The organism is Telluribacter roseus, assembly GCF_017355915.2.
Classification (GTDB): domain Bacteria; phylum Bacteroidota; class Bacteroidia; order Cytophagales; family Spirosomataceae; genus Telluribacter.
In genome coordinates, this window is sequence record NZ_JAFEUV020000001.1 from 346,029 (window position 1) to 403,699 (window position 57,671).

Sequence of the window (57,671 nt, forward strand, 5' to 3'; positions counted from 1 at the left end):
AGACGATACTCAGAAAGCTACCGACGCCCCTGAATTACATTGTACCTCATATGGTTAACAATGCCATCGTAAACTATACAAACCGCCACGGAGAGCAGTGGCTCATTATGGGGCTGCGCTGGTTGAAAGATGTTACTGAAGAAAAACCGGAAGAGAGATATTCTACTCCGAATGCAGTAACCGATACAACCGGTACAATAGACTATGATGCTGTAGATTATAACGCTACTACTTTGCCGCCAGCGACGGAGGCTAATACACCACAAACAATAATTCCCTCATAATTTATGAGGGAATCATTGCTGTGTTTAACCAGAAATCGCTTATTTTTTGAATTACGTCTTTTAGGTGCTCGTAGCTGGATGGCTTAACAACGTAGCTGTTGGCCCCCAGAAAATAAGATGAGTTTACATCATCAGGAGCTTTGGAAGTGCTGAAAATGATGATTGGTATGGAACGAAGATGCTTATCAGATTTCAAAACCTTCAGTACTTCGCGGCCATCCCGCTTGGGCATATTCAGATCAAGTAGTATAAAAGAGGGAGCATTATCACCCGAAGTAGTACTCAGGTGATTAAGTAACTGTTCGCCATCTTCGAAGAACAGTATATGGTGTGGGATGTTATTGTCCTCAAATGCAGCCTGTACCAGAAACCGGTCATCGGCGTCATCATCAGCCATCAAAATGCTCTGATTAATCATGAGGTATATGCTTCTAGCTAATAAAAGGTTGTAACGGCAAATATATAAAAAATCTAGCACCTTTTCCTTCCTGACCTTCGGCAATTATATATCCATTATGATTGGATATAACCCGGCGGCAGATGGCAAGGCCTATACCTGTTCCTTCGAATTCATCCCGGCCGTGCAATCGTTGAAAAATAACAAAGATCTTCTCAGCGTACTCAGGGCTAAAACCAATCCCATTATCAGCAAATTCAATCCGGTGAAACTGCAAATCCTTATGGGCGGGTTTGATATCCGGTATCTCTGCCCCACCCACTAATCTATAAGAAATAGCAATACGAGGCGAAACCTCTGGTTTACTATATTTTATGGAATTAGAAATAAGGTTTTGAAAAAGCTGGGTCATCTGTACCGGGTATGCTTCCAGGCTCGGTAACTCAGCCGAGATAATAACAGCGTTTTGTTCCTTAATAGTTTCCGATAGATTATTTTTAACTTCTTCCAGTACCTCATTCAGGTCTACCTGCTGCGCTTTATAACCTGGATTTACCAATCTTGAAAAGGCAAGGAGGTCATTAATAAGGAGTTGCATCCGTTGCGCAGATTCGTTAATTTTGTCTAGCATGATCAAGGCATCGTCTTTAAGCTGATGCCTGTGTTTTAGCAGCAGACGGTCCGAGAAAGACTGTATTTTGCGCAGGGGCTCCTGCAGGTCGTGTGACGCCACGTATGCAAACTGCTCAAGCTCACTGTTGGAGCGGTTGAGGTTTTCTACTTTATTTTCAAGCTCTATCCGGTACAGGTTGTTGCGACGGAGTTCCCGGTCAAGCAGAATGAACGAAGAGGATAGAAACACCAGGGCTACCAGCATGATCACCCAGTTGTAGCGGTACACCTGCTGCTTGTAGTTGTCCCGGCTTTGCATTCGGTTATGCATCAGCTTAGTCTCTGCTTTGTTCAGGTCGTTGATGATTCGGTTGGCCTGTTCAATCAGGACGGATGCCTCTCTGAGCAGCGCTTCCTGTTCCTGCCGGTTGGTACTGTAGGTGCTGTCAGTCCAGTACACGTGTGTTCTTTCGTAAAGTTGGTCCATCGTAGCGTCCAGTTCCTTCACCCGCCTGTTCAGTGGTGGGGGAGTAATAAGTGAGTCAAGCTCGTCCATCAGGGGGTTCAGCTCACGAATGTTCTCAAGGATGGCTCGTTTATTTGCTTCATCCCGTAACAGAAGGTACGTCCGTCCGTGGTAGATGGTCTGGTAGAATTTGGAGGTAGTTTTCTCGAGGATAATCAGTGTCCGTTGTGTATGGTCGACCCGCTCAGAGTAGTGGATCAGTTCCTGATTGATAGTGTGGTAGCTATATGATAGGGCAATGATGAGCAGGATCGAAATTCCGAATAAGAAGCGGATGGTCCAGATGAGCTGACGCTCGTCCAGCGACCTGTTTAATAATTGCAGAGAGGTAAGGTTCATTAGAGAGGGTTACTGAGTAAAAAGTACACAAATTGGATAAGAATACACAAGGTGTAGAAATATTTACTCATTAAAAAAGGTTACATTTACAGTGCCAGTTAGCTGTGCTAAAGACATAAAAAAATATACTATAAGAAGGTTAGTCAAATTGACAGTTAAGAGGTTATAAATTGGTACCTATATCTAAAACGGAGCCAACCTGCTAACCTGAAGGCATGTGGAATCAGATTTTGAGATACGCTAACACAAATATTATTAAATAAGTATGCAGCGACAAACCCAAGTTCAACGCCAAACGTTGAAATACTCTCCGCTACAAATTCAAATGCTCAATCTCTTGCATTTGACCACTTTGGAATTGGAGCAGCGTATTAAGGAGGAGATGGAGGAAAATCCTGTGCTGGAAGAGGGCAAGGATGAGAATTCAACGGAAGAAGAAAAAGTAGAGGATTTGATGGATCCGGGTGAAACCGTAGGAGTGGGCGACGATGAGGTGCCTGCTATGCAGGATTACTACGATTGGGACGAATTCAGAGATGACGATATCCCGGACTACAAAACCTACGCCAACAACTACTCAGCTGATGACGAGCTATATACCCGCCCTATGGTGGAGACCATTTCATTCAGAGATGAACTGAAAGAGCAGGTTCATTTTCTCCGACTGAATGAGCGTCAGCAACTTATAGCCGATTTTATACTTGATTCATTGGATGAGGATGGCTTCCTGCGCCGCGAGAGCGACGTCATGGCCGATGATATATCCTTTGCCAACAACATATTTGTAGATCCCGATGAGGTGGAAATGATGCTGAAAATGATACAGCAGCTGGATCCGCCGGGTATTGCCGCCCGTGACCTCAAAGAGTGCCTCCTTATTCAGCTCGACCGCATGAATAACAAGGGGGACAACTGGGAGCTGGGTCGCCGTATCGTATCGGAGACCTTTGACGAATTAGGCTCCCGCAACTACGATAAGATCATGCGTGTGCTGGAGATTGACGAAGAAGGGCTTAAAAGTGCTATTCAGTTGATCACTTCGCTCAATCCCAAACCTGCCTCGAGCCTTCGCAATGATACCCTGATCAATGATAGTATCAAGCCGGACTTCCTGCTGCGCTACACAGATGACGGCGAAATAGAGGTGCAGCTAGCCTGGGGAAACAGCCCTGCCCTGCGGATGAGCAAGTTGTTTACGGAGATGGCCGAGAAGAAAAACGACCGCGCTACCAACCAGTTCCTGCGCAACAAGATCAACTCAGCCAAGTGGTTTATAGATGCCATTAAGCAGCGCGAAACAACCATGCTCAACACACTTAAGGCCATTGTCAGGCTGCAGTACGACTACTTCCAGACCGGAGATATCAAGAAGCTACGCCCTATGATCCTGAAAGATGTAGCCGAAATGATCGAAATGGACATCTCTACTATATCCCGCGTAACCACCAATAAGTACGTACAGACTCCCTTTGGCATTATTTTGTTAAAAGACTTATTTACTGAAGGAGTAGCCAGCGAGGATGGTACCGAAGTTTCAAACCGGGCTATCCAGGAGGCTATTCGTGAGATCGTCGATGCTGAAGATAAGCGTCATCCTTTGAACGACCAACAAATCACCGATATGCTTGCCGAACGCGGATACAACGTAGCGCGGCGCACCGTAGCTAAGTACCGTGAACAACTTAATATACCTACTGCCCGCTTGCGTGTAGTGATATAGGCAAACCCTACTTACCATACTTATATGAAAAAAATACTAGTGGTTGATGACGAAGCGGACATCTGTATGCTCCTCAAACGTTTTCTGACCAAGAATGACTTTCAGGTCGAAACGGCCCAAACCGGAAAACGGGGGTTGCAACTGGTGGATGAGTTTCAGCCAGACCTCGTAATGACGGATTTCCGGTTGGGAGATATTACGGGGTCCGAATTACTGATTAACATTAAGTCCAAATTACCGCATATTCCTGTGCTCATTATCACCGGCTACTCTGATATCAAAGTAGCCGTGAATGTAATGAAGCAGGGAGCTTATGATTATATCACCAAGCCACTGTTTCCGGATGAGATTTTGGTGACAGTTAATAAGGCACTTAAGGATGCCGAGTCCAACGCTGGCCAGGAGGCTCCTCAGGCCGAGACCGAAACCAAGGCAAGTACCCCAAGTACTACGTCCAGCAAGATGCCCTTCCGGCTCAAGTCGGGCTACATCATGGGCCAGAGCAAAGTAGCCGAAGAGCTATACCGCCAGATCGACCTAGTGGCTCCTACCAACTACAGCGTGATCATCTACGGTGAAAGTGGCTCCGGTAAGGAAGCCATCGCTCACGAGATCCATAACCGGTCGAGCCGAAAGAGTAAGCCCTTTGTGGCTATGGACTGCGGAGCCATCTCCAAAGAACTGGCCGGTAGTGAACTATTCGGTCACGAGAAAGGCTCCTTTACAGGTGCCCTGCAGACTAAGGTAGGTCACTTCGAAATGGCCAACGGAGGTACCCTGTTTCTGGATGAGGTAGCCAACCTTTCGTACGAAATCCAGATGGCACTGCTACGGGTAGTGCAGGAGCGTCGTATGCGTAGGATTGGAGGTAATAAGGAAATAGAACTGGATGTACGGATCATCGTGGCCAGTAACGAAGTACTGCTCGATGCGGCCAAAAAAGGAAAGTTCCGGGAAGATCTTTATTACCGCTTCAATGAGTTTACCATCAGTGTACCTTCTCTGAGAGACCGTAAGGACGACATTATGCTTTTTGCCGAGGCCTTCCTGGAATCAACCAATGATGAGCTGAACAAAAAAGTAAGAGGCTTTACGGATGAGGTTATCAATGACTTCATGAATTACGAATGGCCGGGTAACCTGCGGGAGCTGAAAAATGTGATCAAACGCGCCACGCTACTTACGGATGGCGAGTATATTGAGGAGAAGACACTACCCTTCGAAATTGTAAACTACCAGAAGCTCAAAGAGCTGGACACTGAATTTGGCACTGTAAGTACTACCATTGAGCCTGCGCCTGATGTGGAGCAGAAGCCCAGTCTTAAAACGGTGGCAAATGAAGCTGAATACGATATGATTATGCAGGTACTTCGTCAGGTAAACTTCAATAAGAGTAAAGCAGCCCGCTTGCTGAATATTGATCGCAAGACGCTTTACAACAAGATGAAGCAGTTTGATATGCAATAATCCCTTTAGGTAGGTAATAATGACTGATTTGAAAGATATCTCATTCGGAGTTAATGACCTTTTGAACGCTTCAGCCAGCGGCTTGATCCTTTTCAAGATAGAAAGGTCGGGAGATGAGGGAAGGGAGCAAATTATTTGTACTGTAGATAATGCATCAGCTCAACGACTAACTGGAAAAACTCTACTTACTGGTAAAACCTGGGAAGATATTACTGGATTGAACGCTCTTACCCTACCTAAGGATATCGAACATTCTGATCTGGAAGTTTATTTTCATGATTCTGACTTGTGGTGCAAAGTAAGCAATGTACCCATCGACTCTACCTATTTTCTGTGCACGCTTTCGGACATTACCAAAAGTAAAGAGCTGGAGGTAGATTTTGAATATAATCATCGGCTTCTGAGTGATGCCGAACTAACCATGCGGTTTGGTAGCTGGACCTGGGATCTATCTCAAGGACCGGAAGGATCTCTCAACTGGACCGAAGGTACTTATCACCTGCTTGGATACAATCCCAAGACCTTTACATCATCTGTTAACTATCCTTTTTTTCTGAAGCACGTACACCCCGACGACCTGGAAACGCTGGATGCTAATATCAAGGAAGCAGTCCGTAACCGGGAATCGTTCGTCGAGGAGTACCGTGTCATTACAGCTACGGGTGAAGAGAAAAACGTGATCAGCCGGGGGCAGTTTATTAAGGATGATCTGAAGAACAAACTCATTTACATTGGAAATATCTTCGATGTAACCTCGCTGAAAGTTATTCAGAATGAGCTGGAGCGTAGGGTAGAGGACCTGAACAAGTCCAATGAAGACCTGGAACAATTTGCGTACGTAGCTTCTCATGACCTGCAGGAGCCACTGCGCAAGATAGTCTCGTTTGGGGAGCGACTTGAAAGCCGCAGTCGGGGAGCACTGAACGAAGAGCAACGTTTATACCTGGACCGTATCCTGAACGCCACCCGGCGTATGCAGGAGATGATCAGCAACCTGCTCGAATTCTCGCGGGTAGCCCGTACCAAGGATGGCTTTGTTCCGACGGATCTGAACGCCATTCTGAAAAGTACTATAAGCGATCTGGAAATTACTATTCAGCAAAAAAATGCCCTGGTAATGATCGGAGATCTACCCGAAATTGAAAGCATTCCTTCGCAGATGTCACAGCTGTTTATGAACCTGCTTTCCAATGCACTTAAATTCACGAAGCGGGAAGTAAGGCCGATCATCAAGATTGAAGCTGAATTCCTGAAGAATAATGAGGTAATCAAGCAGGGGCTGGTACCAGATAAGTCGTACGTGCGTTTAACAGTAAGCGATAACGGTATCGGCTTTGAGAATGAGCAGGCTAACCGCATATTTACGCTGTTCCAGCGCTTACGCGGACGCTCCGAATTTGAAGGAGCCGGTATTGGACTTTCGGTATGTAAAAAAGTAGTTGAAAATCATTCAGGCACTATTGAGGCAAGAGGCGTACCCGATGGAGGAGCAACGTTTACTATAGTTCTTCCTATATGTCAGTCTTGATTTCATAACCCTTCTAATAATGTTAGACAAATCTATAAATGTCTTGCTCGTAGATGACGACGAAGACGATTTTCTTCTTACAAGTGCTTGCTTTAATGACCTCGATAAGTGGAATTTCAGCCTGACCTGGTGTCCAACTTATCAGGAGGCTCTTAAGAATTTAAAAACCTGTAAGCACGATCTCTATATCTTCGACTTCCTGCTCGGTGAGCGTAATGGAATAGATCTTCTGAGTGAGGCCCTCGAGAACCAGTGTGAGGAGCCTATCATATTACTTACCGGTAAAGGTGATGAAAAGGTAGCCGTAGAGGCGCTGCGCCTTGGTGCGGCTGATTATCTCGTAAAGAGCGAACTTGAACCCCAGATACTCGAGCGTAGTATCCGCTATGCGCTGGAGCGTACCAACGTACTCAAGGCCCTGCGTCAAAGCGAAAGACGCTACCGCCGTGTATTTGAAGAGTCAAAGGATATGCTTTTTATCAGTGATCTGAATGGCAGGATCCTGGACTTTAACCAGGCCGCCGTACAGCTCACGGGCTTCGAAACGCCCGAGCTGCTGAATAACTCATTGCTCGAAATGCTGGAAGGGCAGGAGATAAAGGCGTTCTGGAATGAAGTAAAGGATGGTAATGATCTGCACGACCGCGAAGTAAGACTGCTGACTAAGGGAGGCGAAAAGAAGTACTGCCTGATGACTGCCTCGGTAGAGGTTGACTTTGATACCAGGTACATACAGGGACGCCTGCACGATATTACTTCCCGCAAACAATCGGAGCGGGAGCGTCTCTTCTCCGAGAAGCTGGCCGTAACAAGCCGTCTGATCCGGATGCTGGCCCACGAGGTACGTAATCCGCTTACAAATGTGAACCTTTCGGCTGAGCAGCTGGAGTCAGAGCTGGAAAACGAAGACCAGAAGTTCTACACCCAGATCATCAAGCGAAACTGTACCCGGATCAATGACCTGATTACGCAGCTCCTTCAGTCGGCACGCCCATCTGAAATTACTCTGGAACCCAAAGACCTGCACCAGGTACTTGATGATGCCCTGTCGGCAGCGTATGACCGTTTGCAGCTGAAGAAAATACAGGTAGCCAAAGAGTATGACTCAGCTGACCTGACCCTGGCACTGGACTCAACCTCCCTGCAGATAGCCCTGCTTAACATCATCAACAACGCCATAGAGGCGATGGAAGAAGGGAGAGGTGTCCTGAAAGTAACTACACGTCGCTACGACCAGGATATACAGGTACTGATAGCGGACAACGGATCAGGTATCAGTGAAGAAAACATGCGGAAAATATTTGAGCCGTACTTTACCGGTAAGAAGACAGGTATGGGTATCGGACTGGCTACTACCCTCAGTATTGTGGAGTCGCACCGGGGACGGATAGACGTACAATCAGAAGAAGGAGTAGGTACAGTATTTACGCTGAGCTTCTCGTTGTAGACAGGTACGATGCTGAACGTAAGTGTTTTATCTATCCACAGTGTTGACCACAGTTGCTACTCACTTGTGAATTAGATTCCACAGGTTTTACCAAAGATTCTGCTCTATTAGCCCAAATCACCTCAGGTATACTTTTAGTCTATCATTTAGTCCACAAGACAAAATGATAGACTAATGGAAATGCTGATTGTATTTGTACTGTCCATGATTATTGGTGTACTGGCCGCTTATCGCGTAGAGAAAATGTCTAAGAAACCCGGCCGGATTAACACTAGCCGTACTCCAGCGGACTTCCGCATGACTTTGCGCCAGTTTGAAAAGAAAGCCCGTCAGATTCATTTTTAATGATGAATAAGGCCCGCTCGTTCTATTGGATACTCTTACACCCCTGATAGTATTAGGTACTTGTTGCGAATAGTAGTTACTATTCAGCCCGGATCTGCTGTACCTGTTTTCTCCTCGTTACCATTCTATTCACCTTCTGATTTTTATAAAGCTGATTTGAGGGGTATCCTCTTTCAGGCTAACTTCTTGTGACTTTTAATAAGTCATTGTAGCCATACAGCAGAAATGTTGGGAAATTAGGCGTTCCTTTGCTTACTTTCCTATTTACTCATTTAACCTTATCTGCTGTTGTTCATGTCTTTTAACTGGCAAGGGGTTTTTCCGGCCCTTACTACAAAATTCACAGAGGACGATGTCCTTGATCTTTCTATGTTTCAGAAGAACCTCGATGCCCAGCTGGAAGCTGGTGTCGATGGTATCATACTGGGTGGCTCGCTGGGTGAGGCCAGTACGCTGACTAATCAGGAAAAAGAGCAACTCGTAAAGTACGCGGTTGAGTACCTGGATGGCCGGGTACCCGTGGTACTTAACATTGCCGAAGGTACTACCAAAGAAGCCATCCGTAGGGCTGAGGAAGCCGCCGCCTGGGGAGCCAAAGCGCTGATGGCACTACCCCCCATGCGCTACAAAGCCGACGACCGCGAAACGACCGAGTTTTTCAAGGCGATCGGGAAGGCCACGGATCTGCCCATTATGATCTATAACAACCCCGTAGACTACAAGATTGAAGTGACTCCGGCTATGTTTGACGAGCTACTCAAGCTGGATACCATACAGGCCGTAAAGGAGTCGACCCGTGATATATCCAATGTAACCCGCCTGCGCAACCACTTCGGTGACCGCCTCAAAATTCTCTGTGGAGTGGATACTCTGGCCATGGAAGAGCTGGTTATGGGAGCGGATGGCTGGGTAGCGGGTCTGGTGTGTGCTTTCCCCCGCGAAACCGTAGCCATCTACCGACTGGTCAAAGCCGGTAGGCTGGAAGAAGCCCGGCAGATCTACCGGTGGTTTATGCCGCTGCTGGAGCTGGATCTGCACCCCAAGCTGGTACAGTACATCAAGCTGGCCGAGACCCACACCGGCATAGGTACTGAGCATGTACGTGCCCCCCGCCTGACGCTGATCGGGGAGGAGCGGAGCCGTATCGAGAAGATTATTACGGATGGACTGGCTGCCCGTCCGGCATTACCCGATTACCTCGCGCTCTAAGCACATGGCTGATAAACATTTCTTTTGTATTGATGCCCATACCTGTGGTAATCCGGTACGGGTAGTAACGGGGGGCGCTATTCCTACACTGGAAGGTGCCACTATGAGTGAGAAGCGCCTCCACTTCATGCGGGAGTACGACTGGATCCGCAAGAGCCTGATGTTTGAGCCCCGCGGACACGACATGATGTCGGGCAGCATCCTGTATCCACCTACTGATCCCGCCAATGATGTAGGGGTACTGTTTATCGAGACCTCGGGTTGCCTGCCTATGTGCGGGCATGGTACCATTGGTACCGTAACGGTGGCGATAGAGCAGGGGCTGGTAACGCCTAAGCAGCCGGGTGTACTCCGGCTGGAAGTACCCGCCGGACTGGTAACGGCCGAATACCGCCAGGAGGGGAAGAAGGTAAAGTCTGTCAAGATTACAAATATAAAGTCGTATCTGGCGGCCGAGGGGATACGGGTGGAATGCCCTGATCTGGGTGAGCTGACCGTGGATGTAGCTTACGGGGGCAACTTCTATGCTATTGTAGATCCACAGCCTAATTTCCCCGGTCTGCAGCACTTCAAAGCGGAGCAACTGATTGCCTGGGCGCGTACCCTGCGGGAGCGCATTAATCAGGAGCACTCTTTTGTCCATCCGGAAAATCCATCTATCAAGGGCCTGAGCCATATACTCTGGACCGGGGAGCCGCTGGATGGAGCTTCTACCGCTCGGAATGCCGTTTTTTATGGAGATAAAGCCATTGACCGCTCACCCTGTGGTACAGGTACTTCGGCCCGGTTGGCGCAGTGGTACGCGCAGGGCCGGCTCAAGCCCGGGGAGGACTTTGTGCATGAAAGTATTATCGGATCAAAATTCACCGGTCGTATCGAGGCCGAAACCGAACTGGCTGGTCATAAGGCGATAGTACCCAGTATAGAAGGCTGGGCCGTTATCCATGGCTATAACCACATTATCCTGGATGAGGAAGATCCGTACGTACACGGGTTTCAGGTAATATAAGTGGGTACCTGCATTCCCTGTCAGGAAACGAAAAAGCCAGCCTCAAGTGAAGCTGGCTTTTTTGTAAACACAATTTTTCAACCCATTCCACAGGAAGTTCTGACGGAATTACTACTCTCTTGTAGCTTTATCAAAGATAGGGAATCTATTTCCGGTAACTCCCTGAGTTCAATTAGAAATACATTAGAAATGGATTAAGCGTATTCTTCTACCAGTTGGCGGGGTGGTTTTTGGGTAGTTTTCGTATGTCTGTTAAAGAAGCGGTAAATGATCGGGAAGATCAGTAACGTCAGTACCGTTGCTGTGATGAGTCCACCAATCACTACCGTAGCCAGTGGTTTTTGGGTCTCGGAGCCAATACCCGTCGAGATAGCGGCAGGTAACAGACCAATGGCGGCCATGATCGCCGTCATGACTACCGGGCGTATCCTTGACTTAACCCCTTCCCATATCGCCTCGTCCAGCTCCATGCGGGCCTGCAGGTTATTATTAAATACCGAAATCAGGATTACACCATTCTGTACGCAGAGGCCAAACAGGGCTATAAAGCCTACCCCCGCCGAGATACCAAAGTTCATACCCCGGAAGTGCAGGGCCAGGATACCACCAATGAGGGCAAAGGGTACATTGACCAGCACCAGACCGGCATCTTTGGCATTACCGAAGGTGATGAACAGCAGGATGAATATAGCCACCAGGCTGATAGGTACTACCTGTCCCAATCGCCTGGTAGCCCGTACCTGGTTTTCAAATTCACCAACCCATTCGATGGAGTACCCTTTGGGTAATTTGATACTTTGCTCTACCCGCTTCTGGGCTTCGGCAATGGTACTTCCCAGGTCGCGTCCCCGGACCGAAAACTTCACCCCGATAAAGCGTTTGTTCAGGTCGCGGTAGATGAAGGCAGGCCCCGTTGTTTTCTGAATATGAGCAATCTCTTTGAGCGGTATTTTGGAACCCTTCATTGTAGGTACCATCAGCTTCATGATATCGTCTTCGTTCTGGCGGTACTCCGGAAGGTATCGTAGCCGGATATCAAACCGGCGCTCTCCCTCGTACAGTACCGAAGCCGTTTTGCCCCCAATGGCCATTTCGATTACGGCCTGCGCGTCGGCAGTGGTAACGCCGTAGAGTGCCATTTTCTGATCATCAAACAGTACACTGACTTCGGGTTGTCCTACGTTACGAATAATACCTAAGTCTTTGATACCATCCACGTCCTGAACCGCCTGCTGCACCTGCTTTGAGTACTTCTCCAGTTCATAAATGTCCGGTCCAAAGATCTTTATACCGTTGCTGGCCTTATATCCGGCTACGGCTTCAGCCACGTTGTCGATGATCGGCTGGGAGTAATTATATAGGATACCGGAGTAGTTCTTAAGCTTTTTGTCCATCTCGTCGGTGAGGTCCTCCACCGAAATATTCCGGCTCCATTCTTCCTTAGGCAGCAGATCTACCTGAAACTGGCAGAAGTAAAACCCGTTGGGGTCGGTACCGTCATTGGAGCGCCCTACCTGCGATAGTACCTGCTTTACCTCCGGAAAAGTCTGCAGCTCCTTCCGGATTGTCTTTGACATTTCGACACTTTCCGGCAGCGACATACTCATGGGCAATTCGGCAGTTACCCAGAGAGCCCCTTCGTTAAGTTGGGGCAGGAACTCGGTTCCGAGGAATGTGGCTGAGAAAAATGTTATTCCCATAAAGAGGAGGGCCGCCACTACACTGGTACGCTTCCGGGCGTAGCACCACCTGAACCCAGTCATCACGATCCGGTTGAAAAAGTTGACGATGGGGTTGTTCTTTTCCCGCACATTCCGGTTCAGCAGCATGGAGCATAGTACCGGCACCAGGGTCAGCGTAAAGATCAGGGCTCCCAGCAGCGCGAAACCGAGCGTCCACGCCAGCGGGGAGAACATTTTACCTTCTACCTTCTGGAACGAGAAGATGGGGATCAGCGCGGTAATGATGATTAATTTGGAGAAGAAAACGGCCTTACCCAGTTCGCCTCCGGTTTTCTTGATCAGGCCCATCTTGGCCATCTTGTTGAACCGTTGCATACCTACCCGGTGAGCCAGGTGGTCGAGCGACACGAATATGCCCTCCACCATTACTACCGCACCGTCGATGATGATACCGAAGTCAATGGCACCCATCGACAGCAGGTTGGCCGACATGCCCCGTAGCCGGAGGCACATAAAGGCAAACAGCAGCGCCAGCGGGATAATAATAGAGACGATCAGCGTGGTGCGCCAGTCGGCCATAAACAGGAACACGAAGACCGTCACCAGGATGATCCCTTCGGTGAGGTTGTGCATTACCGTGCGGGTACAGAATGAGATCAGGTTGTCGCGGTCGTAGAAGGTAACCATCTTCACATCGGGCGGCAGAATGCGGGTGTTCAGCTCCTCAATCTTTTCTTTTACCCGCGTCAGGACCTCACTGGGGTTTTCGCCCTTACGCATCACCACAATTCCTTCAACCACATCATCCCGCTCGTTGAGCCCCACCTGCCCCACCCGGGGTAACTGCGACTCGGCTACCTGAGCCACGCTCTTCACCAGGATGGGATTTCCATTTAGCTCCTGAATGATGATATTCTCAATATCGGCAATCGAGTTCAGCAACCCAACCCCCCGGACCACGTACGCCTGCCCGCTCCGCTCAATTACATCGCCCCCTACGTTGATATTACTGCGGGTAACGGCCTGGTACACTTCCAGCGGAGTAATGTCGTACTTAGCCAGCTGGGTAGGGTTGACCTGGATCTCGTATATCTTCTCGCGTCCACCAAAGGCTACCACATCGGCTACACCGGGTACGCTCCGCAACTGACGGTCGATCAGCCAGTTCTGAATTGTTAACAGATCACGCGTATTCTGCGAAGAACTTTCCAGCGTGTACCGGAATATCTCACCCGTAGGGCCATATGGCGGTTGTACATCCGGATCAACCCCCTCCGGCAGGCCTACATTCCGGAGCTGGTTATTGACTTGCTGCCGAGCGAAAAAATCCTCGACATCGTCCTCAAAGATGATCTTGATCACCGACAAGCCAAACATGGTCACCGACCGTACGTTGGTTTTGCGCTGCACGGAGTTCATCGCTACCTCTATGGGTACGGTCACAAACCGCTCCACTTCCTCGGCACTCCGGCCGTTCCACTCGGTTACCACTATAATCTGGGTATTGGTAACGTCGGGAAAAGCTTCAAGGGGTGTGTTGAGATAGCTGACGATACCCGAAACCACCAGGATACCCGTCAGGAAAAAAATGAAAAAGCGGTTCTTAAGAGAGAACCCGACGATTCCCCGAATAAATTTATTCATACAGAGTGGTTGATAACGTAACTGCTATGTTAAAGCAAGAGTAGGTTTCCGATAATGAGCTATGACTAATCGTTCAGGGCGTTATAGACCAGTAGCTGGTTTTTAGAAATCACCTTTTCGCCATCTTTGAGGCCGGTACGAACGTAGGCCCGGTCAGAGAGGGTACGGTATACTTCAATGGGGCGTGTCTCGATATCAGACCGGCCTTTGAATACCATCACCCAGTTTTTGCTCCGTTCAAAGATGACCGCCTGCGAAGGGATCACCGTCATCTCACCGCCTTCTTCGAAGTTCAGGTTGACGGTAGCGTGCATCTCCGGCTTTAGTTTATAACCCGAGTTGTTGAGCCGGATACGGATCCGCATGGCTTTGGTTTCGGGATCAAGTACATTGTAGATCTTATCCACTACTCCTCTGAATACCTCATCCGAATAGCTGATGGTACGTACCTCGGCGGGCATACCCAGCTTGATACGGGGTATATCACTTTCATTGACATTAGCCATAACCCACACATCCGAGATCTGTCCTACCGTAAACAGGCTCTCCGCGTTGTCGGGCCGCAACTGCATGTCACGGTTCACGTTTTTCTGGATGACAAAGCCGTCAATGGGGGAGCGAACTACGTAATTGGAGCTTTTGCCCAGGCCATAGATCCTGAATATTTCTTTGATGCGTTCCAGCTCGGCCTGGGCTATATCTACATCCTTCTTGGCCGATATTACATCGCGCTCAGGAGCCAGTTTGCTCTCAAACAGGTCACGGGCCGTGTTGAGGTTTTTCTGAGCCACCAGCAGGTCCGACTGTGCCTGGATCATCTGCCTTTCGAAATCGGCTACTTCCCCCGACCGGATGGTCGCCAGTACCTGGCCCTTGCGAACGTAGTCACCCAGCTCAGCATTGACATCTTCCACATTACCACCCACCAGCGGGAACACCTTGATTACCCGGTTTTCGTCGGGGATGATCTTACCTACCAGCGTCAGTTCGTTTCGGACGGCTTCGGTACGTACTTCGTCCAGAGTGATGCGGCTCATCATGGTGTCAGACAGCATAAAAGCTTTGACTTCTTCGGGCTCTTTTTCTTTTGTTTCGCAACCAGCCAGTCCTGATATGAATAGAGCAGTTAGCAGCGAATGGAACAGTATGTTTTTCATTATTCTGATTAGTTGAAAAGTTCTTCGCCTACCACATAGCTGAGCTCTTCGTACACTCGTATACGATTGGCCTGCAGACGGTTAAATTCTTTTATACTTTCGTTGTAGCTTTCGATGAAGTCGATGAATTCGAGCAACGAGATATTGCGCTTCTGGAAGTTCTCGTAGATGCCTTTATTGAGAAGCTCAAACTGCTGCATGAAGCGGTTCTCTATGCTCCCGTATACCCGCTCGGCTTCCCGGACTTTCTGTAAGGCCGCGTCTACTTCATACCTGAGCGAGTTCTGCCTGGCGGTTTCGTACACCTTCTGGTATCTGATCTGGCTGCGGGCGGCCCGGATGTTACCCTGGTTTTTGTTAAATACCGGCAGATCGGCCGATACCGATAAGCCCAGGTAGTTGTTGATGTAGCTACCGGCCTGGTCGTAGGTGGCACCGATGCGTACATCGGGTACGGCCAGTGATTTCTGCAGGGAATAGTTGAGCTCCGACTGACGGGTCAGGGATTGCGCAATCTTCAGATCAGCCCGGCTCTGGGTTGCCTTGTCGTAAAGATTGGCCGCATCGATGCGGGTCAGCTGGTACCTCCGGAGGCGAACCGTATCCACGGTGGGCTCAATGGGATTATCAAGTTGCAGCAGGTTACGGAGCTGGAGCTGGTTATCCGCCAGCTCGTACTGAATATCGGCCCGGTCGTTGTTGAGCTGGAACAAGAGCGCTTTCAGGCGGAGTACCTCTTTCAGCGATATGTTGTTGCGGTTGTACTCCCGTTCAAAAGCCTCTACCGTTGACTGCAATGTAACTATCTGACTATCTATACGCCGGACCGTATTACGCAGAAAGTAGGACTCATAAAAACGCTCCCTGAGCTCGAACTTCAGCGTACGCAGCAGGTCATGAAACTCCAGCTCGGTCATGTGGGTAGCCTCCACAGCCAGGGCCAGGCGCTTGTTTCGTTTGCCGGCCGTGTACAGGAGCTGCTGCACAGCTATGATCTTCTGTCCCTGCCGACCTACGTCCAGTACCCGGCTCCGGACATTGTTGAAGGAGCTCGCTTCAATCAGAAGATTGGGGTTCTCCCAGAGTCCGGCCTGTAACTCGTAGGCTCTGGAAGCCTCAATGCGGTACCTTTCGGCCAGCAGTAGAAGATTGTTCTTAACAAAAAGACTGTCCGCCTGCCGAAGATTCAACCGAAGGGTATCCTGAGCAAGCAATGGAGAAGTAAGAAGTACGAAGAGGGTTATAAACAAATATCGCATACCAGCTATTATGTGGATGCAATACTAGATTCACCAAATTACAGGACCCTTAAAATAGAGTTAGAAAAAGATTAGAGCGTCAGATATGTTTCAACTGGATGGTAAAGGTGCTGCCTTGTCCCTTCCGGCTTTTGACGGTCAAGGTACCTCCATGGATATCTACTATACGCTGACAGATGGAGAGGCCTATCCCAAAGCCGGAATAGGTAGTAGCGTTAGAAGCCCGGTAGAAGGGGTCAAAGATGTAAGGCTGGTCAGCCGGATCAATACCTATACCGTTGTCTATTACTTTGAGGGTACAGTAGGTAGCATCAGTCGAGAACAGGACACGGGCCGTCTGATCAGGTGAGTACTTGCAGGCGTTGTCCATCAGGTTCAGGACCACGCGCTTGAGGAGCTCCTCATTGCCCTGAATGATAGTATGCGTCTCTTCGGCGGGCAGGTTTTCATAATCGATATAAATGCGGTAGGTAGGATGTACGGTCAGAAGCTCATCCTTGGCAAAGAAAGTGACATCTTCGATCCGCACCTGCGTAGTAGTCATCTGGCTGATATTCTCGAAAGAACGCGCCAGAAAAAGCAGACTGTTGGTGATACTGATCAGGCGCTCCGTATCGCTTGAGAGATTATGAAAAATCTCCTGAATTTCGGGATCATCTTTGACAAAGCGCTCCGCCAGCTGCACCTCCGACTTGAGCGCCGCCAGGGGCGTTCGGAGCTCGTGCGAGGCGTGGGACACAAAGCTGCGCTGCTGCTCAAAAGCCTGGTGAAGCCGCTCAAGTACCGTGTTGAAGTTGATAGCCAGCTGGGCAATCTCATCGCGGCGGTTTCCTTCGTCGAGCCGCTGCTTAAGGTTTCGGGCCGTGATGGTAGAAACCTGGTCGTTAATATGGGCGATCGGGCGTAGTGAATTGCCCGCAAAGTAGATACCGAGCAGTACTGTAATACCAATACCAACGAGCAGGCCCCAGAGCAGCGTATTACCCAGGTTGCTTAATTTGCTTCGGCCAAACCGGTCAAAGGCCGAGGCTATTACAATGAGTGGTTCAGAGCCCTCTTCATAGTACAGTCCAACTACTTCATTAGTACCCTCAGTAGTTTCAATATGCTTGTTGAGCCTGATTTCTTCCAGTAAGTACCGGCGATAGGTCAGTTGTTTGTCGTCTACGCTGGCATAGATCAGCTTATCATCTTCGTCAAATACCAGTACTTTTTCGTCAGCAAGGGCAGTAAGGGTGTTGCGGTCAATGATTTTCAGTAGCTTCTTATCTACTTCATCCACCTGGACCAGTAGCCGCGCAGTGGTACGGGCCTTGTTGGTAAGGCGGTCATAAAACTCCTCCTGACGGTAGTTGGATGAGATAGAATACACGACTACCGAGAAGACGATAAGTATGGATGCTACTATAAGCGAAAACTGCAGCGCTATTCGATCCTTTATTTTCATAGATTCAGCTATGCATTATTCTTCTTTAAGAATATAGCCAAGTCCCGGTCGGGTATGAATAAGTTTGGTGGTGAAGTCCTTGTCTACTTTCCGGCGAAGGTAGTTGATGTATACCTCCACCACGTTGGTACCGGGGTCGAAGTTGAGGTGCCATACGTGTTCGGCCAGGTCCATCTTGGAGATGACGCGGCCGCGGTTACGTAGCAGATACTCCATAAGGGCAAACTCCCGGGCCGTGAGTTCAATGGATTTGCCGCTTCGGGTTACCTGCTTCCTCATGGTATCCATTTCAAGGTCAGCGATACGAAGTATATCATTTTTACCGGTCGGACTAGCCATGTCGGAGCGGCGCAGGGCCGCCATGACCCGGGCGTACAACTCCCTAAAATCAAATGGCTTGATGATATAGTCGTCAGCGCCCTTTCCCAGGCCCTCTACCTTGTCTTCGATTTCACCGTAAGCGGTCAGTATGATAATGGGTAATAAAGGCTTGATCTGTCTTACCTGCTGGCACACTTCCAGGCCTTTCATTCCCGGCAGATTCAGATCCAGTAGCACGAGATCAAACGGTTTGGTAAGGGCTAACTGCTTACCTGAGATACCATCATTGGCTATTTCTACTTCAAATCCTTCTGCCTGTAATCCCCGGTAAATGTTCTGAGCTATACGCCGATCATCCTCTACGATCAGTATCTTTTTCACAATTTTATAGGATTGATAATACCTTCCACTAAATTGACCACAAATTAAAGGTAAGGTTTATTTATAACATATGAAAAAGGTTGGAATCGTGGGAGGGGGGGTAAACGGCCTGTTTACGGCCTTCTATCTGCACAAAGCAGGCTGCGAAGTGACTGTCATTGAAAGGGGACAACTGGATGATGGTTGTTCGTTTGGGAATGCCGGTATGATTGTCCCAAGTCATATAATTCCGCTGGCTCAGCCGGGTATGGTAGCCCGTGGTATCAAGTGGATGCTCAGCTCAACGAGTCCCTTCTACGTAAAGCCCCGCCTGGACTGGGATCTGGTCAAGTGGGGGACCCTCTTCTGGAAACATTCTACCGAAGCGCACGTAAAGCGTTCGATTCCGGTACTGCGGGATATCAGCCTACTAAGTAAAGACCTGTATCAGGAGCTGGCCATGCAGGCCGAAATTGACTTTGGCTGGCAGGAGAAAGGACTCTTGATGCTGTTCAAGAGCGAGCAGGCCGCGCACGAAATGCAGCATGAGGCCCAGGTAGCCAATCAGGCCGGTATAGAGGCACAGGTACTTTCGGGCAAGGAAGTACAGGCTCTGGAACCGGATGTGGAGGTCAATGTACGGGGAGCGGTATACTATCCGGGTGATGCGCACATCGTACCCAACCAACTCATGCGGGAACTGGTAAGGTACCTACGACGCCAAGGTGTAAAAATACTGGACAATCAGACCGTACAGGACTTCGAAGTACACAATGGCAGGATAGTGAGCGTTATTACCGACGGGGGGAGCTATCCGTTTGAAGAGGTAGTCATTGCCACCGGAGCCTGGGCGCCGATACTTACCCGTAAGCTGGGTATATCACTACCTATGCAGGGCGGGAAGGGGTACAGCTTTACTCTGCCCAAAATGGCTACGAATATAAAGGTACCGGCTATCATGTTGGAAGCACGGGCTACGGCTACTCCTATGGATGGCAGCCTGCGCTTTGCCGGTACCCTGGAGGTAGCCGGTACCGACATGAGCGTCAACATGAACCGGGTCAGGGGGATTGCTGAGTCCATCAACAACTACTACCCTGGTATAAAAGTACCCTTGCCTCCGGCCGACGAGGTATGGCGGGGACTACGACCCTGCTCACCGGACGGACTACCCTATATTGGCAGGGTCAATGAGTTGTCTAACGTAGTAGTAGCTACCGGTCACGGTATGATGGGGGTAAGCCTGGGACCGGGTACCGGTAAGCTGGTATCCGAACTGATACTGGGGCAACCTGCCAGTATGGATTGTCAGGCCTTTGAGCCCCGCCGTTTTGGGTAAGCGGGGCTTACTGTGGGATAAGCCTTAATGATCCTTATCCCACAGTACCTGCGTATGGTTTTTCAGGAGTTTAAGTACCAGATACAGTACCCCACTGGCGACACACATCACCAGCCAGTGCGTGTTACGGAAGCTAACATCGCCGTAGGTAAGGTATTCACCTAATGTATCAAACAGGAAGAACAGCAGGAATACGGCAAATACCCCGTTCTTTTCCTGACGCAGTACTTTCTTCAGGTTAAAGTGCAGGTCCGGGTTCCGCCACTTGGCAGGATTGGGGATAATGGCTGGCGTACGGGCAGCCCATTCATAAAATTTTGCCCCAAACTTGGACGATATAAATTTCTCCTCCGTGAACATGATCCGCTCGTAGTAGAGCCAGTAAAGCAGCACAAAGGCAACTATAAACCAGGCGTGCTGCGTAAGCATAGCCACTCCCAGCCACATAAAGAAATTACCTACATAGAGAGGGTGCCTGACGGTAGAGTACATGCCGGAGGTATTGAGGGTGTCTGCCACCTGCTGCGCTGTATTACGTCCGGAGGTATTGCGGGGCGTAAATCCAACGGTAAGAATCCGTATCACCAGCCCCAGCAGCGCAACCGCCAGACAGAAGAACTCGTATTCATTATCCTGGAAGCGGATGCGGTACGTACCGGCAGCCTCCCATACCTCATAAGCGTATACCCCCATACCTACTACCAGGATGATGAGGGGAAGAATTCCACGGTACTTGAACAGGAAGTTGCCCTGCTTATCAAGTTCTTTAACAAGTTCCATTTACTGTAAATTAGGTGTCAGACTAATCAGCAATATACAAAGTTTTAATATGATTATATGTGATTTTAAAAAAAGAAAACGACAAGCATTGCTTGTCGTTTTCAGAAGGTAGTTTGTACCTGTATTTATTACGCTTCGGCCAGCTCGAGCTGTGATTTTTCTTCCTCCGGACGGTGCTTGAAATCACGCGACATGTACGAGTACACAGCCGGAATGATATACAGAGTAAGTATAGTCGAGAATAGCATACCCCCCACTACCGCGATACCCATGGATACCCGGCTTTCGGCACCAGCACCCAGAGCCAGGGCTATCGGCAGGATACCTAGGATGGTACAAAGGCTGGTCATCAGGATAGGACGGAAGCGCGAAGCTGCTGCCTCCTGAACCGCCTGCATCTTGGGCACCCCTGCTTCCTTACGCTGGTTGGCAAATTCCACGATAAGAATACCATTTTTGGTCACCAGACCTACCAGTACGATAATACCGATCTGGCTGAAAATATTCATGGTCTGGCCGAAGTCCCACAGTGACAGCAGCGCCCCGCAAAGAGCCAGAGGTACTGTCAGCAGGATGATGATCGGATCCACGAAACTCTCGAACTGAGCCGCCAGGATCAGGAATATAAGTATCAGTGAAAGCAGGAACGCAAAAAGTAAGCTATTGGAGCTCTCCCTAAACTCACGGGAGGTACCATCCAGAGCCGTGTTGAAGGTCTCGTCCAGTACTTCATTACCAATGCGCTCCATCTCGTCGATGGCTTCACCCATACTGACTCCCTTAGCCATGTTGGCCGATACGGTGGCCGAAATGTACCGGTTAAAGCGCAGAAGTTGTGGTGGAGTACTTTGCTCAGTAAGCTTTACCAGGTTATCCAGCTGGATCAGCTCACCGGTTCTGCTCTTGACATACAGTGACTTTAGGTCCAGGATGTCGTTCCGCTCATTTCGGTCTATCTGGCCTATTACCTGATACTGCTTGCCATCCTGGATAAAATACCCAAAACGACGTCCACTCAATCCAAGCTGCAGGGTCTGGCCGATATCCTGAATGGATACTCCCAGCGTTTGCGCCTTTTCGCGATCAATTTCCAGACGGATCTCGGGCTTGGTAAACTTCAGGTTCACATCTACACCTTCCAGCTTGGGACTAGCCTGAGCTTTTTCTACAAAGACAGGCAGAGCTTCTTTCAGTTTATCGAAATTAGGAGCCTGAATTACATACTGGATAGGCTGGCCACGTGAGCGACCCGCGTTAATAGTCTGATCCTGTAAGAAAAAGGCGCGGGCACCCGAGAACTGACGAATCTTTGGCGTCAGGGTTTCTACGATTTCCTGCTGGCTACGCGTACGCTTGGCCGGTTCGGTCAGTACCACACGTACGAAACCTGAGTTGGTAGCAGAAGATCCAAAACCCGGTGAGGTGATGGTCACCACCCCGTTGCGTTCGGTGGAGTCTAGTTGATCATATACATACTGACCTACCTCGTCCATGTACTTCTGCATGTATTCGAAGGTTGCCCCTTCCTGAGCCGTAGCATTGATCCGGAAGTTACTGCGGTCTTCCATTGGCGCCAGCTCCGAAGGAATGCGGTTATTGGTCATAAGGACAAAAATGATGCCTCCAAATACCACGATCAGTACCCACGCTACCCAACGCATACCCATAAAGGATTGCAGGGAGCTTTCGTAGCCTTTGTTCATCCAGTCGAAGAACGGCTCAGTCTTCCGGTAGAGCCAGGGCTGACGCGCCCGCTTCTTGAGGAGACGGGAACTCAGCATAGGGGTAAGTGTCAGCGACACAAAAGCTGAGATAATTACGGAACCGGCTACTACGATACCAAACTCACGGAACAGACGTCCGGTAATACCTTCCATGAATATAACGGGAAGGAACACCGCTGCCAGCGTAACCGTGGTGGAAATAACGGCAAAGTAGATCTCACGCGATCCTGAGTAAGCTGCCTGGAAAGGCGTCATACCTTCTTCTATCTTGGCGTAGATATTTTCAAGTACCACGATGGCGTCATCCACTACCAGACCAATAGCCAGTACTATACCCAGTAGTGTCAATACATTGATAGAGAACCCACAGATGTACATGATAAAGAAGGCTCCGATCAGGGAGATAGGTATAGCCGTCAGGGGTATCAGGGTAGAGCGCCAGTCGCGAAGGAACACAAAAATGATCAGGGCCACCAGGATAAATGCAATGATAATGGTTTCGACCACCTCATGGATGGAGGAGCGTACAAACTGCGTATTATCGTAGCCGGGCTCAACTATGATATCATCGGGTAGGTCTCTTTTGATCTGCGCCAGGCGTGCTTCCAGTGAGGATACAATGGCAATGTGGTTGGCACCGGGTTGAGGAATCACAGCTACGGCCATCATAGGCGTACCATCTCTTTTCAGAAGTGTCCGCTCATTTTCGGGAGCCAGTTCGGCGTATCCTACATCTTTGAAGCGTACAATACGGTTAGCTTCCTCCTTGATGATCATATTATCGAAGTCCTCTACCGTTCTGAGGCGCCCCAGGGTCCTTACCGATAGTTCCATGGTCTGACCTTCGATACTACCTGAGGGTAGCTCGACGTTCTGCCGGGCCAGAGCCTGTGATATATCAATAGAAGTAAGCTGGTAGGCGGCTAGCTGAGCCGGATCTATGCGCAGACGCATGGAGTACTTTTTCTCCCCCCAGATCTGCACACTACTCACACCCGCTACCGTCTGGAACTTCTCCTTAAACTGACGGGTCACTACATCATTAAGATCAAGCAGAGAGCGCTTTTGGCTCTTTATGTTGATATACCAGATCGGAGAGGCATCGGCATCGGCCTTGGCCACGATGGGAGGGTCCACATCCGGTGGCAGGTTACGCTGGGCTGATGATACACGGTCACGCACATCGTTAGCGGCCGTTTCCATATCTATACCCAGGTCAAACTCAACGGTAATATTACTACGACCGTCCCGGCTCGAAGACGACAGGGTCTTGATACCCGCAATACCGTTGATGGATTCCTCGAGTGGTTCGGTGATCTGTGATTCTATAATCTCGGCGTTGGCTCCCGTATAGGTAGTACTAACCGTTACTACGGGCGGGTCAACGCTCGGAAACTCCCGCACACCCAGGTAGGTGTAGCCAATCACCCCGAACAGGATGATGACCAGCGACATCACTATCGCTAGTACCGGGCGTTTGATGCTTACATCTGAAAGACTTGCCATATGTTTTAGGACTAGGACTTTAAAGTTTTAGCTACTCTATTAGGGTTGTAAAGCCAGCTTCTGAGTCTCCTGGTTGATTACTTCGCGTACTTCAACCGGGCCTTCGGGCTTTACCTGCAGGATACCCGTCACAATGAGCGTATCTCCTGCGCTTATCCCACTGACAATCTCTACACTTCTTTCTCCACGCGTTCCCAGTTCTACCATGCGGGAGGCTGCTTTACCATTTTTTACCAGATACACCTTATGGCCCTGCTGCTCAGGGATCAGGGCTTCGTTAGGAATGGTAATGGCAGTACCTTTATTACCTATTACCAGCTCGATGCGGGCAAAGGCTCCGGGGAGCAACGTACCTGATGGGTTAGGGCTGGTGGCCCTCATTTGTAACGTACGGGTCTGCGGATCTATTTTAGGATCAACGGCATATACACGTCCTTCGTGCTTACGCTCCGAGCTCTCTACCTGAAACTCGATACGGCTTCCGTTCCGAATGGCATCCGCGTACTTAGCCGGCACCGAAAACTCCACTTTGGCCGGATTGGTATTGGTCAGGGTGGAGATACGGGTAGTAGGGGAGATATAGCTACCCTCACTTACGTAACGCAGACCTAACTTACCCGAGAAGGGAGCCCGTACGGATGTTTTGGCGATCTGGGCTTTGATATTCTCGATGTCAGCTTCAATGGTTCGGACCGACGTAAGGCTAATCTCGTATTCCCGCTGGCTGATCGCCTCGATCTCGAGGAGCCGGCGCTGACGAGCTTCGTTATCTTCGGCCAGTTTCTTGTTGTACTCAAACTTCTTAAGCTGAGCCTGCAGGTCATCATCATTGATTCGAAGGAGCAGTGCACCCCGCTGTACAACCTGCCCTTCCTTAAAGTACAGGTTGGTGATCTTACCCGACACTTCACTTCTGATTTCTACCTCTTCGTTAGCCAACACAGTACCCGTTGTTTTCACTACATCATCCAGACTGGTAGGCTCTATTACCATAACAGAGACGATAGCCTTACCAGGACCTTTCCCACCGGCGGGGGCATTACCCGCTGCTTTTCCTTCGGTTGGAGGAGGAGTATCAAAATACTCTTTCAGGCGAGGGTAAAAAACCATTCCGAGAATAAGGAGGATAATCAGAGTTGTTAAAACTCGCTTGGTTATTGTGCTCATGGAGGGCTAAATGAAAAAAATAGATCGAGTAATATGAATGATAAGTGTAAAGACGATAGTTGCACCAACAAAGGTACACAGGATAGAAGTATCTAAAGGCTGCGTTTTAACCATCAGATACGAAAAAAGTTACCCATCCTGGATGGGTAACTCTTTCAGAACAAGTTACGGTTAAGAACAGTTTCCTATTGCTTATCCCAGAACAATCTGGTAGTGGCCTCATCTCCACCAATAGCTGCTGATGCGGCTGCTACCTGCGCTCCGTTCAGAGTCTGCTCATTTACAGGGTAGATGAGACGGGTTGGGATAGCCAGACCAGCAGGAGCACCATCACCCGTTGGCGGCATCAGCCGTGGGTAGTCAAGGCGTCTCCACTCCAGCCAGGCTTCCCATCCTCTGTTAAATAGAGAAAACCACTTCTGAGTACCAATCTTCTGCCTGAAATCACCTTCGGCAGTAGCGTAGGCTACCTCAGGCTGTGCCAGGTAAGCTTGAGCCTGTGCCTGGGTACCACCCCAGTACATGATAGAAGCAGTGACTGCTTTGTTATAGTGTTCGGCGGCGTTACCTTCAATAAAGCCTCTTTCCACCGCTTCGGCGAGCAGGAATTCTACTTCTGAATAATCCAGGAGCAGCGCTTCCAATTCAGGCTGAATCAGCCGGTCACTCAGATGTGAGAAGTTAGCATAGGTGTTCGAAAATCCATATCGGCCTCCTACATATTGACCATTTACTGTGGTAAACCAGGCCTGTCTCCGTGGATCATTCAGTTCGTTCATCGGATCGATGATCGTACTGGCAATCACAAAGTCCTGTCTGGTTGAAAAACGGGGGTTGAGGTTTGCCGAGATTGGATTATTGTTAGGTGGCGAAGAGATGTAGGGGAAGCGGGCATTTTCGGCATTGCTGGTCAATACCCCTCCGGCTACTGCTTCACTTACGATCTGCTTCGCTTTGGCCTGATCAACATCTGCTATTACCATACCCAGACGGAGCTTCAGCGAGTTTCCGAATCTTACCCACTTATTTATATCTCCGGAGTATAGCAGGTCAGCCGCACCTGCAAATCCGGCAGCGGAAGGATCAAGTGATTTAACGGCCGCATCCAGACGGTTCAACAGATCATTATAGACTGTCTGAGCATTATCGAACTTTGGTAGCGGGTTCAACGGATCAAGAGCCTCACTGTACGGAATATCACCAAATGTAAGTACCAGTACTGACCACGCATACACCTCAATGATTTCATTCTGGGCGAGCTGATTGGCCTTTACGGCAGGAGCCAGCGTCTGATCCGCTTCAATGATACGTCTCGCTTCGCGCAGATCTGACAGTACATCACGATAAATGCTCTGCCATAGAGCCTGCGGAATAGTCCGGGCGGTGAGGTTATACCGTGGCTCGTCCAGATAGGTAGTCGTAGCCCACTGTTGTACATACAACCTGAAGTTATTGTTATTAACGTTAGGTGTCGTAAGCGCATCGGACAGGTTTTTAACAGCATTTGTAAAAAATGCCGGAGCCGGTACATTCGATGCGCGCTTCTGATCAATGTTATAGTCTTCGAGACTATCAACGCATGATACCATCAGTATCATGGGTAATATAAATACGAGTATCTTTTTCATGTTCAAATTCTAGAAGTTAAATCTAACGTTAAAGCCATAGTTCCGTACGGCAGGGTAGGCCCCACTCTGGTATCCACTGGCTGCATTTCCTGAGCTCAACCCCTCTTCCGGATCTGTGTACTTGGCATTCTTGTGAATGATCCACAGGTTCCGTCCTACCAGTGATACATCGATACCCTTGAAACTACGTAGTTTTTCAACGAGTGATCTGGGCAGAGAGTAGGTCAGGGCCAGCTCTCTCAGTTTGACGAAGCTCGCATCATAGATGTACATAGAGTGAGGGGCACCAGCACCGCCTGCTACATAACCAAATGGAGTCTGGCCGTAGCCATCAAGGTTCTCGCCTCTTACTGTATTGACACTACCGTCGGCCTGTACGCCCGGGAGAAGTATACCACCACCATCAGCCACCGGTGTTCTGCTAGGGTTGCCCAGTTCATTCAGACCGGCACTTTCCGGGTACAGACCGGTAGCTTCACCGTACCATTGATCAAGGGAGAAGAAGTCGCCACCTTTGCGTACATCAATCAGGAAGCTAAGTGACAGATCCTTGTATCTGAACCGGTTGTTTAAGCCGCCTACCCAGTCAGGATTAGGATTACCAATAATGACCGCCGAGCTGGATGATCTCAGATAATATCCGTTAGGACCAACGATTCTCTGGCCATTATCATTGTACTGGTAGTCTCTTCCTCTGATCACACCATAGGGATGTCCTTCGGCAGCGTTAAGGGAAACACCCCCCTGTAAGCTGGCGATAGAGACGTTCGTAACCCGGTTATCACCCTCACCATACAGGCTGATTACCTTGTTACGGTTACGGGCAAAGTTGGCGTTGATAGTCCATGAGAAATCGTCCGTCCGTATCGGCATTATGAAAGCCGAAACTTCAATACCCTGGTTTTGTACTTCACCCGAGTTGATATAGCGAGCCGTGAAACCAGTGGCCGGAGTAACGTTAACCGGAAGGATCTGGTTGAAGGTATTGGTTTTGTAGTACGTGACATCCAACCCTACGCGGCTATCAAAAAACTCAGCCTCTATACCAACCTCCATACTTTTGGTTCTTTCCGACAGGAGTTGAGTATTGTTCTTCGTGTTCGGAAGTGAGAACAGTGGTGTTGAACCAAAGCCCGTTGGCTTATCATACACATCAAAAACACTCAGAGCCGGAGCATCATTACCTACTTCGGCGTAGTTGGCTCTGAACTTACCATGCGACAGCCAGGTAGCATCCACTACATTGGAGAATACAAAGTTGGCACCAACGGATGGATAGAAGTAGGTGTTGTTGCTTTGTGGTAGCGTAGTGGATTTATCCTGACGGGCTGCCAGTTCCAGGAATACCAGTTCCTTATAGCCAAAGTTCGCATTAGCGAATATACCATCCACTCCGATGCGCTCAAACTCTTCGGTAGGTGGATCAATGGGGCTAACAGAATTTGACAATGAATACAGCCTTGGTACTACCAGACCTCCGTTGGTACTGGCCCGGATGGAGTTGAGCCTGGTTCTGCGTATGTTACTACCAAGTAGTCCTCTGAAAGAAATATCCTCCGATATGTTCTTATCAAAGTTTAGTATCAGATCGTAGTTGGTTTCACTGTACGAGCGGTTGAATCTCGAATATGAAGCAACTCCGGCACTTCCTACAGCTACACGCTCCTCCTGAAAGTCATTAGTACCATCATACCCTAACCTTCCGATTACATTGAACCAGCTGGCTACTTTATAGGTAGCTGTTACGTAACCGAATATATGATCACGGGTATCATTGGCGAAGTTCTCGTAACGATCCCAGTAAGGGTTATCCGAGTAGATAGGGTGGGTACCCTGCAGGTTAGCCCAGTTCCAGGTTATATTCTGCCGGTTTCTGAAGTAAGCTTCCCGCTGCTCTTTGATATCCACGTTGGTCTGCCACCACTGTCGGAAGGCCTGGTTGGGGTTACGGCCGCTATAGCCGGTACCAAATCTACCCAGGCCCTGCACATTAGTATAGTTGGCAGAAGCAGATACAGTGAGTCGGTCCGATATATCATATGAAGCTGACAGGTTCAGCAGGTTCTTGTCCAGCTTACTGTTAGGTAGTACTCCTTTGTCATCATTGCGGGTATAGCCTAGTTTAAAAGTAGCTTTTTCGGCGCCACCGCTAATGAATATACTCTGGTTGGAGCTTACGGCCGTTTCGTAGAAAGAAGACGGATCGTTAGCCGCGGCTACCCAGGGTCTTGCCTTACGGTAATTGGGGGAGAAAGGATCAAGGGCATCCCACTGGTATACCAGCTGATTCGGGTCAAAACGGGGGCCATAGGAGGCATCATCCGTAAACATTACGGTTGGTCTGGGTCCATCATCAAAAGTGGCATCAAGAAAAGCGGGTTCATAGCCAGCTCCATATTCTTTCTGATAGCGGGCAAAGGTACTCTTATCAATAGTACCCCAGGTTACACCACTGTTGATCGTGATGTCCAGGCTGTTCTTTCTGCCTTTCTTGGTGGTGATCATGATCACACCGTTGGCCGCTCTCGAACCGTATAGGGCCGTTGCTGCCGCTCCCTTCAAAACGTTGATTGAAGCGATATTGTCGGGGTTGATATCAGCGGCCGCATTTCCGTAGTCAGGACCACCTCTACCTGTACGCTGGTTGGTGGTATTGGTATTGGCGTTTGAAACAGGTACACCATCGATGACAAACAGCGCCTGGTTATTTCCGGTTATTGACTTGTAGCCACGGATAACTACGTTGGTAGATCCGCCCATGTTGTTGTTAGTCTTAATATCCAGACCAGCCACCTTACCGGAAAGCGCATTGACAAAGTTGACATTTCGTGCCTGCGTGATCTGATCGGCACTTACCTGCTGGGCTGAATAGGCCAGTTCGTTTCTGTTCCTTTCAATACCCAGGGCAGTTACGACTACTTCCTGCAGCTGATTGACATCCGGATTCAGCGAGACATTGATCACTGATTGATCCGCAATCAGTACCTCTTTGTTCGTAAATCCAATAAAGCTAAATACCAGGATACTTCCGGATGGCGCTGCGATACTGAATGTACCTTCACTGTTTGTTGTGGTGCCTCGGGTAGTACCTTTTACCGCAATGTTTACCCCTGGGAGAGGTGATCCGTCATCAGCAGTGACCCTACCAGTCACCGTGCGATCCTGAGCGTAGACCTGGTTTGCCATAAGCATCAGGCCCGCAATCAAAGTGAATAAATACTTCCTCATACGATTAGGTTAAATGAAAAATGTGTTATGAAAACAGTTATTTAAGTAACTGTTAGTAAAACTAATATGTTGGCAATAGGTTTAAAGTCCAGAATAAAATTTTGATAGAGTGTATAAAGCGCAAATAATCAATACTAAAGTCTACTTACAAGTAGAGGTAGGTTACTTAATATTCTGAATTTGATTACTGTGAGCCATTTGACACACCGTGTGCTTTATACTTTGTTTGATGAAGAAGTATAGGGGAAAGATCAGATTGGGGGAAATTTGGAGTAGGTATGAAGGATAATGGGGCAAATAAGTAGAAAACGCCTTACGAGAGAACACAAAAGAAGAGGCCGCTTCCAGTACTGGAAGCGGCCTCTTCGGTAATCCGTTGCCTGGCAAGTTTAGTACCTACCAGAGCATGTATTATTGAATAACATTCACCCGTACACGTTGGGTAACGATCTGCGTGTTGTCATCCAGCGTCACCAGGAAAATGAAAGCAAGTTCCTGACCTGCTGCAACGGGTGTTGTAGCCGTACGACGCTTGGTCTGAAACTCAGCGATGGTCGTAGTGAACACAGCTTTAGTACCCTCACCCGGAATCGGAGCCGAAAGGTAGTTAGCACCTGTATTCAGTGTAGCTATGTTGATAGCATTTGCACCAGCCGCCACCTTCGTGATCTCTTTGATAGTACGTCCTGATGACTCAGGAATCGACAGTTCAAAGCGGATGGGATCATTGGCCGCCAGCGAAACCCGGATGAAGGGATCAAACCCATGCGTAGTCGCATTAGGGAACGTTACGGGTATAGGTGCAATGTTGTCGCTGTTGAACACGCCATAGTCCTTCTCGCAGGAAGTGATCGTGATCAGAGCGATCAATAGACCAAATATATTTATAAGCTTTTTCATGTTTGTTTCTATTGAAGAGTTTGAATTAGTCAACATCCCACCAAACTTTCACGTTTGAGAAAATATTTGGAGTGAAGTTAGGATTACGAGCAATTTCCTGATCGATGTACTGTGCACGCACAGGACGGGTACCATCTATACCTACAGCATTCTGGTGAGCTGGTAGGGCAGGGTAGCCAGTTCTTCTCCAATCATTCCACTGCTCCAGACCGTTTCCAAACGCAGCAATGTACTTCTGAGTAATGATCTTCTCGATTTTTTCCGCGTCAGTACCTGTCAGGGTTACTTCGGTAGGATTAGCCGTGAAGTAAGCAGTAATCTCAGCCGCAGTCAGGCCAGCTGCCTGCATTGACGCACGGATACCTTCCTGATACAGAGCCTCGGCATCACCGGCAGTACCCAGCGTAATAGCTGACTCAGCCAGGATGAACGCACGCTGAGCGTTAGTTACCAGACGAACAGGACCTTCACCCGCAGCACCGGTTACGTAAGAGCTAAAACGTGACCATGAAGACTGAGGCTGGGGCAGTGTACCACGGAAACCGTTAACGATTGTAACGTAGCTTCCAGTTGGCTTCGTCACGAACTTCTCAAGACGAGGGTCATTCTTGCCTTGCAGCAGGTTTACAAAGTTAGTACTGATCATTACTTCATTTCTGAAGGACTGACCCTCCTGAGCTGCCCACTCAAATACCGGAGCTTTACTTCCTACCGATGATCCAAAGCGAACATTCAGGTTTTCAGAGTTCTGCTTGATATAGTTATCGCTGGCAAGTACCTCATCAATAACTTGTTTGGCCAGTGCAGGCTCTTTACGAGAGATTGTGTTGGCAAACTTTAGCAGGATAGTATTACCGGCTTTCTTCCAGTTCGCGAGGTTACCTCCGTATACCAGATCATCAGCTCCGGGCTTAACAGTAGAAGGAGCATCCAGATCAGCAATACCCTCTCTTACCAGGTCAAACAGACCCTGAATCTGAGCAGTACCTTTGTAGATATCTTCCTGCTTGTCCACGCGAGGCTGCGTGTTGGCATCACCTAACAGAGCTTCTGAGTAGGGTACATCACCCCACACGTCGGTAGCAAGTGAGTACGTGTATGCCTTCATGATCTTGGCAATACCAGAGTAAGCCTTGGCACCAATGGCATCGGCTGATTCGATGGTCTTGTTGTAAGAGATCAGAGCACCGCCGTAGACCTCAAAACGCCACTGGTTCTGGAAATCTCCACCGTTGGTGTTATAGATGTCGTAAGTAGCCGGGCTACCACCAGCACCAGCCGTTACGCTCATGATGGTAGAGGCGAAGCGGTTCAGCTCGTTGTTATTAGCAAAGGCTGTACCGGTCAGGGCACTGGGCAGAAGCACTGAGGGGGGCACACTTGTAGGATTGTTCGGAGTCTGGTTGATATCCAGAAAATCATTACAAGAGGTGGCTGTGAGTAGCAAGGCCCCCGCTATGTATGTGATTACTTTTTTCATTTTAGTCAGTTGAAATTTTTAGAAGGTAAATCTTAAGTTAACCCCGTAGTTTTTGGTCTGAGGAGCACCGTTCAGATCAAGACCCTGGATATTACCTGCACCTTGTGTGTTTACTTCAGGATCGCCTGGGAAGCCAGGAGCGAAGAACCACAGGTTACGACCACTCACACCGATTGTAGCACCACCGAATGGAGTGTTACGCAGCCACTGAGCTGGCAGGTTGTAGTTAAGTGCAATCTCACGCAGACGGTATACCGTAGCATCGAATACAGCACCTTCCGAAGCAAGACCTCCAAGAGCTGCCCAGTACGTCTGAGCCGGGATCTGGATGTTGTTAGGAGTAAAAGTACCATCAGCATTGGCAATCACACCTGGCAGAACGCGGGGAAGCCCACGATCAACACCTGTGAAGTCGATGTGTCCACCTGAACGAAGGTCAACCATGCTGAATGAGTAAAGCTGGCCGCCCTGACGGGTATCGAACAGGATGCTCAAGTTCAGACCTTTGTAGTTGAAGGTGTTGGTGATACCACCTGTCCAGTTAGGCTGAACGTTGGCAATTACTTCACCGGCAGTGGCAGGCAGGTACGTACCAGTAGATGGGTTTACCAGCAGTTCACCGGCTTCGTTACGCTGGTTTTTGCTACCAATGATTACACCGTATGGGAATCCTTCTTTGATAGATGGGTTAATACCAGAGAACTGGTTACCAGTGATCGCTGAGTTATCTACACCAGGAGCAATCGAGATTACTTTGTTACGGATACGGGTAAAGTTAGCCGCTACATCCCACTTGAAAGCACCGGTTCTTACTATGGTTGAAGTAAGTACAGCCTCAATACCCTTATTGGTCATCTCACCAATGTTGGTAGTACGGGTATCAAATCCGGAAGCGTTAGAAACCGCTACGTTGAAGATCTGGTTGGTACTGCGGGTATCGAAGAGGGCCAGGTCAAGACCTAGGCGGTTTCTGAACAGACCTACGTTCAAACCTACTTCGTAAGACGTTACAAACTCAGGAGTCAGGTTGTTGCTACCAATACGGGTTGAAGGAGTAAATCCAGGAATGCTGGCACCGCCTACTGATAGAGGGAACGTAACGCTGGCTACGTTGTTACCGTAGGTACTCTGTACAAATACCGACTGCAGCAGGTAAGGATCAGCATCACGACCTACGCGGGCGGCACTGGCTCTTAGCTTGGTATATGACAGTACATCAGACTCCAGCTTGAACGCGTCGGTTGGCACAAAGCTCACAGCTACCGATGGGTAGAAGTAAGCGCTGTTTCCTTTGGGAAGAGTAGATGATTTATCTACACGTCCTGAAAGCTCAAGGAACAGGTACTGATTGTAACCCAGTGACAGCTGACCATAGTGACCTACAAGTCTTCTTCTGTTACGTGTTTCGGCCGAAGCTGTGAATACAGAACCGTTACTTACGTTGTCAAATCCAGGGATCGTTAGTGAAGCAGCACTTACAGTAGAATTCTGGAAATCACGCTGGTTCAGGTTCTGACCCAGTAGGAGGGTAGCGTCAAGTCCTTCCATCAGGAAGTTGCTCTTCTGAGCTGTGATCAACAGGTCTCCGTTCAGCTCAGAGTTGAAGATAGCATCCTCAATGATTTGTCCCTGAGTCTGACGAGCCGAGCCAATGCGGAGAGTCAGTTTACGACGGTCCATGTACGAGTCAGCCGTTACACGGTAGGTTACGTTCAACCAGTTGGTGATGTCATAACCTACTCTCAGGTTACCAAACACACGGTCAACGTTTGATCTCAGGAACTCGTTGTTCACACTCCACAGAGGGTGGTTCTGAGCAGGGTTGTAGAAAATACTTCTGCCAAGCTCATTCTGGAAAGGACGACCTGAGAAGTCAAACGAACGGGGAATACGAGTGATCTGACCGAAAGCCGAGCCACCGTTACCCATCGTTGTATTCTGCTGGGTTGACTTTACATACGTAATAGTACCACCTACGCGTACTCCGTTGGTCAGTCTCTTATTACCACCTACGGCTACACTGTGACGGTTAAATTCACTGTTAGGAATTACACCGTTCTGGAACATTGAGTTGATAGTAGCGATGTAGTTATCATCAATGGTTCCTGAAGCGATGCTCACGCCATTCTGAAGGATGTTACCAGTACGGTAGAACTCCTTGAAGTGGTTAGGGTAAGCCTGGTAAGGTACTGTTTCACCCTGAGAGTTAACTACAGTTTCGAAGCCTGGTGTGCCAAAGCGAGGTCCCCATGAGCCGGTTGTAGTAGGTACAAAGTTGTTGTTAGTACCCTGTCCATATTCATTCTGCAGTGAAGGCAGACCAGTCGCCTGCTGTACGTTGTACGAAGAGTTTACAGTAACTTCAGTTTTGCCCTTCATTGTACGACCACTCTTAGTGGTAATAACGATAGCACCAGCCGAAGCTCTTGAACCATATAGTACAGCAGCAGCAGGTCCTTTCAGGATGTTGATAGACTCGATCGTCTCAGGAGCGATATCCGAAAGACGGTTAGAAGGCTGCGAACCGAACAGTGTGTTCTGGGTATTGTCGGTGTTGTTGTTGAAGATGATACCATCTACTACGATCAGAGGCTGGTTGTTACCGTTGAATGAGGTAATACCACGGATGTTGATGTTAGTAGAGGCACCTGCAGCACCTGAAGCACTACCGATGTTAACACCGGCCAGTTTACCTTGAAGTGTGTTCAGTAGGTTAGGCTCTGAGCGCTGTGATATAAGATCACCACTCACAGACTGTACTGCATAACCCAATGAGCGTCTGTCACGCTCGATACCCTGAGCTGTTACTACTACTTCATTAAGCTCATTGATACCTGATTGTAAGGTAACATTAATAACAGTTTGGTTACCAACTTGTACTTCTCTGCTTTCAAAGCCTACAAAGCTGAATACCAATGTTGCTGATGAAGGGGCTGACAACGAGTAGGATCCATTGTTGTCAGTAGTTGTACCGGTGGTTCCCCCTTTGACGGCCACTGTGGCCCCCGGGATGGGTGAACCATCTGTATCCGTAACTCTACCAGATACAGTGTTGCTTTGAGCGTATGTCTGACCAATGGCAAGTAATACGCCCAAAAACAATAGTAGGAGTTTTCTCATACGATGAGTGTTTGGTTTGGTTAAGTTGAAAATAGTTTTTCAATGCAAATATAGTGTTAACAAAAATTTAATTTGCAATAAAACGACTACACTTCTGAAATATTTGCCCTAACAACGAAATTCCTTATGGAACATGATATACTTTAAATGCAAATACCCCCTTTTATTCTCCTAATCCCTCTAAATTGCTATTATGTAACCACTTTGTATATTTAGAAAGTGCCTCCGTAATGATGAGGTTAATGTTTTAGGAGGGGCAGAAGCAGGATAAGCAGTAGCAGGTGGAGGGAATAATCATAGAACTACAGCAACAGAAAACGGATCAACAACTCCAGAAGGTAATCAATTTTGTGTGATAGAGGCGCCTTGAGGTAACACGCTGATACTAAAAGCTATTAGGAGTATTGTGTAAAAAAAATTATATATACGTTAAAGAGGTGGGTCTGGATTGAACCGTTCTCTAAAAGCTTTTGATTCTAATGTTTTTCTAATCTTAATTGGAATATACGAAGAAAGGGTCGGGAGCAACCGGAACATACTATGTAGAAGAAGGCGGTATATTTTACGGTTGGAAGCAGGAATCTATATATCTTAGGTATTTATTAGTTATTGACATTTAGATAAAGGTATGATCAAGAGGTTCACTTATACTATTTTAACACTCATCACTACCGGATTGGTAGCTAATGCTCAGCCAGCCTTACACGCGCAGATCGATCAGAAGGCAAAGGCTCTTGAGTCCAGAGTGATTGAGTGGCGGCGGGATATCCACCAGCATCCGGAGCTGGGCAATCGTGAGTTCAGGACCGCCGAGAAGGTAGCTAACCACCTGCGACAGCTGGGGATAGAAGTAAAAACCGGCGTGGCTCATACGGGCGTAGTGGGTATCCTTAAAGGGGGTAAACCCGGACCGGTGGTAGCCCTGCGTGCCGATATGGATGGCCTGCCCGTTACGGAGCGGGTAGATGTACCTTTCAAATCCAGGGTTACTACGGAGTACAACGGCCAGCAGACGGGTGTCATGCATGCCTGTGGTCATGATACGCACGTGGCCATGCTGATGGGAGTCGCTGAGGTACTGGCTTCTATGAAGAACGAACTGAAAGGTACCATCAAGTTTATATTCCAGCCCGCCGAGGAGGGCGCACCTACCGGAGAGCAGGGGGGAGCCGAGCTGATGGTAAAAGAAGGGGTACTGGAGCACCCAAAAGTAGACGTTATTTTTGGTCTGCATATCAACTCCCAAACCGAAGTAGGTACCATACGCTACCGATCAGGAGCTACCATGGCAGCTGTTGACTGGTTGAGTATCGACGTTAAGGGTAAGCAAACGCACGGCGCGGCTCCCTGGTCAGGGGTGGACCCTATCGTAACGTCGGCTCAGATTATTACGGGCCTGCAGACCATAGTGAGTCGTAGCCTGGACATTACTAATGCCCCGGCAGTGATAACCATCGGAGCCATACACGGAGGCATCAGGCAGAATATTATTCCGGAAGAAGTAAAGATGATAGGTACCATCCGGACGCTGGATGAGGACATGCACAAACAGGTACACAAGCGCATCCGGGATGTGGCCACTAATATCGCCGAAAGTGCCGGGGCGGTCGCCGATGTAAAGATAGAAACCTTGTACCCGGTTACCTACAATGATCCGCAACTCACGGAGGAGATGGTACCCTCGCTAGAGGCGTTGGCCGGTAAAAGCGGTGTTATAGTCTCCCCGGCTCAGACCGGAGCGGAAGACTTCTCGTTCTTTCAGCAGAAGGTACCCGGGTTTTTCTTCTTCCTGGGTGGCATGCCCAAAGGCAAGCGCGGACATGAAGCAGCGCCTCACCATACTCCTGACTTCTATATTGACGAGAGCGGGATGGTACTGGGGGTACGGTCACTGAGCCGCCTGGCCGTGGACTACATGGAAAAACACGCATCCAAAAAGGTGCAGTAATAAAAAAAACAGAGAAGGGAGGGCCACCAGGCCCTCCCTTCTTTGGATCAGTATCTTCTGGAAATATATTACTGCGGAGCCTTCCTGCGTACCATCCGGTACAGAAGCGCCGGCCAGAACCTCTTCAGGTACACGGCAGCTACCTCGGTAAAGCCTCCGATATATACCTCTTCTTTCTCCTTTCTGACGGCCCCTACTATGCGTGCCGCGCACTCCTGAGCCGATAGCCCTTTCTCCTGATTCTCGTCCATCTTTCCATGCTTCTGCCCCCTTTCGTTCAGGGCATTGATGGAAACATTGGTTTTGATATAACCCGGACATACAATCGTGACTTTGATATTCTGGTCGTGGCATTCGGCCCGGAGAGAGTCATAGAAGCCATGCAGAGCGTGCTTGGCGGCATTATAGCCCGACCGCATGGGAGTACCTACTTTGCCGGCTACGCTGCTGATTACCACAAAATGCCCGCCCTGCTGGTGCAACATGTAGGGGAGTACCGCTTTGGTAAGGGCTACGGTACTAAAAAAATCCACGTCCATCAGGTGGCGGTACACCTCCAGACTAGTATCCTTTACGTAAGACCGCTGGCTTACGCCCGCATTATGAACCATATAATCAATGCGCTGGAAGTACTGGATGACCTTTCCGGCAGCCGGGGCCGCTTCATCAAACTGGGTAACATCCATGGGTAGTACCAGTACATCCCGCTCCGGAAGGCCCGTCAGCTTTTTTACCCGATCCAGTTCCTCCATTCGGCGGGCAGTTAGTACCAGCAGGGCACCTTCCTCAGCCAGTGCCAGCGCCAGTGCTTCGCCGATACCCGACGAGGCTCCCGTAATCCAGACTACCTTATCTTTAAACGTGGACATAGTACAGTACTTAAGCTTGGTGGATTAAGTGCAGATAGCGGAGCGAAGCGCCCTGCTCCTCCACAACAAGGCGAGCCGGCAGGCCTACGCCCATAGCCCGGTTGTCGGCTACGTGTCCAGTGGGGAAGTTGTAGCATATTGGGTAGCTGTACTCCTGGGTATGCTCCCGGATAATTTCGTAGGCATCCTTTCCAAAGGTAGGATCGCTGTTGTCGCGCATGTCCGTAAACTGACCCACCAGGAGCCCCGCCAGCTGATCCAGCTTTCCTCCCCGTTTCATCTGGATCATCATCCGGTCCAGGTTGTAGAAGTACTCGCCTACGTCCTCAATAAAGAGGATCTTTCCGGTGGTATCCAGTTCCGACCCGGAGCCCATCAGGTGAGCCAGCAGGCACAGGTTACCACCCACTACTTCGGCGGTAGCTTCACCGTGTTGATTGAAAGGGTGGGAGGGGATGGAGTACCCTACTTCTTCCCCAAACAACATCCGGCGTAGCGACTCCAGCGCTTCTTCGCCTCCTTCTTTGGTAAATATCTTGGCCATCTGGGCGTGCAGACTTACGTACCCCATACCATGCAGGTGCGACAGGAGAGCCGTCAGGTCGCTGAAGCCCACGATCCACTTGGGGTGCTGTCGGAAAGTAGTAAAATCCAGCTTGTCCAGCAGGCGGGAGCAGCCGTAGCCCCCTCTGGCGGCTATGATAGCCTTTACGGCCGGATCATCGAGCATGGTCTGCAGGTCGTGCAGCCGTAGGTCGTCGGTGCCGGAGTACTGGTAGTAGGACGATGTCAGGGACTGACCTTCAATAACGTTAAGGTTCCACTGGTCCCTGAGTACCGCCAGGCCCGGCTTGACGTCATCGTAGCTGACCCGGCTGGCCGGAGCCAGTACGCCAACAGTATCACCAGGCTGAAGAAAAGGAGGTACGATCAATAAAGTATCAGTTTGCGTATTGATAAATGACATAACTACACGATTAAGTATTCAGGGAGGCGGGATGGTGGTTGTCGATTTCCTCCACGTTCACCACGATCTTTCCCGGTGTGGCACTGCTAAACATAGGATCAAACTTAGCCCCCCAGATGATTTCTTCGTATCTGTAAGAGTACCGCACGTGTACCTGCTGCATAAAGGTTTCGTCGATGGCACGCAGGAGTAGCAGTATCTCTGTATCCGTTTCCATCAGACTGTCCGGCGTGGCACCACTCAGTGGACTTTGGCTGGTAATGGGGTGAACGATGGTCCAGGTGAGGGGAAAAAAGTTGACGTGATTTCGCTCCAGCTCCAGTCCATAGTACTTACGAACCCTTTCGCCGCTGGGTAGTACCTCCAGGCGGGATAGGGCTAGTTCGGCCTCCAGGTCAATGAGTTCATTATCGCGCTCGTGGATGATCCGGAACATAAAACCGTTGATGTCCAGGTAAGGAGCAATTAACGCATTTTTGCTGAACCGGATACAGGGGGTGGGTCTAGAAAAACGACCGTACAGCAGGCCCGTAGCTATTACAAATAGGAGCAGGCCCATGAGAGCTTCCAGCGAAGCCACACTATTAGCCATAAATCCCAAAGGACTTACCCGACCGTACCCTACGGTGGTGAGCGTCTGGGCACTGAAGAAGAAGGCCTCCCAGAAGTCAGCATGCACAGGATAGCTACTGAGTTCAGTACCTTTGAGATTTTCGAGACCGATAAGCAGGTAGATGCAGGCAAAGAGGGAGTTGAGTAGCAGGTAGACCAGGAAGATACTCCCGAAAAACTGCCACCAGGGAATGGTTACCAGCCGGTGGTACCAGTTGATACTGTTCAGAAAAGAAGTACCCCGGCGCTGGACATTGAAGCTGCCGTTCCGATTGATCAGCCTGCTATGATGGTCCGTTATGCGCTGGCCGAACCCCAGGTCTTTGCGGTTTTCTTCCTCATTCAGTAGCGTACTCTGGGAAGGAGCGAAAAGTTTTCTTGCCATGCGATGGATGTACTTACGCTATCAATACCCAAACATACACAAAGATTCGGGACCTTAGGACGACGGAGCCATACTATATAAGGAGAGGCTGCGAAATCGCAGCCTCTCCTTATATAGTATTAGATAAAGACAACCTCATCAACCAGGTTTGTCTTCATTTCGCGGTTGATCAGTTCTATAATCTTATGCTTGGCCCTTACCAGTTCATCGCGCAGGGGAGCTGATTCTATCTGTAAAAAAAGTGTCCGGTCTTTGACATATACCTTAGTGGTACGGGAGGCAATAGTATGGCCCATGATCTTGTCCCAGTGTGCCGTCAGGTATGTTTCATTAAAACTGGTATTGAGTTTATAGGCGCTGAGCATCTGCTCAATCGCCTCTTTGAGAGGGGTAACGCCAGGTTTGCGGGAAGATCTTTCTTTATCAAATTTGTAGTACTGTGCCATGGTGCCAGAGGATATGCAGTAGACAAATATAGCGAATCCGGTACTCAGAGCCGATACCATTGGATAACGTTTAAGGGGCTTGATAGAGGTGAGGACAGGCTACTGCAAACCGTCAGGATTCGCAACCAAATCAGTACCAGACAAGTACCTGTAGTACGGAGTGCCAGGCCGGGTACGAAAGGAGCTAATAATAATTTAAAATAATAGGTAGCAGTAGTATGAGGTGTAGTCGCTCACTACCGAAACGTAATAAAACTCATAGCGGTATTTGCATTTAAGACGACTGGCACGTAATATTGCGACATCAAGTCAATTGCTCCACTTTTTACGGCGGTTGATTTATAAAGAAGAGGCGAGAGAATGGGCTCTGCGAACCTCTGGCAACCTACCCCAAGCGCAACCGGGACAAGGTGCTAACTCCCACCTAAGTGATTAGGAAATATAAACTCAAACGCGCATGAAACCAGAAAACGTACATCCTGCATCAGGGGTGGTTCCTGTACCCACCTGTCATTTTAGTATCTCTTTCAGCGAAGCGGATTGCTGTTGTATGCGCTGCTAGGAGAGGGGCTTCGCTATGCTTATTCTCTGATTCCTTAGTTGCAGTCATCGTGTCTTTATCCTTTATAATCATACTCCAAATACACTAAACCTTTTGATTATGTCAGACCAATCGTTCCGCTTCGAAACCCTCCAGTTGCACGCTGGGCAGGAAATTGATCCAACTACCAACTCAAGGGCCGTACCCATTTACCAAACTACTTCGTACGCATTCAAAGATTCTGAGCACGGTGCCAATCTGTTTGCACTGAAAGAATTTGGTAATATCTATACCCGCATCATGAACCCCACCAACGATGTGTTTGAGAAGCGCATCGCGGCGCTGGAAGGCGGAGTGGCTGCGTTGGCCGTATCATCGGGACACGCGGCTCAGTTTTTGGCCATCAATAATATCACCAGCGTTGGGGATAACTTCGTAACTACTTCATTCCTGTACGGGGGTAGCTATAATCAGTTTAAGAATTCATTCAAGAACATAGGCGTTGAAGCCCGCTTTGCCGATGGTGACGACATTTCCAGCTTCGAAAAGCTGATTGATGACCGTACCAAGGCCATCTACCTGGAGACCATCGGAAACCCCAGCTACAGCGTACCTGACTTTGAGGCTTTTGCCAGGCTGGCCGAGCAGTACGACCTGCCCATTATCGTAGATAATACCTTCGGGGCGGGAGGAGCGATCTGCCAGCCGATCAAGTGGGGAGCCCACATAGTGGTAGAGTCAGCCACCAAGTGGATCGGTGGACATGGTACTACGATGGGAGGTGTAATCGTAGACGCCGGTACCTTCGACTGGGGCAATGGCAAGTACCCACAGTTTACGGAGCCTTCGCCCAGCTACCACGGTATGGTACTTAATGATGTATTCGGTAAGAATGGTCCGTTTGGGAATATACAGTTTATTATCCGTGCCCGCGTAGAAGGCCTCCGCGACTGGGGCCCCTGCCAGAGTCCGTTTAACTCGTTCCTGTTGATACAGGGCCTCGAGACACTGACGCTACGGGTAGAGCGGGCGTGTGAAAATGCTCTGAAGCTGGCCCAGTGGCTGGAAGGACACCCCGAAGTGGAGAGTGTAAGCTATCCGGGACTTGCCAGCAATAAGTACAACCAGCTGGCCCAGAAGTACCTGACCCGCGGAGCCGGAGCAGTGTTTTCTTTCAAACTCAAAGCCGGTAAAGAGGCAGCCGATCGGTTTGTAAACTCACTGAAGCTGCTCAGCCACCTGGCCAACGTAGGAGACTCCAAGACCCTTATTATCCATCCGGCCAGTACTACCCACTCCCAGCTTTCGGAGGTGGAGCAGTTTGCGGCGGGCGTTGCTCCCGGCCAGCTGCGCGTATCGGCGGGTATTGAGCACATTGATGATATCAAAGCTGACCTTGAGCAGGCATTTGCTCAGATCCGTCAGCTGACTGAAGCTTGATTATAAATATAGTACTTAGTGGTAGTAGGCTACCGATGGTAGGTAGCCTACTATAAAATTTAAACTTTTGGTGCTTTGGCACGTATTCAACCCGACAAGAAGGTATTCAAATACCCCTACACGTACTCCTTGGAACTGGGACGTGAACTACATGGCTTTGAGCTGAACTATACTACCTACGGAACCCGCAATGAGGACGACAGTAATGTAGTATGGGTGTGTCATGCCCTCACTGGTAGCGCCAACGCGGCCGAGTGGTGGGATGGACTGATTGGTGAAGGTAAGTACTTCGATCCTGCCCGGCATTTTATCGTATGTGCCAATGTACTGGGCTCGGCCTATGGCTCCACCGGAGCCTTATCCGTTAACCCGGATACGCAGGAGCCCTACTACCACGAGTTTCCGGTCGTTACGGTTCGGGATATTGTGGGCGCACTGGACCTGCTGCGGCAGGAGCTGGAAATACGTAGGATAGGTGTATGTATCGGCGGATCGCTGGGAGGGCAGCAGGCCCTGGAGTGGGCCATTCAGGCACCGGAGGTCTTTGATGAGCTGATCCTGATCGCCTCCAACGCGGTACATTCCCCCTGGGGCGTAGCCTTCAACGAGTCGCAGCGGATGGCTATCGAAAACGATCCCACCTGGAAGGACCGTAATCCGGAGGCAGGTGCCCACGGTATGAAGGTAGCGCGTTCGATAGCTCTGCTCTCGTACCGTAACTACGATACCTACAACTTCACCCAGGCCCGCGACAACCCCGACCAGACCGACGATTTCCGGGCTTCGTCGTACCAGCGGTACCAGGGCGATAAGTTCATGAAGCGGTTCAATGCCTTCTCGTACTGGACCCTGACCAAGGTGATGGACTCACACAACGTGGGGCGCAACCGGGGCGGAATTGTACATGCACTGGGGATGGTCAAAGCCCGTACGCTGGTGCTGGGTATCAAGTCCGATATCCTGTTTCCGGTAGCGGAGCAGCAGTTTCAGGCCCGTCATATACCCGATGCTGTCTACCAGGAAATCGACTCCCTCTACGGGCACGATGGGTTTTTGATCGAATACAAGCAACTGTCGCAGGTTATAAAGGCCTGGCAGGAAAGCAAAGGGCGGCTGGAGCCACTTTCGGTTCAGTAAGCCTGTATAAAGCACCAGGCAGAAGGTCCTGTACACGATGAGGTACAGGACCTTCTTTTGTTAGTAATCACGGGTGAGTGGCACAGGTTTTGACTTTCATGATGTACGTACCGGCAGGTGGGGTACAGTATAAATTTTGAAATTCAAACCGAGAAGCTAATGCGTACGCTTGCACGTCTATTTATGGGACTCATCATGGTGTTGGTGGCCCTATGGGGATATTTTACGAAAACGGAGGTGAATCCGGTAACGGGGGAAAAGCAACGGGTAAGTCTGACGGCTGAGGAAGAGGTAACACTTGGAGTAAAAAGTGCACCTGAAATGGCATCACAGTTTGGGGGAATGCATCCTGATGAACAGGTACAGCAAACAGTCAAACGAATTGGGCAAAGGCTGGTGCAGGAATCGGACGCCGGCCGCTCGCCTTATACCTTTAACTTTCATGTACTGGCCGACCCTACTACGGTCAATGCTTTTGCTTTGCCGGGTGGGCAGATCTTTATCACGATGGGATTGCTGAAAAGGCTAAAAACCGAAGATCAACTGGCGGGGGTACTGGGGCACGAGATCGGCCACGTCATAGGGAGGCACTCTGCCGAGCAGATGGCCAAGCAGGAGCTGATGCAGGGACTAGCGGGAGGGGCTGCCATTGCCCTGGCTGATCCATCCTCTCCGGCCACCAGTGCTTATATAGCGCAGTATGTGGCTAACATTGTAGGGCTGAAGTACGGCCGTGAAGATGAGCTGGAGTCGGACGAGTTTGGAGTGAAGTACATGATCCAGACCGGCTACGATCCCAATGCGCTGCTGGATGTAATGCGGGTGCTGGAGCAGGCATCGGGAGGTCAGCGCCAAATGGAGTTTCTGAGTACGCACCCCAGCCCGGCCAATCGAAATGAACGGATCAGAGCTGCCATCACTAAATATACTGAAGTCATCCCGGCGGGAGTCCATCCGCAGGAATAAAAACTAAAAAACATACGGCCTCACCACGCGTGGTGAGGCCGTATGCTAGTTGGAGCGTCTGAATACGGTTTCTCCACCCAGTACCGTACGTAGTACCCTGGTATCGCGAAGCTCCGGCTCGGGTACTTTCATGATATCTTTTTCCAGAATGACGAAATCGGCGGTCTTACCCGGCTCGATACTTCCCCGTTTCTTGTCTTCAAAATTGGCGTACGCTGCCCAGATGGTCATACCCCGTAAGGCTTCTTCACGGGTTAGCGCGTTTTCTTTCTGAAATCCTCCCGGTGGTACTCCTTTGGCATCTACCCGGGCTACTGCCGAGTGAAAGCCGTACAGCGGGTTGATATCCTCAACCGGAAAGTCGCTTCCTAGAGCGATCAGGCCGTTCTGCTTCATCAAGGCTTTGAAGGCGTAGGCCGTCTTGACCCGCTCGTCGCCCAGGCGCTCATCGGCCCAGTACATATCCGAGGTAGCGTGGGTAGGCTGCACCGAAGGAATGACATTGTAGGCAGCAAATTTCAGGACATCACTGGTATCTACCACCTGAGCGTGTTCGATACGCCAGCGGCGGTCGTTGGCTCCCCCCAGGTACTTGCCGTACAGGTTCAGGGCCAGCCGGTTGGCTGAGTCGCCGATGCAGTGGGTATTAGCCTGAAATCCACTTGTGGCTATTCTTGAAATAAAATCTTCCAGTTCCTTGGGCGAGGTCAGCAGAAAGCCGGAGGTAGGTGCATCGGCATAGGGCTTCAGCAGGCAGGCACCCCGCGATCCCAGAGCTCCATCGGCATAGATCTTGAACGAACGAACCGTCAGCCGGTCCGACTGGTAAGGCCCTTTGGGCAGGTAGTAGTCCAGGTTGGTAGGATTGACGCTGATCATGGCATAGTCCCTGATCCTAAGGGAGCCGTTCTTGTGCATCTGATCGATCAGTTCAATATCCGGCCGGTCGATACCCGCGTCAGATACAGAAGTAAGTCCGACGGCAAAGCAGGCTTTTTCGGCATTTTTCAGCATCGCCTGCTTCTCTTCCTGCGAAGGCCGGGGGATCACCATTCTGACCAATCCCATGGCGTTGTCTACCAGTATGCCGGTAGGTTCGCCTCCTTTCAACTCTACCAGGCCACCCTCTACCTTACTCCCGGAGGTAATGCGGGCCAGGCGCAGGGCCTTTGAGTTGACGAGAGCCGCGTGACCATCGATACGGGTCAGGAATACAGGTACATCCGGGAAGGCAGCGTCCAGCAGGGCTTTGTCCGGAAACTGCTTGTTGTCCCAGTCGTTCTGGTCCCAGCCGCGCCCGATGAGCCAAGGGCGGTCGGGATGTTGTTGCCGGAAAGCTTTTAATTTCTGGATGATCTCCTGGTAGGACGAAGTACCTACCAGATCGGCCATGTCGAGCATCTGGCCCAACCCCACAAAGTGGCTGTGCGGATCGTAGAAGCCGGGGTAAATGGCTCGGCCGGCGGCATCTACCACCGAATCAGACTCATAACGGTCCAGGATAGTGGCCGAGGTACCTACCTCCACGAATTCACCGTCTTTGACCGCGAAGGCTTCCTGAACCCTGAAGGTGGAATCGGCCGTATAAACTACCGCATTATGAACAATCAAATCAACTTTTGTACGATTCTTACATCCTATACAACATGCCAGAAAAATTATTAGTAGAGGGCGAAAAATATTGTACATACACACAAGTAGGTTGTAGCTTTGAAGTTATTTAATAGAATATGTGAATTCAACAGAAAAGAGCTAAAAGTAGTGAGCTTCCTGGTACAAATACAAATACCCTCATTCAATTAATTAATCACCAATTATGATCTACAAACGGATTGCGGCTGTGGCTTTTACTATGTTCGTGGTTGCTACGCAGGTAAAGGCGCAGGAACGGCTTACATTAGAAAAAGCCATCGCGATTGCTCTTGAAAATAACTATTCTATCAAGATTGCCGAAAGACGGATTGATATTGCTGAAAATGAAAACACCCTGGGCAATGCCGGCTTTCTACCTGTTGTTTCAGCCGTGGCCCAGAAAAACTATACATCCAGCCACCTCCGGCAGGAATTCTTTAACGAGCTACAGCCCCCTTTGAACCGCCGGGGCGTCAATAACAACAACTCCGCCATAGGCCCTACACTGTCCTGGACCATCTTTGACGGAATGGGGATGTTCGTAGCGGCAGAACGTCTGCAGCAGCTCGAAGAAGCCGGACGTACCAATGCCAAGATTACCATCGAAAATACCGTGGCTGATGTAAGCTCAGCGTATTACCAGATCGTACGGGAAATCCAGCGGGTACGGGCCCTACAGAATGCACTGGGGATATCAGCGGACCGTCTGGGGCTGGCCAAAGCTAACTATGAAGTAGGGGCAGGCTCACGCGTGGACTACATCAACGCCCAGGTAGACTACAATGGTGATACGGCCGCCTACATAGCTCAGGTGCAGGTATACAAAAATGCCAAGATCAACCTTAACACGCTTCTGGCCCGTGATCCGCTGAATGATTTCACAGTAGCGGATTCTATTTATCTGCAATCTAATATCTCTATAGATCAGCTACGGCAGTCTATGCTGAACCAGAACCCCAACCTGGTATTTGCGGCTCAGCAGCGCCGGTTGGCTCAGCTCGATATCAGGGCACTCACGGCGCAGATGTACCCACAGGTAGATCTCGTGGGAGGCTACGGCTACAATACCACCAACAACCAGGCAGGTTTTGGGGTACGTAGTGCCCGTAACGATATATGGAGCTACGGAGCCAGGGTATCCGTGAATATCTTTGATGGATTTAACCAGCGCCGCCGTATTCAGAGTGCCAAGATCAACGTACTTATCAACGAGGATCAGGAAGCCAGCCTGCGTATGGATCTTGTAGGTGCCCTGCAGCGTACCTACAACAACCATCAGAATAGCCTGCAACTGGTAGCGCTGGAAGAGGAAAACTTCCGCATAGCCCGGCAGAACGTAGATATTGCCTTTGAGCGGTACCGGGTAGGTAACGCTACGGCCTATGAGTTCAGGGAGGTTCAGCGAAATACCGTTGCCGCCGAAACCCGATTGATCGAAGCTAAATTCAACGCGAAGCTGGCAGAGATAGAGCTATTCCGACTCAGCAGTACTATTCTGCAGGACGGAACGCGCCAGTAATAACCCATGATACCAAAAAAGCGAGAAGCGCAGGCCCCGCCTGCGCTTCTCGCTTTTTTGATGATATAGTATTCACGAAGATTAACCTCTTTTCTTGAATAGGGGACGACGCGTATTTGAAAGATCTTTCAGCTTCTCCTGTTGATCGGTATTTAACACGCTAAGTAGTTCGCTGTTTTTCTGCTCCTGTAGCTCTCTTTTGGCCCGGCGCTTGTTGCCGCTCTTGTTGGCCAGTCGCCTTTCTTTCCGATCGTACTTCCGCTCAATCTGTTTCAGCCTTCTGACCTGGCGCTTGCTGAGGTCCAGTTCTTCGGCATACCGCTCCAGATTACGTTCCAGCCTCCGGTTATTGAGTTGCTCTTCGGTTTGGGTGCGGTCGTTTTGGTCGGTGGCTACGGTGGGTGAAGAGGTAGTACAGCTACTTACCATCAGTCCCACGGCCATCAGTAACATGGCTATATTCTTCATGACGTCTATGTTATCGGTTCTTTGTACTTTGGACTACAACGCCCGCAGCAGGTTTAAACGCATCGGGCTATTTTATAAAATTTAGGAGAGTGCCCGTAGGTCCTGATCTTCCTGTATGGGTTAAAGATCAAAATACAGGCTCCGGCAGGACTGTCTGCCGGAGCCTGTTTGAAAAGTCACAACTACTGCTTCTTGGGATCCAGAATGGTCTCGATCCTGACGAGGCTATCGTTAAGGTGGTACCTGGTCATGGTATCTTTGGCGAGAGGTATAGCCCTCCTGATATCTGCCTGTAACTGCTGCAGCTCACCCCGTATGACCGCCCGGATATCCGACTGACTTACCCGTACCGGGGTGTAGTTGATAAAGCTACGCGCACTGGCCGATACCGCGGCGGGCTCACGCGTCATGAGGTACTCCATGCGGTCGAGGTAGGCGCGCTGCAGGTTGCGGCGGTAGGTATCAGGTACTTTATTGGTTTTGAGTTCCGTCCAGATACCTCCGCGCAGGTCTCCCATCATGGTGAGCAAGCCGTAGGCCTTGTTGCCGTTGAGGGTCTGGTTTTCGATGAGGCGGGCCATACGACCTGGCTCCAGTACCGAGTTGAGCACCCGCTCCTGCGCGCTACGCACCCGCTCTACCATACCTACTCCCTCAAAACGGCGCAGGATATTGTCATCAATCATCCAGGAGGGAGTTACGAAGGCCTGGTTGATAATGAAGCCCAGGGCTCGTTTCTGCTTGTCCAGCGGTACGTGCTCGTACACCGCTCCTTCTTCGTCATAGGTCTTGAAGGTCTCGTAGATCCCCCCAATGTTGCTGGTGACGTGGCCAAGGTAGCGGTTCCACTGGGTCAGTACCTGGCCGTACATTTCTTCCAGATTGTCGTAAGGGGCACCCTCTTCGCGGGTCCACTCAAGCAGGTTGGGCAGTATGCGCTTCAGGTTCCTGATGCCGTACTCGCTGGCTTTCATGGCGTCGTCACCGATATCTTCGGATTGAGAGCGGGGATCTACTGGGTTCATGGTCTGACGGCCGTAGCGGTACATGGGGTCGCCGGCGTGCTCCCGGATCATCGCGTCCAGTTTTTTTCTCTCCGCCTCGGGCGTAGGGGCATCCAGGATGGGACGGTAGCCCCACTCGATGGCATACTTGTCATATAGCCCGATGTTAGGCATGAAGTTTACCCCCTGGTCTTCGGGCTGCGCTACGTAGTTGAAGCGGGCATAGTCCATGATTGAAGGCGATACATTCATCCGGCTGGTAAAGTGGGCCGAGCGTAGGGAGTCAACGGGGTAGGAGGCACTGGCGCCCATGTTGTGTGGGAGTCCCAGCGTGTGACCTACCTCGTGGGCGGCTACAAACCGGATCAGCTTACCCATCACCTCGTCTTTAAACTTAGGCGTACGGGCGTCCGGATTGATGGCCGCGGTCTGGACAAAGTACCAGTTGCGCAGCAGGTTCATGACGTTGTGGTACCAGCCGATATCACTTTCCAGGATTTCGCCGGAGCGCGGGTCGTGTACATTAGGGCCGTAGGCATTCTGTACATCCGAAGCAAAGTACCGTACTACCGAGTAGCGTACATCTTCGGGACTGAAGTCCGGATCTTCGGCTGCGGTGGGTGGCTCTTTACAGATAATGGCATTCTTGAAGCCAGCCTTTTCAAAAGCTACCTGCCAGTCTTCCACACCCTGCTTGATGAACGGGCGCCACTTAGCGGGCGTAGCGGGGTCGATGTAGTAGACGATGGGCTTGATGGGCTCCACCAGCTCACCACGCTTAAAGGCGGCGGTATCCTTTGGCTCCAGCCGCCAGCGTACGATGTACTCCCGCTTGTCGGCCTTCTGGGCATCCAGTCCGTAGTCATTGTGGCGTACCGAAAAGTACCCCACCCGCTCATCCTTCAGCCGGGGCTTCATGGGCTTGCGGGGGAGCAGGATCATGGAGTGATTCATCTCAAGCGATATGGAGCCCGTCTCGGCAATGGAAGGAGCTTCCGAAGCATTGTAGGTAAGTATGTTTCGCGCTTCGATATTAAACGGGTAGCTGCGAATGCTGTCGAGGTAGGTACGCTTGGTGTCCAGAGTAGATACCTTGTAACGCGTACGCCGGGGCTGGTCCAGTCCCAGCAGCTTTACATCGGTCGTAAACAGCTCATTGACCTCAATAACGGTACCGTTGCTCTCCGACCGCAGGGCTTTAATGTCAAAGGCCGCTACAATAGGCTCAAAGTTAGAGTTGCGAACGGCCTGGTAGATAGGTAGCTCTTCGCTGGCTACGTTGCGGTACGACACCACCCGTAGCAGCACTTTTTTATCTTTAACTTCCCACCGCACTACCGAAGTGTTCAGCTCCTCACCCCCGTACCCGATGTTGTCGGCTGTTTTGGCCACGCGCGTGACCAGCAGCATTTCCCGTCCCATCAGCGAGTCGGGTATCTCGTAGTAGTAGGCGTCCTCTACCTTATGTATTTTGAATAGCCCCTCGTCGGTTTTGGCTTTGGAGGTGATTACATCACCGTAGGGCTTAATGGTTGTACTTCTGGAAGCGGAAGCAGGCCTGGCAGGGGTTGTAGCGGTTGCAGCCGGCTTCTCCTCTTCTTTTTTCTTCTTTTTCTGAGCTATGGCACCAGGGGTAACTGTAAGCAACGCCATGGCCAGAAGCAACGAAATGGGTTTTAACATGGGGTTTGGTTAAATGAATAATTACAGTAGTAACGATAATTATAGCCGATTTCTGCTTGTAAAGTTCCTGAATCGCTACGGCAGGTACGAAATTTACCCATTGAATGAATAAAGTAGTAACTTGGAAAACTAAACCTAACCTACTCATTCCTTCACAATGTCAAACTCCCCCGCCAAAACGGCTCTTGTCGTTGGAGCCACCGGCCTCATCGGAAAGCAGGTAGTACAGTACCTGCTGGATTCGCCCGCCTATTCGGAAGTACGGGTACTGGTGCGCAACCCTTTGGGGATTTCGGATACCAAACTGAAAGAGATCAGGTACGACTTCAGTAACCCCGATCCGGCCGTGGTCAGGGGCGACGATATATTCTGCTGCCTGGGTACTACCATGAAAAAAGCCGGCTCTAAGGAAGCCTTTCGTAAGGTAGATCTGGAATATCCGCTGCAGGTAGCCCGGCTGGCCAAGCAGAACGGCGCCCGGCAGTACCTCATCGTAACGGCCATGGGAGCCGATTCGGACTCCATGTTTTTCTATAATCAGGTAAAAGGGGATGTGCAGGAAGAACTGAAAGCCCTTCAGTTTCCAACGCTGCGCATCTTCCAGCCTTCGCTGCTGCTGGGCAACCGCCAGGAAACCCGGCTGGGGGAGAAGATAGGCGAGGGACTGGCTGTGTTCTTCAAGCCCCTGATGGTGGGACCCCTGCGCAAGTACCGAGCCATTGACTCGGCCAGGGTAGCCCGGGCTATGGTAACGCTGGCCCAGAAGCCGGAAACGGGGGTATTTGTATACGACTCGGACCAACTGCAGAAGTACTAAACCTATGCTGCACATTCGTACCGCTACGGACTCCGACGAGGAAACCTTGTACCAGATGCTCTGTGACCTCGAAAACGAAGTACTGGACCGCACTGCCTTTGCGCAGGTATTCCAGCAAAATCTCTCCAATCCGGATATAGCCTACCGGGTAGCGCAGTGGGACGAAAGGGTTGTAGGTATGGGCAGTTGTCACGTGCAGCCCCTGTTACACCATGCAGCCCGGGTAGGGGAGATTCAGGAAATGTACGTAGATCCGGCCTTACGCTCGCAGGGTATTGGAAGAAAGCTACTGGAAGAGTTGGTCAGGTTTGCCGAGGGGCGCGGAGCCATCAATTTGGAAGTCGCTTCTAACCAGGTCCGGCTGGATACGCACCGTTTTTACGAGCGGGAGGGGTTTCGGTGTACGCACTACAAGCTGGTCCGCAAGCTCTGATTCTTTGTCTTACCGGGGTAGTACCCCTACATCAAAAAAGCGTACGGCAAACTGCCATACGCTTTCTGTACTACCCTAAACCTTCAACTAAACTATGATCACCAGCCGCGACGTTGGTCGTAATTGCCGGGATACGGTGAGCGGTCATATCCGGCACGCTGTCCGTCGCGGTTTTCGTAGCGAATCTTACGGATCAGATTCTCAAGGTCATTGGTCAGCTCCCGGGTCTCCCGATTGGTCAGGTTACGGTTGGAGCGGTACCGGCGCTCGCGGAGCTGAATCCGATCGTACTCATCCAGGAGCCTGATGGCTTCGGTAGGACTGAGCGATTGACTTTCGATACCCATGGCTATACGACGGCGGGCTTCGCGCTGCATGTCATTGATGACATAGCTGTCACGGCGGTCATTGTCGCCAACCGGATAGCGCTGGCCGGGGTACTCGTAACGTTGTGCAAAAGCGCCAATAAAAGTCAGGAGAAACAAAGCGGACAGGATGAGTGTTTTTTTCATGGCTAATACATATTATGGGTTTTGTGGGTTAGAGAGCCATGAAGGGAGAAGGTTTAATCCGGCATTGTTAATGAATGTTAATGGGAGAAATCTTTTATATAATAAGGCACAGGAAGAGCTGTAAGCGGGTATGCCGCCTAGAAAGTAAGGGAACAATGTAAATGGGCAGATTAACTAGTCGGCCTTCTCATCCAGTACCTGCTGAATAGCATCCTGAGCCATTTGAGCGACTTCTTCGGGCTTTTTACCCGCGGGCTCAATGCCCGGAAGTACCGTCCAGGAGAGCTTCGTAAATGACACCAGGGGAAACACTCCTTTGGTAGGATTGAAGCGGCCAGTACCCTGTATGGCAATGGGTACTACCAAAGCATTGGGAGCTTTTTTGAGCAGAGCGGCTAGTCCACCCGCGGCGAAGGGACGCATCTGACCTGAGGCCGTACGGGTACCTTCCGGGAATATAACCGCGGAGTAGTTGTTCTCCTGGATATGTTTGCCGAGTCGGGCTATTTCCATGATGGCTTGTTTGCCATCCTTGCGGTTAATCAGGGCGGCGCCACTTTTCCGGAGGTTGTAGGAGATGCCGGGTATACCTTTTGCTAGCTCTATTTTGGAAACAAAAAGGGGCCGGTACCTGCGCAGAAACCAGATGATAGCCGGAATATCGAAGGTACTCTGGTGGTTGGGGGTAAAGATAATGGGGCGGTCCGTGGGGAGCTGGGTCCTTTTTTCGAATTTAATACTGGCACCGGTCAGGTACAGCCCGTACGTAAGCATGAAGTTGAAGTGATCAACGGATTTTTTATGCGCTTTTTTACCGAAGAGGTTGTAGGCAACTACCTGATATACATGGAATATAAGAAGTTGTAGACCGAAGTACAGTAGATAAATACAACTGAGGAGGTAGTCCAGTACTTTTTTCATGCTTGATTGATTTTTGTGCGAAAATACTGGAAAAGGATTTGTATTACTAAATACTATAAATATTGCTATACTTATAAGTATAAATAGCGTTATTTGTAGGATTATTACCATATTCATAATTTGATATACTATGCAGACGGAACTATCAGCGTCACGCTTAGAGGTGATGCGGTTCATTGGCACCAGGCTGGATGAGCTCATAGAAGAATACCTCAGGCCTGTAGAAGAATACTGGCAACCTTCGGATTTTTTGCCTGATTCAACCAAAGAGGATTTCTTTAATGAAATAAAGCTGCTTCAGGAAAGTTGTCGTGAACTTCCGTACGATTATTTGGCTGTATTAATTGGCGATACCATTACCGAAGAGGCACTACCTACCTACGAATCATGGCTGATGGATGTAGTAGGGATAGATCAGATCGGTAACCCCGAAGATGGCTGGGTAAAGTGGGTACGGGCCTGGACAGCCGAGGAGAACCGCCACGGTGACCTGCTCAATAAGTACCTGTACCTGTCGGGCCGGGTAGATATGCACGCCATGGAGGTCTCGACGCAGTACCTCATATCGGATGGCTTCGACATCCAGACCGGTCGCGACCCATATCGTAACTTTGTCTATACTTCGTTCCAGGAGCTGGCTACTAATGTATCGCACCGTCGTACAGCCACCCTGGCCAAGAAGTACGGTAACCCGCACCTGTCCAAGATATGTGGAGTAATCGCTTCCGACGAAATGCGGCACGCCAAAGCGTATAAAGCGTTTGTGAGCCGGATATTTGAGGTAGATCCTTCGGAGATGATGCTGGCGCTGGAAGATATGATGAAAAAGAAGATTGTGATGCCGGCTCACTTCCTGCGCGAAAGCGGAGTAAAGATCGGACAAACCTTCTCTCACTTCTCCGATGCCGCTCAACGTCTGGGGGTTTATACTACCAACGACTATATTGATATCTTTGATTCGCTGCTCAAAGACTGGGAGATCGATAAGGTGAAGGATCTGAACGAAACGGCTGAGCGGGCTCGTGACTACCTGATGGCTCTGCCCGCCCGTCTGCGCCGCGTAGCGGATCGTACCCGGGTACCTGAGCTGGAGTACGAATTTAGCTGGATCAGCCGGTAGATAGTAACACTATAAAAAGGAGCGGCTCACCACCCTGTGAGCCGCTCCTTTTTATAATGAGTATGTACTTAGTACGCTGCTGCTGCTTTCTTCAACTTGCCGGTGGCCGCTTTGATAGCTGTAATTTCTTCTTCATCCACCGGAGTACCATCTTGTTTCAGGATCTCGTGGAACCATACCGATGGCTCCCGTCCGTTGACGTACGGATTCTGCCAGCTATCCCAGGGGATGTAGGTTTGGGTCTTGCCGGCTACAAATCCCCAGTTAATCATACCCACGTCGTACTTCTTCGCTACGGGCAGGTGAGTCTGGAACTTGCTGTCGGCACCGCGCGCCATAAATTCCGTACAGATCAGCGGACGTCCCTGCGCTTTAAGCTCCTTAATCACCCGCTCAAACGACTCCACGTCGGCGTAGTGGTGGAAGGTGGTGATATCGGAGTTGACAAACTGGACCTTCTCCATCGGAGTCCAGTTCTCTGGCTTGCTCATATCCCGGTCCTTGCTGAATATCCATACACCTGAGGTGAGTGGCTGGGTAGGGTTGACGGAGCGGGCCCACTTGAATACCTCCGGCAGCAGCCGGGTCACGATGGCTACCTTGTTGGCAGGTTCCCGGTTGAGATGGTTCTTGCCGTAGCTGTTGCCATTGGTATTATCCGGCTCGTTCCAGACATCCCACATCAGGATACGGGGATCGTTTTTGAAAGCACCTACTACACCCTTTACGTAGGCTTCCAGCCGTGGGTACTGCGATACATCCGTAAGGGCATCAGCACCCGGGCTCTGTACCCAGCCTGAGTTATGAATACCCGGCTGCGGGTCCCGTTGCTTACCCAGGGCCGGGTGTGGGTCCCAGCAGGAGTCAAACAGTACCAGCATGGGGCGAATCTTGTGCTTGGCACAGATACTCAGAAACTGATCCAGGCGTTTGGTAAAGCCGGCCGGATCCTGCCAGAGCAGGTCGTGGAGGTACACACGGGCCGTATTAACACCCAATGACTCGGCCCAGGCCAGCTCTTTGTCAATAGTAGCCGGATCAAAACTGTCGGCCTGAAACATTTCCAGCTGATTGATGGCATTGGCCGGATTGTAGTTGGATCCGAACAGCCAGGGCTGCTTCTTGTACCAGGCTGTGGCCTTATTCGTATCCCAACGTGCCGGCGCATTGGTTTGAGCCTGGGCCGCGACCGCTAAGAATAGGAATAAAAGGAGGAGATGTAGTTTTTTCATGATAATATCTTGGTGATTATTCACTATCTAAAAGCAGAGGAGGTACATTTACAACTCCATATTGTAGTATGTTTTTTTAGAATGATGACCTGGACAATCATAGAAGCAAATACCGAAGAGCACTATCTTGCAGCCATCGCACTCTTCAAAGAGTACGCGGCCTCACTGGATTTTGACCTGCAGTTTCAGAATTTTGACGGCGAACTGACCTTACTGCCTACTATGTACGGCCCTCCCGTGGGGCGCCTGTTCCTGGTAGAAGAGGGGGGAGCGTACGTAGGATGTGCGGGGCTGCGGCGGATCGAGAACGAGTGGACCTGCGAGATCAAGCGGATGTACATCAGGCCGGAGTACCGGGGCGCGGGTATTGGCAAGGCACTGATGCAGCAGTTGATCGATGCCGCCCGGACCATGAACTACAAGACCATCAAGCTGGATACCATCGGCTATAAAATGCCCAATGCGGTAGGTTTGTACAAAGCCTTTGGCTTTCGCGAAACCGTACCTTATAATTTCAATCCCTATGAAGGGGTATTGTACTTTGAGCGGGAATTATAAAGCTGCCTTATGAAAAAAGCTCTTCTGCTCGTCTTTCTGGTAATAAGTACCTATGCTGTGGCCCAGCCCTCGTCGGTAGGCAGGACACGTACTGATAAGGAACTAACCCGTAAGGTAGAGGCGGCCCTGCAGGGGTTTGAGGGAGAGGTAGGGGTGTATGTACGTCATCTTAAGTCGGGGCGTGTCGTAGAAATCAATGCTGATACCCTGTTCCCGACGGCTAGTATGGTGAAGGTACCTATCCTGTGTGGGCTGTTTGACAAGATACACCGGGGCTCGATCAGCTACCAGCAGACACTCACCTACCGGGACTCGCTGCACTACGACGATGGCGTGGTAGGCTCACTGCGTGATAGCGCCCGCATCCCGCTCAGCTACGTGATCATGCTCATGACTACCCTGAGTGACAATACCGGTAGCCTGTGGCTGCAGGCTATGGCGGGTGGGGGGGCTACTATAAACCAATGGCTCGATCAGCATGGGTTTGCCAGCACGCGGGTCAACTCCCGTACACCCGGGCGCGAGGCCGCCCGCACCCGGTACGGCTGGGGACAGACTACTCCCCGCGAAATGGCCGAGCTCATGGTCATGATCAGGCAGGGAAAGGCCATCAGCCCCGACATCAGCGACCGGATGTACCGCTACCTGGGCCGGCAGTTCTGGGATGGGGAGTCACTGTCGCAGCTACCTTCCGATGTGAAGGTAGCCTCCAAGAATGGTACCGTCAATCAGGCCAAGTCGGAGGTACTGCTGGTACACGCTCCGCATGGTGAATATATCCTGTGCGTTACTACCAAAAATCAGAAGGATGAAAGGTGGATTCGTAACAATGCCGG

General features: G+C 50.1%; 44 protein-coding genes and 1 riboswitch (2 of these 45 cut by a window edge). Of the genes, 19 read left to right on the top strand and 25 right to left on the bottom strand.

What is annotated here, in order from left to right:
- A protein-coding gene (locus JTN23_RS01470; RefSeq protein ID WP_247231805.1) for a hypothetical protein crosses the window boundary here: on the top strand, nt 1-284 show its 3' portion. It extends 223 nt beyond the left edge of the window; 284 of the gene's 507 nt are visible here — the last part of the coding sequence; the start codon falls outside the window, past its left edge; the stop codon is at nt 282-284.
- A 1-nt stretch (nt 285) separates the two neighbouring features.
- Here the strand turns inward: JTN23_RS01470 and JTN23_RS01475 are convergent, their stop codons facing one another.
- Entirely contained in the window at nt 286-702 is a 417-nt protein-coding gene (locus JTN23_RS01475) for a response regulator (protein ID WP_247231807.1), read from the bottom strand.
- 13 nt (nt 703-715) lie between these two features.
- Nucleotides 716-2,158: a sensor histidine kinase gene (locus tag JTN23_RS01480; RefSeq protein WP_247231809.1), complete on the bottom strand. Its 1,443-nt coding sequence runs from the start codon at nt 2,156-2,158 to the stop codon at nt 716-718.
- 265 nt (nt 2,159-2,423) lie between these two features.
- Here JTN23_RS01480 and rpoN point away from each other — a divergent pair, with 265 nt between their 5' ends.
- The 7 genes from rpoN to JTN23_RS01515 all read left to right on the top strand — a co-directional run bounded on the left by rpoN (nt 2,424) and on the right by JTN23_RS01515 (nt 10,883).
- Nucleotides 2,424-3,878, top strand: coding sequence for an RNA polymerase factor sigma-54 (rpoN, locus tag JTN23_RS01485; RefSeq protein ID WP_262918394.1), 1,455 nt, complete (start codon nt 2,424-2,426; stop codon nt 3,876-3,878).
- A 24-nt stretch (nt 3,879-3,902) separates the two neighbouring features.
- Nucleotides 3,903-5,345: a sigma-54-dependent transcriptional regulator gene (locus JTN23_RS01490; protein ID WP_247231813.1), complete on the top strand. Its 1,443-nt coding sequence runs from the start codon at nt 3,903-3,905 to the stop codon at nt 5,343-5,345.
- Between the two features lie 217 nt (nt 5,346-5,562).
- Nucleotides 5,563-6,873 (top strand): sensor histidine kinase, encoded by a 1,311-nt coding sequence (locus JTN23_RS01495; protein ID WP_247231815.1) that lies wholly within the window; start codon nt 5,563-5,565, stop codon nt 6,871-6,873.
- A 19-nt stretch (nt 6,874-6,892) separates the two neighbouring features.
- Entirely contained in the window at nt 6,893-8,320 is a 1,428-nt protein-coding gene (locus JTN23_RS01500; protein WP_247231817.1) for a hybrid sensor histidine kinase/response regulator, read from the top strand.
- Between the two features lie 174 nt (nt 8,321-8,494).
- On the top strand, nt 8,495-8,665 hold the full coding sequence (locus tag JTN23_RS01505; protein WP_247231819.1) for a hypothetical protein: 171 nt from the start codon (nt 8,495-8,497) through the stop codon (nt 8,663-8,665).
- Nucleotides 8,666-8,959: 294 nt separating this feature from the next.
- Nucleotides 8,960-9,874, top strand: a complete 915-nt coding sequence (locus tag JTN23_RS01510; protein WP_247231821.1) for a dihydrodipicolinate synthase family protein — start codon at nt 8,960-8,962, stop codon at nt 9,872-9,874.
- 4 nt (nt 9,875-9,878) lie between these two features.
- Nucleotides 9,879-10,883 (top strand): 4-hydroxyproline epimerase, encoded by a 1,005-nt coding sequence (locus JTN23_RS01515; RefSeq protein ID WP_247231823.1) that lies wholly within the window; start codon nt 9,879-9,881, stop codon nt 10,881-10,883.
- 194 nt (nt 10,884-11,077) lie between these two features.
- On the opposite strand, the gene JTN23_RS01520 is transcribed toward JTN23_RS01515, so the two are convergent.
- The 5 genes from JTN23_RS01520 to JTN23_RS01540 all read right to left on the bottom strand — a co-directional run bounded on the left by JTN23_RS01520 (nt 11,078) and on the right by JTN23_RS01540 (nt 18,774).
- Nucleotides 11,078-14,209 (bottom strand): efflux RND transporter permease subunit, encoded by a 3,132-nt coding sequence (locus JTN23_RS01520; RefSeq protein ID WP_247231825.1) that lies wholly within the window; start codon nt 14,207-14,209, stop codon nt 11,078-11,080.
- 65 nt (nt 14,210-14,274) lie between these two features.
- Entirely contained in the window at nt 14,275-15,366 is a 1,092-nt protein-coding gene (locus tag JTN23_RS01525; protein ID WP_247231827.1) for an efflux RND transporter periplasmic adaptor subunit, read from the bottom strand.
- A gap of 8 nt (nt 15,367-15,374) precedes the next feature.
- The gene (locus JTN23_RS01530) at nt 15,375-16,625 is read right to left on the bottom strand and encodes a TolC family protein (protein ID WP_247231829.1); all 1,251 of its coding nucleotides are present in this window, start codon (nt 16,623-16,625) and stop codon (nt 15,375-15,377) included.
- A gap of 79 nt (nt 16,626-16,704) precedes the next feature.
- Complete coding sequence (locus JTN23_RS01535) at nt 16,705-18,072, bottom strand: sensor histidine kinase (protein ID WP_247231832.1); 1,368 nt, start codon at nt 18,070-18,072, stop codon at nt 16,705-16,707.
- A 15-nt stretch (nt 18,073-18,087) separates the two neighbouring features.
- Nucleotides 18,088-18,774, bottom strand: a complete 687-nt coding sequence (locus tag JTN23_RS01540) for a response regulator transcription factor (RefSeq protein WP_247231833.1) — start codon at nt 18,772-18,774, stop codon at nt 18,088-18,090.
- Between the two features lie 70 nt (nt 18,775-18,844).
- Here JTN23_RS01540 and JTN23_RS01545 point away from each other — a divergent pair, with 70 nt between their 5' ends.
- Nucleotides 18,845-20,092 (top strand): NAD(P)/FAD-dependent oxidoreductase, encoded by a 1,248-nt coding sequence (locus tag JTN23_RS01545; RefSeq protein WP_247231835.1) that lies wholly within the window; start codon nt 18,845-18,847, stop codon nt 20,090-20,092.
- 24 nt (nt 20,093-20,116) lie between these two features.
- Here JTN23_RS01545 and JTN23_RS01550 read toward each other — a convergent pair whose 3' ends face one another.
- The 8 genes from JTN23_RS01550 to JTN23_RS01585 all read right to left on the bottom strand — a co-directional run bounded on the left by JTN23_RS01550 (nt 20,117) and on the right by JTN23_RS01585 (nt 35,625).
- Complete coding sequence (locus tag JTN23_RS01550) at nt 20,117-20,872, bottom strand: methyltransferase family protein (protein WP_247231837.1); 756 nt, start codon at nt 20,870-20,872, stop codon at nt 20,117-20,119.
- Nucleotides 20,873-21,000: 128 nt separating this feature from the next.
- Nucleotides 21,001-24,102: an efflux RND transporter permease subunit gene (locus JTN23_RS01555; RefSeq protein ID WP_247231839.1), complete on the bottom strand. Its 3,102-nt coding sequence runs from the start codon at nt 24,100-24,102 to the stop codon at nt 21,001-21,003.
- Nucleotides 24,103-24,141: 39 nt separating this feature from the next.
- Nucleotides 24,142-25,212, bottom strand: coding sequence for an efflux RND transporter periplasmic adaptor subunit (locus JTN23_RS01560; RefSeq protein WP_247231841.1), 1,071 nt, complete (start codon nt 25,210-25,212; stop codon nt 24,142-24,144).
- 242 nt (nt 25,213-25,454) lie between these two features.
- Nucleotides 25,455-26,897, bottom strand: coding sequence for a SusD/RagB family nutrient-binding outer membrane lipoprotein (locus JTN23_RS01565; protein ID WP_247231843.1), 1,443 nt, complete (start codon nt 26,895-26,897; stop codon nt 25,455-25,457).
- Nucleotides 26,898-26,906: 9 nt separating this feature from the next.
- A complete protein-coding gene (locus JTN23_RS01570; protein WP_247231845.1) occupies nt 26,907-30,083 on the bottom strand; it encodes a SusC/RagA family TonB-linked outer membrane protein in 3,177 nt (1,058 codons plus the stop codon).
- Nucleotides 30,084-30,536: 453 nt separating this feature from the next.
- On the bottom strand, nt 30,537-31,025 hold the full coding sequence (locus JTN23_RS01575; RefSeq protein ID WP_247231847.1) for a hypothetical protein: 489 nt from the start codon (nt 31,023-31,025) through the stop codon (nt 30,537-30,539).
- A gap of 25 nt (nt 31,026-31,050) precedes the next feature.
- Entirely contained in the window at nt 31,051-32,505 is a 1,455-nt protein-coding gene (locus tag JTN23_RS01580; RefSeq protein ID WP_247231849.1) for a SusD/RagB family nutrient-binding outer membrane lipoprotein, read from the bottom strand.
- 18 nt (nt 32,506-32,523) lie between these two features.
- Nucleotides 32,524-35,625, bottom strand: a complete 3,102-nt coding sequence (locus tag JTN23_RS01585; protein WP_247231851.1) for a SusC/RagA family TonB-linked outer membrane protein — start codon at nt 35,623-35,625, stop codon at nt 32,524-32,526.
- A gap of 628 nt (nt 35,626-36,253) precedes the next feature.
- On the opposite strand from JTN23_RS01585, the gene JTN23_RS01590 reads away from it, so the two are divergent.
- A complete protein-coding gene (locus JTN23_RS01590; RefSeq protein WP_247231853.1) occupies nt 36,254-37,573 on the top strand; it encodes an amidohydrolase in 1,320 nt (439 codons plus the stop codon).
- Nucleotides 37,574-37,641: 68 nt separating this feature from the next.
- Here the strand turns inward: JTN23_RS01590 and JTN23_RS01595 are convergent, their stop codons facing one another.
- From JTN23_RS01595 to JTN23_RS01610, 4 genes are all read right to left on the bottom strand, one after another.
- Nucleotides 37,642-38,442, bottom strand: coding sequence for an SDR family oxidoreductase (locus JTN23_RS01595; RefSeq protein WP_247231854.1), 801 nt, complete (start codon nt 38,440-38,442; stop codon nt 37,642-37,644).
- Between the two features lie 10 nt (nt 38,443-38,452).
- Nucleotides 38,453-39,409, bottom strand: coding sequence for a S66 peptidase family protein (locus tag JTN23_RS01600; RefSeq protein ID WP_247231856.1), 957 nt, complete (start codon nt 39,407-39,409; stop codon nt 38,453-38,455).
- A 10-nt stretch (nt 39,410-39,419) separates the two neighbouring features.
- Complete coding sequence (locus JTN23_RS01605; protein ID WP_247231858.1) at nt 39,420-40,406, bottom strand: ion channel; 987 nt, start codon at nt 40,404-40,406, stop codon at nt 39,420-39,422.
- A gap of 119 nt (nt 40,407-40,525) precedes the next feature.
- Entirely contained in the window at nt 40,526-40,852 is a 327-nt protein-coding gene (locus JTN23_RS01610) for a DciA family protein (RefSeq protein ID WP_247231859.1), read from the bottom strand.
- 336 nt (nt 40,853-41,188) lie between these two features.
- A riboswitch (SAM riboswitch) is annotated at nt 41,189-41,300 on the top strand.
- A gap of 213 nt (nt 41,301-41,513) precedes the next feature.
- On the opposite strand from JTN23_RS01610, the gene JTN23_RS01615 reads away from it, so the two are divergent.
- The 3 genes from JTN23_RS01615 (at nt 41,514) to JTN23_RS01625 (ending at nt 44,936) form a co-directional block, all read left to right on the top strand.
- Nucleotides 41,514-42,833 carry an O-acetylhomoserine aminocarboxypropyltransferase/cysteine synthase family protein gene (locus JTN23_RS01615; RefSeq protein WP_247231861.1) on the top strand — a complete coding sequence of 440 codons (1,320 nt, stop codon included), beginning with the start codon at nt 41,514-41,516 and terminating at the stop codon, nt 42,831-42,833.
- A gap of 75 nt (nt 42,834-42,908) precedes the next feature.
- Nucleotides 42,909-43,970, top strand: coding sequence for a homoserine O-acetyltransferase family protein (locus JTN23_RS01620; RefSeq protein WP_262918395.1), 1,062 nt, complete (start codon nt 42,909-42,911; stop codon nt 43,968-43,970).
- A gap of 159 nt (nt 43,971-44,129) precedes the next feature.
- Nucleotides 44,130-44,936: a M48 family metallopeptidase gene (locus tag JTN23_RS01625; RefSeq protein ID WP_247231863.1), complete on the top strand. Its 807-nt coding sequence runs from the start codon at nt 44,130-44,132 to the stop codon at nt 44,934-44,936.
- A 45-nt stretch (nt 44,937-44,981) separates the two neighbouring features.
- Here the strand turns inward: JTN23_RS01625 and JTN23_RS01630 are convergent, their stop codons facing one another.
- Nucleotides 44,982-46,625, bottom strand: coding sequence for an amidohydrolase (locus tag JTN23_RS01630; protein WP_247231866.1), 1,644 nt, complete (start codon nt 46,623-46,625; stop codon nt 44,982-44,984).
- Nucleotides 46,626-46,752: 127 nt separating this feature from the next.
- On the opposite strand from JTN23_RS01630, the gene JTN23_RS01635 reads away from it, so the two are divergent.
- Nucleotides 46,753-48,087 (top strand): TolC family protein, encoded by a 1,335-nt coding sequence (locus tag JTN23_RS01635; RefSeq protein ID WP_247231868.1) that lies wholly within the window; start codon nt 46,753-46,755, stop codon nt 48,085-48,087.
- An 81-nt stretch (nt 48,088-48,168) separates the two neighbouring features.
- On the opposite strand, the gene JTN23_RS01640 is transcribed toward JTN23_RS01635, so the two are convergent.
- Both JTN23_RS01640 and JTN23_RS01645 read right to left on the bottom strand, forming a co-directional pair.
- Nucleotides 48,169-48,555, bottom strand: coding sequence for a hypothetical protein (locus JTN23_RS01640; protein WP_247231870.1), 387 nt, complete (start codon nt 48,553-48,555; stop codon nt 48,169-48,171).
- A gap of 182 nt (nt 48,556-48,737) precedes the next feature.
- Nucleotides 48,738-51,242 (bottom strand): zinc-dependent metalloprotease, encoded by a 2,505-nt coding sequence (locus JTN23_RS01645; protein ID WP_247231872.1) that lies wholly within the window; start codon nt 51,240-51,242, stop codon nt 48,738-48,740.
- A gap of 157 nt (nt 51,243-51,399) precedes the next feature.
- Here JTN23_RS01645 and JTN23_RS01650 point away from each other — a divergent pair, with 157 nt between their 5' ends.
- Both JTN23_RS01650 and JTN23_RS01655 read left to right on the top strand, forming a co-directional pair.
- Entirely contained in the window at nt 51,400-52,059 is a 660-nt protein-coding gene (locus JTN23_RS01650) for an oxidoreductase (RefSeq protein WP_247231874.1), read from the top strand.
- A 4-nt stretch (nt 52,060-52,063) separates the two neighbouring features.
- Nucleotides 52,064-52,492, top strand: a complete 429-nt coding sequence (locus JTN23_RS01655; RefSeq protein WP_247231876.1) for a GNAT family N-acetyltransferase — start codon at nt 52,064-52,066, stop codon at nt 52,490-52,492.
- 98 nt (nt 52,493-52,590) lie between these two features.
- On the opposite strand, the gene JTN23_RS01660 is transcribed toward JTN23_RS01655, so the two are convergent.
- The gene (locus JTN23_RS01660) at nt 52,591-53,004 is read right to left on the bottom strand and encodes a hypothetical protein (RefSeq protein WP_247231878.1); all 414 of its coding nucleotides are present in this window, start codon (nt 53,002-53,004) and stop codon (nt 52,591-52,593) included.
- Between the two features lie 174 nt (nt 53,005-53,178).
- Nucleotides 53,179-53,925, bottom strand: coding sequence for a lysophospholipid acyltransferase family protein (locus JTN23_RS01665; protein ID WP_247231880.1), 747 nt, complete (start codon nt 53,923-53,925; stop codon nt 53,179-53,181).
- 130 nt (nt 53,926-54,055) lie between these two features.
- Between JTN23_RS01665 and JTN23_RS01670 the strand changes: the two genes are divergently transcribed.
- A complete protein-coding gene (locus JTN23_RS01670) occupies nt 54,056-55,045 on the top strand; it encodes an acyl-ACP desaturase (RefSeq protein WP_247231882.1) in 990 nt (329 codons plus the stop codon).
- 68 nt (nt 55,046-55,113) lie between these two features.
- On the opposite strand, the gene JTN23_RS01675 is transcribed toward JTN23_RS01670, so the two are convergent.
- On the bottom strand, nt 55,114-56,277 hold the full coding sequence (locus JTN23_RS01675; protein ID WP_247231884.1) for a cellulase family glycosylhydrolase: 1,164 nt from the start codon (nt 56,275-56,277) through the stop codon (nt 55,114-55,116).
- An 81-nt stretch (nt 56,278-56,358) separates the two neighbouring features.
- Here JTN23_RS01675 and JTN23_RS01680 point away from each other — a divergent pair, with 81 nt between their 5' ends.
- Nucleotides 56,359-56,835 carry a GNAT family N-acetyltransferase gene (locus JTN23_RS01680; RefSeq protein ID WP_247231886.1) on the top strand — a complete coding sequence of 159 codons (477 nt, stop codon included), beginning with the start codon at nt 56,359-56,361 and terminating at the stop codon, nt 56,833-56,835.
- 9 nt (nt 56,836-56,844) lie between these two features.
- Nucleotides 56,845-57,671, top strand: the 5' portion of a protein-coding gene (locus JTN23_RS01685) for a serine hydrolase (protein ID WP_247231888.1). It continues 97 nt past the right edge of the window; 827 of the gene's 924 nt are visible here — the first part of the coding sequence; its start codon is at nt 56,845-56,847; its stop codon lies beyond the right edge, outside the window.

Excerpts from the sequence above, each read along its gene's own strand:
- JTN23_RS01475 (WP_247231807.1), bottom strand. The coding sequence starts at position 702 with ATGATTAATCAGAGCATTTTGATGGCTGATGATGACGCCGATGACCGG.
- JTN23_RS01480 (WP_247231809.1), bottom strand. The coding sequence starts at position 2,158 with ATGAACCTTACCTCTCTGCAATTATTAAACAGGTCGCTGGACGAGCGT.
- rpoN (WP_262918394.1), top strand. The coding sequence starts at position 2,424 with ATGCAGCGACAAACCCAAGTTCAACGCCAAACGTTGAAATACTCTCCG.
- JTN23_RS01490 (WP_247231813.1), top strand. The coding sequence starts at position 3,903 with ATGAAAAAAATACTAGTGGTTGATGACGAAGCGGACATCTGTATGCTC.
- JTN23_RS01500 (WP_247231817.1), top strand. The coding sequence starts at position 6,893 with ATGTTAGACAAATCTATAAATGTCTTGCTCGTAGATGACGACGAAGAC.
- JTN23_RS01505 (WP_247231819.1), top strand. The coding sequence starts at position 8,495 with ATGGAAATGCTGATTGTATTTGTACTGTCCATGATTATTGGTGTACTG.
- JTN23_RS01510 (WP_247231821.1), top strand. The coding sequence starts at position 8,960 with ATGTCTTTTAACTGGCAAGGGGTTTTTCCGGCCCTTACTACAAAATTC.
- JTN23_RS01515 (WP_247231823.1), top strand. The coding sequence starts at position 9,879 with ATGGCTGATAAACATTTCTTTTGTATTGATGCCCATACCTGTGGTAAT.
- JTN23_RS01520 (WP_247231825.1), bottom strand. The coding sequence starts at position 14,209 with ATGAATAAATTTATTCGGGGAATCGTCGGGTTCTCTCTTAAGAACCGC.
- JTN23_RS01525 (WP_247231827.1), bottom strand. The coding sequence starts at position 15,366 with ATGAAAAACATACTGTTCCATTCGCTGCTAACTGCTCTATTCATATCA.
- JTN23_RS01530 (WP_247231829.1), bottom strand. The coding sequence starts at position 16,625 with ATGCGATATTTGTTTATAACCCTCTTCGTACTTCTTACTTCTCCATTG.
- JTN23_RS01535 (WP_247231832.1), bottom strand. The coding sequence starts at position 18,072 with ATGAAAATAAAGGATCGAATAGCGCTGCAGTTTTCGCTTATAGTAGCA.
- JTN23_RS01545 (WP_247231835.1), top strand. The coding sequence starts at position 18,845 with ATGAAAAAGGTTGGAATCGTGGGAGGGGGGGTAAACGGCCTGTTTACG.
- JTN23_RS01550 (WP_247231837.1), bottom strand. The coding sequence starts at position 20,872 with ATGGAACTTGTTAAAGAACTTGATAAGCAGGGCAACTTCCTGTTCAAG.
- JTN23_RS01555 (WP_247231839.1), bottom strand. The coding sequence starts at position 24,102 with ATGGCAAGTCTTTCAGATGTAAGCATCAAACGCCCGGTACTAGCGATA.
- JTN23_RS01560 (WP_247231841.1), bottom strand. The coding sequence starts at position 25,212 with ATGGTTTTTTACCCTCGCCTGAAAGAGTATTTTGATACTCCTCCTCCA.
- JTN23_RS01565 (WP_247231843.1), bottom strand. The coding sequence starts at position 26,897 with ATGAAAAAGATACTCGTATTTATATTACCCATGATACTGATGGTATCA.
- JTN23_RS01570 (WP_247231845.1), bottom strand. The coding sequence starts at position 30,083 with ATGGCAAACCAGGTCTACGCTCAGGATCGCACGGTGACTGGTAGGGTC.
- JTN23_RS01575 (WP_247231847.1), bottom strand. The coding sequence starts at position 31,025 with ATGAAAAAGCTTATAAATATATTTGGTCTATTGATCGCTCTGATCACG.
- JTN23_RS01580 (WP_247231849.1), bottom strand. The coding sequence starts at position 32,505 with ATGAAAAAAGTAATCACATACATAGCGGGGGCCTTGCTACTCACAGCC.
- JTN23_RS01585 (WP_247231851.1), bottom strand. The coding sequence starts at position 35,625 with ATGAGAAAACTCCTACTATTGTTTTTGGGCGTATTACTTGCCATTGGT.
- JTN23_RS01590 (WP_247231853.1), top strand. The coding sequence starts at position 36,254 with ATGATCAAGAGGTTCACTTATACTATTTTAACACTCATCACTACCGGA.
- JTN23_RS01595 (WP_247231854.1), bottom strand. The coding sequence starts at position 38,442 with ATGTCCACGTTTAAAGATAAGGTAGTCTGGATTACGGGAGCCTCGTCG.
- JTN23_RS01600 (WP_247231856.1), bottom strand. The coding sequence starts at position 39,409 with ATGTCATTTATCAATACGCAAACTGATACTTTATTGATCGTACCTCCT.
- JTN23_RS01605 (WP_247231858.1), bottom strand. The coding sequence starts at position 40,406 with ATGGCAAGAAAACTTTTCGCTCCTTCCCAGAGTACGCTACTGAATGAG.
- JTN23_RS01610 (WP_247231859.1), bottom strand. The coding sequence starts at position 40,852 with ATGGCACAGTACTACAAATTTGATAAAGAAAGATCTTCCCGCAAACCT.
- JTN23_RS01615 (WP_247231861.1), top strand. The coding sequence starts at position 41,514 with ATGTCAGACCAATCGTTCCGCTTCGAAACCCTCCAGTTGCACGCTGGG.
- JTN23_RS01625 (WP_247231863.1), top strand. The coding sequence starts at position 44,130 with ATGCGTACGCTTGCACGTCTATTTATGGGACTCATCATGGTGTTGGTG.
- JTN23_RS01630 (WP_247231866.1), bottom strand. The coding sequence starts at position 46,625 with ATGTACAATATTTTTCGCCCTCTACTAATAATTTTTCTGGCATGTTGT.
- JTN23_RS01635 (WP_247231868.1), top strand. The coding sequence starts at position 46,753 with ATGATCTACAAACGGATTGCGGCTGTGGCTTTTACTATGTTCGTGGTT.
- JTN23_RS01640 (WP_247231870.1), bottom strand. The coding sequence starts at position 48,555 with ATGAAGAATATAGCCATGTTACTGATGGCCGTGGGACTGATGGTAAGT.
- JTN23_RS01645 (WP_247231872.1), bottom strand. The coding sequence starts at position 51,242 with ATGTTAAAACCCATTTCGTTGCTTCTGGCCATGGCGTTGCTTACAGTT.
- JTN23_RS01650 (WP_247231874.1), top strand. The coding sequence starts at position 51,400 with ATGTCAAACTCCCCCGCCAAAACGGCTCTTGTCGTTGGAGCCACCGGC.
- JTN23_RS01655 (WP_247231876.1), top strand. The coding sequence starts at position 52,064 with ATGCTGCACATTCGTACCGCTACGGACTCCGACGAGGAAACCTTGTAC.
- JTN23_RS01660 (WP_247231878.1), bottom strand. The coding sequence starts at position 53,004 with ATGAAAAAAACACTCATCCTGTCCGCTTTGTTTCTCCTGACTTTTATT.
- JTN23_RS01665 (WP_247231880.1), bottom strand. The coding sequence starts at position 53,925 with ATGAAAAAAGTACTGGACTACCTCCTCAGTTGTATTTATCTACTGTAC.
- JTN23_RS01670 (WP_247231882.1), top strand. The coding sequence starts at position 54,056 with ATGCAGACGGAACTATCAGCGTCACGCTTAGAGGTGATGCGGTTCATT.
- JTN23_RS01675 (WP_247231884.1), bottom strand. The coding sequence starts at position 56,277 with ATGAAAAAACTACATCTCCTCCTTTTATTCCTATTCTTAGCGGTCGCG.
- JTN23_RS01680 (WP_247231886.1), top strand. The coding sequence starts at position 56,359 with ATGATGACCTGGACAATCATAGAAGCAAATACCGAAGAGCACTATCTT.